Genomic DNA, 57,671 nt, shown 5'->3' on the forward strand with positions numbered 1-57,671 from the left:
CCTGGTCTACCCCGTGCCACACCCCGACGTACCCGTGCTCCCCGTGAAAGGCGCCCGCTGGCCCCTTCAGTGGGACGGCAGCCCGGACGGCGTCATGACCATCACCGACCCCACAACCGGGGTCGTGCGCACCTTCGCCGGTCCGCTGGCCCCCTCCGACACGCCCGGTGCCTACCGGCTGCGAGTGGAGAGCTGGCACGACCGCAACGACACCCGCATCACCCTCGACCGCACCGCCCACGGCATGCCCACCGCACTGCGTCACTCCGGCGGCTACCACCTCGCCATCGACATCACCGGGCACCGCGTCACCGCCCTGCGCCTGCTCGACCAAGCCCCCTCCGCCTACGGGCGGCACGACCCCGCGGCCGCCACGACGGGCACCGTCGTCGTCCGCTACGGCTACGACGAGGCCGGCCGCCTCACCGAGGTCATCGATTCCAGCGGTGAACCACTCCGCTTCACCTACGACGACGAGGACCGCACCACCTACCGGCACGACGCGCAGGGACGCCTCGTCCGCCGTACCCACAGGCTCCTCAATGGCCAGAAGCGGGTGTGGGCCTACACGTGAACGCCGAGGACCGCCTCAGCACCGTCGAGACACCACAGGGCGAGACCTGGCGTTACACCTACGACCCGCTCGGCCGCCGCACGTCCAAACAGCGTCTGACCGACGACGGCTCGGCGATCGACCGCACCGACTTCGTCTGGGACGGCACATGTCTCGCCGAACAACGCACCACCACCGCCCGGGTCAGCACCTGGGACTACGCCCCCGGCACGCACCGCCCCGTCACCCAGACCGACCACCGCCCCCTCGTCCGCGAGCCGGGCGTCTCCCTGCTGGCGCAGCTGGCCGTGGACAACGATGCCGACCGCGCGCCCCGGTTCCACGCAGTCATCACCGATCCCATCGGCACGCCGACGGAACTCGTCACCGTCGGCGGCGACCTGGCCTGGCAGCACCGCAGCACTCTGTGGGGCGTGGAACTGCCGGCCCCCGAGAGCCCCGAGAGCCCCGAGAGCCCCGAGAGCCATGACGAGACTGCCTGCCCGCTCCGCTTCCCTGGCCAGTACGCCGACCGGGAGACCGGGCTGCACTACAACTACTCCCGGTACTACGACCCGGAGACGGGGCGGTACTGCAGTCCCGACCCGTTCGGCATCTCGCCCTCCCCGCACCCCTATGCCTATGTCGACGACCCGAACACGTTCGGCGACATCCTGGGACTGACCTGCCGGCCGGGAGACCTCGAAGACGCCAGGCAGAGGTACCCGCGCCTCGCACACACCCTTGACGAGCGCGTGAACGTCTCGCCGCAGCGTGCCCGGGAGCTGGCTCAGCAGAAGGGCGGTCCGAACGGAGTCTTCCACGACCAGCAGACCGCACAGCAGGTCGTCGACTACGCGATCGCGGGAAACCCACGCCGGATCGCCAACTGGCTCAGAAAGGGTACGGACCAGGAGCTACCGCTCACCGGCCGTTTCGGGGCCAACAATCCCCTCGGTTGGGCGGCGCATGCCGACGGCAGCATCACGCGGACGGGTAACTCGTATACCGTCCTGCTGCAGCGGCAACCCGGGGCACCGGGCGGATATATAGTCAAGACGGCCTATCCAAGATGATGGGGACGACATTGGCCAGGTTCACCGAGTTCGACTATGGAATCACCGCCCTGACAAGCCGTTTCCATCAGGACTGGACGAACACCGGGTCGCCGCGGGACGTACTGCGCGCCTATCTGTGGGAGGGGCAGGATCCGCGGGCCGTGGAAATTCTCGGCAGAGACGCCGCCTGCGCAGGCGAGAAAATGTCGGACGAGCACGTGGAGACACTCTGGACGGCCAGCGTCGACGGAGGTTTCGCATTCCCTGGTTCCGCCGAGTCGGGTACCGAATGGATGCGGGCCATCGACGCGGAATGCCGCCTGTGGCTGAGCGGAAAGCCCTCGCCCGGGCTGAGTCCCGTGGACGTCGACCCCGGTTCCGCCCAGCTGACCGGCGTACTCGAGGTCATCGGCTCGCTGGGCCGGTATGCAGTGGACGACGCGGTGACGAGCGCCCTGGCGTCCTGCGCACGCCTGTGCTCGCCCGAGCTCGCGCTCCGCTTCACCCTGCGGGTCCTGTCGGTGTCCGACGTCACCATCGACCGGGAACTCCACGAGCGCATCTCCGCCCTCGGCGACTCGCTCGGCTTCGGGGAGTTCCTGGTGTCGGACATCGCAGACCTGGTGCAGTAAGGGCAGGTACCCCGGGCCGTCGCAGAAGGCAGAGGCGCGCGTGCCGGTACATCATCCGGCCTGGCTACGCGGCAGGTTGGTACTCGTGAAGGGTTCCGCCGGGGCGGCTTCTTCCTCTTTGCCCTGGCAGCGGTAGTAGACGCGGCTGCGGATGGTGACAGGCTGCATCTAGCGCCCGCACAGGCTGCACCGGATACGACCGCGTAGAGCGCAGGGGCACCCGCCCCGCTTGCCGGCGCGCTGCTGCCGCCCCTGGTTGCGGGCGCGCTGTGTGCGCACGGTGCGGGCGGCATCAGACCCGCAGGTGCGCAAACGCAGCCACGGCTGGCGATGCACCCTCACGGAAGCCACATCGGAGGAACGGCCATCCTCGCCCTATGGAATCAAAGCGCTGAAGAAAGGAACAGCCTTCCGATGAACCCCGAGCTGAACCGGCTCACCGAGTTCCTGCCACGGCCCACCGCACCAGAGCAGACTCCTGACTGGGAGGCCGCCGAAGCAACACTGCAGACCGGTCTGCCCACGGACTACAAGGAACTCGTCAACGCGTACGGGGGCGGCCTTGTCGATGGATACCTACTGCTCCTGGAGCCCGGCTGCCCCAATGATGTCTATGACCAGCTCAAGACCTCCGCAGAGCGTGACGAGGCCAATGGGTCACTGTGGATGTACGAGGACACACCCGCCGAACTGGAAAACGACAGTGCTCGTCTGATCTGCTGGGCGACCACAGACAACGGAGAGTACCTGTACTGGCTCGTACGACCCGGCGACGATCCCGACAGCCGTACTGTCATGATCAACGACGAGTCTGGAGAGGACTGGGAACGGGTACGAGATGACCGTGACCCGTTTCCTCACCGCAGTTCTCAGTGGCGAGATCCACTCGGAAATCCTGTGGGACAAGTTCCCATTGCCCCAGCACGACTTCCGCCCGGCCCGCGACATCTGGAACGTGTGTCTCGGAACGGAGTGATCGTTCGGGAGGTGCCCGCGGGCCCGGACGGGTTTTCGTATGCGAGCGTTGACCGACTCGATCGCATGGGTGGTGCAGACGACGCGGCGGATCTCGGTGTCGAACTGGAGGAAGGGCACGAACTCGGCCCAGGCCTTCTCCGAAAGCCGCACGATCGCTGGAGGGTGTGCCGTGGGCCGGCGGTCAGTCCAGGCTGCTCAGCAGGGTTCGGGCCTCCTGCCGGGCGGCGGCCACCGCCGGCTCTCCGAGACCGCACAGGCGCAGGCACGACGACGCGATGGCCTCGGTGTCAGCCGCATCCGGCTCACGGGAGCGCCGTATCTGGATGACGACCTCCACCAGCTGGATCAGCAGTTCACCGAGCCGCTCGGCGGGCAGGCCGCGCGCGACGTCCTCGGTCGCCGCCAGGGCGCCCAGCGTGCCGTAGCTCGACTGCAGACGGCCCCGCTCGGCCCGGAAGGCGTCGAACCGCTCGGTCCGCACTTCCGGCAGCAGATAGAGCGTGCCGATGTTGTACGGAGTGCGGGAGAGGGTGCGTACGTCCATGGCGGCCACGGCGTAGAGTGCGGCGGCCGCATCCGCTTGCTCGGGCACCAGGGCCCGGATCCGGTCCACCATCTGCAGACTGGGCCGCACGGACGTCGCCAGCAGCTCGGCGAGGATCTCCTCCTTGGTGGCGAAGTGGTAGTAGAGCGAGGCCTGCCTGATGCCGACCCGCTCGGCGATCATGCGGGTGCTGGTGCTGGTGATCCCATGGTCGACGAAGAGCGCCCCGGCGGCGTCGAGGATCTGTTCCCGGGCGGAGGTGCCGGGGTCGGACGGCGGCGTGTGCCGGGGCCTGCCTTGACGGGGACGCGTCGTCGTCATGGCCCCATCCTGCCACCGGGTGTCCGCCCTGCGGCCTCCGGTCACGCGGAGGCCGTGTACGCCCGCCAGCCGCCGAAGCGGGTGATGTCGGGCGCGCCCTCGACGGCGTACGGCTCGACGAGGAAGCCGCAGACCTGCCGCCCGTCGGCCAGTTCGACGGTGCCGATGGTCATCGGCGCGGGCACGGCGGCGGTCATCGCCCCGAACCCGGCAGCGGGCAGCCGCCAGATCTCGCCCTCGACGCCCGTCCGCGCGTCGCCGCCTGACGCCGTGGCGTGACCCGCCCCGGCGCCGGCGTCCCGCCCGTCCTCGGTGACCCGGAGCAGGCCGGGCTTGGGCGGCTCGGTGGCCAGGGCGTACAGCCGGTAGCCGCCTGCGGTGCGGGCCCGGCCGGTCAGGGTGCCGCCGGCCTGCACCAGCTGGGCGTTGAGGGGCTGACCGGTGAGGTGGGCGCCGACCACGAACAGGTCGACCCCGGGGTTGGCGAACCGCTCGGCCAGCGCGGCCAGGGCGCGGTCGGAGAAGGCCGGTCCGGTGAACATCACGCCGAACGGCAGGCCGTCCACGAACCCGGCCGGAACGGCGAGCGAGGCGCAGTCCAGCAGGTTGGCGAAGTTGGTGAAGCGCCCCAACCGGGCGTTGGCGCCGACCGGGTCGGCCGCCACCTCATCGAGGGTGGGATGCCAGGTGGTGGTCGGCGTCAGGAGGGCTGTACAGCCGTCGAGCACCGCGCGTCCGGCGGCGCCGAGCGCGGCGAGCCTGGCGGCGTCGGCGGCCCAGTCGGCGGCGGTCTTCTCCCGGCCCGCCAGCACGATGGCGGCGACGGTCGGATCGAGGTCCGCCCCGATCAGGTCGCGGTGCTTCTCCAGGTGCGCGCCCACGGCGGCGTACCGCTCGGCGACGAACGCGCCGCCGTACAGCAGGTCCGCGGCCTGAAGCAGCGGGGTGATGTCGGTTTCGACGATCTCCGTCCCGGTGCCCGCCAGGCGGGCGACGGCGGCGTCGAAGGCTTCGCGCCAGCCGTCGGCCAGGCCGTTCAGATGCTCCCGGGCCGGTACGGCGATCCGCGGGCGCGCGGGGGGCGGCGGAAGCTGGGTACCGGTGCGGGAGAGCGGATCGGCCGGATCGGGGCCTTCCACGAACTCCGCGGCGGTGCGGGCGAGTTGCAGGTCGCGGGCGAGGACGGTCACGCAGTCGAGCGTGTAGCAGGCGGGGACCACCCCGGTCACGGGCACCAGGCCCTTGGTGGGCTTGACGCCGATGATGCCGTTGAGGGCGGCGGGCACCCGCCCGGAGCCGGCCGTGTCGGTGCCGAGCGCGATGTCGGCGATGCCCAGCGCCACCGCGACGGCGGATCCGGAGGACGACCCGCCGGAGATACGGGCCGCGTCCCAGGCGTTGCGCACCGCGCCGTAGGGGCTGCGGGTGCCCACCAGGCCGGTGGCGAACTGGTCCAGGTTGGTCTTGCCGAGCACCACCGCGCCGGCCGCGCGCAGCCGCGCCACCGCGGGCGCGTCGGCCTGCGGCTCGTAGGCGTACGACGGGGCGCCCGCGGTGGTGGGGAGGCCGGCCACGTCGATGTTGTCCTTGACGGCCACCACCAGGCCGGCCAGCGGCAGCGCCGGGTCGATGCCGGCCGCCTCGGCGAGCACCTCCTCGCGCGGCCTGAGGTGGATCCAGATCTCGGGCCGGCCGGCGTCCTCGATACGGTCGTAGGCGGCCTGGACGCGTGCGGCCGGAGTCATGGTGTTCATGCCTTCACCGCCGCGACGATCTGGCCGGGGGCGACCTGTTCTCCGGGCTTGACGTAGATCTCCAGCAGTGTCCCGGCGGTGGGGGCGCTCACGGTGGACTCCATTTTCATCGCCTCCAGGGAGAGGATCGCATCGCCGCTCGCGATGGTGGCGCCTGGCTCGGCGGTGATCTGCCAGACGGTGGCGGTGAACGGCGCGGTGACCGGAATCGCGCCGTCCGGTACGGCGACGGCAGTTGCGGCGGTCACGGGTTCGGGATCGTCGTCGCGGTCGAACTCTCCCGCGGCTCGCCAGCGTTGCTTCTCGGCCTCGAAGGCGGTGCTCTGCCGCCGGCGGAACGCGGCGATCGAGTCGGCCTCCGCGTTCAGGAAGGCGTTGTACTCGGCGATTGAGAAGGTGCCCTCCTCGGTCGGGAAGTCACCACGCCCGGCGTCGGTCTCGGCCCGCAGTTCGAGCAGTTCCTCCGCGGTGACGGGATACCACTCGATGCGGTCGAAGAAGCGCAGCGCCCACGGCGAGTCCTGGAACAGGCCGCCCTTGCGGAACCGGTTCCAGATCTGCACGGTGCGGCCGACGAACTGGTAGCCGCCGGGGCCTTCCATGCCGTAGATGCACAGGTAGGCGCCGCCGATGCCGACGGAGTTCTCCGCGGTCCAGGTGCGGGCGGGGTTGTACTTGGTGGTCACCAGGCGGTGCCGCGGGTCGAGCGGGGTGGCGACGGGGGCGCCGAGATAGACGTCGCCGAGGCCGAGCACCAGGTAGGAGGCGTCGAAAACGGTGCGGTAGACGTCGTCGGCGGTCCGAAGGCCGTTGACCCGGCGGATGAACTCGATGTTCCACGGGCACCACGGGGCGTCGTCGCGCACACCGGCCATGTACCGCTCGATGGCGAGCCGGGTCGCCGGGTCGTCCCAGCTGAGCGGCAGCCGCACCGTGCGGGAGGGGACCACCAGTTCGTCGCTGGGCGGGACTTCGTCCTCCAGCTCGCGCAGCAGGGCGGTGAGGTCACGGGCCTTCAGCCGGCGGGCGTCGGTGTGGATCTGGAGCGAGCGGATGCCCGGGGTGACATCGAGGACGCCGTCGGGCGCGTGCGCGGCGAGGGTCTCCTGCAGGGCGTGGACCCGCATCCTCAGGCCGAGGTCGAGCACCATGGGGCCGTACTCGACCAGGACGTTGTCGTCGCCGTCCCGGCGGTAGGTGACGGCGGGCCGGGCATCGGTGGCCTCCAGGCGGCCGAGAACGCCGTCGTCGCCGTCTCCGCCCGTGCTGATCAGCGTGGGGGAGGAGCGGCGGGCGTCGAGGGCGGCCGCCTCGGCCTCCCGGACCGGTACGAAGCGGACAGTGTCGCCGGGGCGGAGCTGGCCGAGTTTCCACAGGTCGCCGCTGGCCACCACCGCGGGGCAGACGAACCCGCCGAGGGACGGCCCGTCGGGGCCCAGGATGATCGGCGTGTCGCCGGTGAAGTCCAGGGCACCCACCGCGTACGGCGTGTCGTGGATGTTGGAGGGGTGCAGCCCGGCCTCACCGCCGTCCTGGCGGGCCCACCGCGGCTTGGGCCCGATCAGGCGGACGCCGGTGCGGGCCGAGTTGTGGTGGACCTTGTAGTCCGTGGCGTAGAGGGTGTCGATGTCCTCGCGGGTGAAGAACTCGGGTGCCGCGTGCGGCCCTTCGGTCACACCGATCTGCCAGTGCGAGGTGATCGCCGGCCGGCGCTCGGGCGGGGTGGGACCGCCGCCGGCGGTCGACGGAGCTCCGGGCCGCAGGACGTCTCCGGCGCGCAGCGCCCGGCCGGCGTGCCCGCCGAAGCCGCCGAGGGTGAACGTGGAGGCACTGCCCAGGTATTCGGGTACGTCGATGCCGCCCCGGACGGCCACATAGCTGCGCAGGCCCGGCCCCCGGCAGGCGCCGAGCACCAGGGTGGCGCCGGCCGCGACCGTGACCGGCTCCCACAGGGCTACGGCGCTGCCGTCGACCGTGACCGGGACGGGAGCGCCGGTGACGGCGACCACAGTGGGGGCCGAGAAGCGCAGGCCCAGCCCGCCCGCGGTGACCTCCAGGCCAGGGGCCTGGGCCGGGTTGCCGACGGCCAGGTTGGCCTCGGCGAAGGAGACGGCGTCGAAGGGGCCGCTCGGCGGCACGCCCACGTGCCAGTAGCCGAGCCGGCCCGGAAGGTCCTGAACGGTGGTCATCGCGCCCGGCACCAGGACGTCGATGCGCGGCTCGGGGTCGGCCGTGGCGGCGAGCGTGCTGGTACTGTGCACGGCCTCGCGCACCTCGCCCCGCGAGGTCAGCTCGCGCAGCAGGCCCAGGTTGGTGACGATGCCGTCGACCCGGCTCGCGGCCAGGGCCTGGCCGAGCACGTCGAACGCGGCCTCCCGGGTGGGGCCCTTCGCGATCACCTTGGCGAGCATGGGGTCGTAGTACGGCGAGACCTCCAGACCGGTCTCGGCGAAGCCGTCGACACGCACGCCGGGGATCTCGTCGGCGCCCTGGCCGGGGAAGGCCGCCCGGGTGATGAGGCCCGAGGACGGCAGCGAGTCCTTGCCGGGGTCCTCGGCGTAGACGCGGGCCTCCACGGCATGGCCGGCGGGCGTCCACCTCCGCTCGAACACCGCGTCCTCGACCCGGCCGTCGCGGGCCAGGACGAGCATGAGCTCGACGAGGTCGACGCCGTAGGCCTCCTCGGTCACCGGGTGCTCGACCTGGAGGCGGGTGTTGACCTCCAGGAAGGCGGCCTCCTCGCGCACGGGGTCGTAGACGAACTCCACGGTCCCCGCGCCCCGGTAGCCGACCGAGGCGAGCAGCCGGCGCGAGGAGTCGTGCAGCAGTGCCCGCACATGAGGGGGCAGGGCCGGGGCCGGGGCCTCCTCGACCACCTTCTGGTTGCGGCGCTGCAACGAGCAGTCCCGGTCGCCGAAGACGGCGATCCGGCCGGTGCCGTCGCCGAAGACCTGCACCTCGACGTGGCGGGCGGGGCGCACGAGGCGCTCCAGGAACACCCCGGCGGACCCGAAGTGGGACTCCGCGAGCGCCGCGACGCGCGCGAAGGCCCCGCGTACCTCATCGGCGGTGGCGCAGGCCTGCATGCCGATGCCGCCGCCACCGCCGGTGGCCTTGACCATCACGGGCAGCCCGATCGAGGAGGCCGCGGTGACGGCCTCCTCGGCGCTTGCGAGCAACTCCGTCCCGGCCAGCAGCGGCACTCCGGCGGCCTTGGCCAGGGTGCGCGCGGTGTGCTTCTCACCGAAGGCCGTGATCTGGTCGGCGGTCGGTCCCGCGAAACGCAGGCCGGCCTCCTCCACGGCACGGGCGAAGGCGGTGTTCTCGGACAGGAAGCCGTAGCCGGGGTGGATGATGCCCGCGCCATGGGCGAGCGCGGCCTCGATGATCGCCTCCCCGCGCAGATACGACGCCCGGGCGGGCGCCGGACCGAGGCGGACCGCGTGATCGGCCTCGCGGACGTGCGGGGCGGCCCGGTCGGCGTCGGAGAAGACGGCGACGGTGCCCAGGCCCATCCTCCTGGCGGTGCGGATCACACGGCGGGCTATCTCACCGCGGTTGGCGACGAGAACGGCGGTGGGGCGGATCACGCGCCCTCCTTCGCGGTGCGAGCGGCTTCCGAGGACCGTGCGTCGACGCCGACCGGTGCCGGCTCCACGACGATCATCCGCAGCGGAGTGGGGTTGAAGTCGTTGCACGGGTTGTTCATCTGCGGGCAGTTGGACACCATCACCAGCACGTCCGTCTCGGCGCGCACCGCGACCCGACGGCCCGGCGCCGACATGCCGTCCACGATGCCCAGCGCGCCGTCCGCCTCGACGGGCACGTTCATGAACCAGTTGAGGTTGGAGACGATGTCCCGCACCCCGAGGCCACGCCGCCCGGCCTCGGCGAGGAAGTTCTCACGGCAGCCGTGCTGGAACATCACATGATGGCCGTAGCGCAGGGTGTTGGACTCCTTGCCGCACGCGCCGCCGATGGTGTCCTGGCGGTCGACCTCGTTGGCGACGACGGTCATCAACGGGCGGCCCTCGCTGCTGCGCAGCACGGTGCCGGTGCGCACATAGGCGTTGCCCTGCCAGGCCAGGGTGTCGGGGACGCTGTAGCGCTCCTCGGGATCGTCGGCGTCGTAGAGCAGACAGTCGGCCGACTGGTTGCCGCCGACGTCGACGATCGTCAGGACGTGCCCCGTCCGCACCACCGCCGACCAGGGCGCGTTGGGGGCCACCGTCTCGTCCAGGACGACGTCGCCCTCGACCAGGCTCGCGCCCCAGTCGAGGGGGGAGCCCTCCGCGTGGACGGCGCCGACCGGGACGGTGGAGGCGACCGTGCCGCCGGCGGCGGTCGGGCGGCTGACGGGCGTGGTCCCGGTCCGTGTGGTCGCCATGTCACAACCCCCGTGCTTCGCAGTAGTCGACGGTGTTGAGGTACGCCCGGTGCAGTTCCGGAGTCGCCGTGAACCGCGGCTCGTCCGGGCCGGTCGGGGCACCGCGCCAGGCGTGGACCCGCAGTGGGCCGACGACGTAGCCGGGACGAGGATCGAGCGGATGGGCGGCATTGGCGACCAGCACCAGCAGGGGCATCTCCGCGACGAGTTCGACATGCGTGCCCGCCCCCGCGCTGCCCTGCCAGGCCAGGGTGCCGTCCGGCTCGACGCGCACGCCCTGGAAGAAGGAGAGACTGGGCGGCAGGTCGCGCCGGCTCAGACCGTGCTTGGCGGCCGCCTTGAGGAAGAGCCCCCGTCCGGACGGCGACGGCCCCTCGGGGCGGGCGTCACCGTACTTGCGCTCGTTCCAGGCGTCGGTGGTGGTGCCGCAGAAGGCGTCATGCCGGCCGGAGGAGTCACCGCTGACCACGGCCAGGACCCGGCCGTCGCCGGAGAGCAGCGGATGGTTCCGGCCCAGGTACGCCTGCCACGGCACCTTCTGGGTGTCGGCGACGTTCAGCCGCTCCACCGGCTCCAGGGCGTTGAAGAGCAACAGGTGGGCGCAGGCGTCACCGCTCGGGTCGTCGAAGCGCAGCCGCGTACCGCGGGCAAGGACCTTGTGCGTGTAGCCGCCCGGCGCCACCGTCTCCGCCCACACCAGGGCGGCCGCGTCCACACCCGGCGGGCAGTACGGGCTGTCCGACGCCGGAAGGTACGGCATCCACGCGCCGGCCTGCCCGCCCTGGGCGCGGGCGTCGTCGCGGGCGCTTCGGACGCTGTCGGTCAGGTGCAGATCACGGGCGCGGGCGGGAGCCTGACCGGTCGGGTAGCGGCCGTGCTGCGGTAGGGCCGTCGAGCTCTCGGTGGTGGTCATGGATGTCCCGTCGTCCCTTCGTCGGTACGTCATCGATGCGTCCCCTCGCGTCACAGGGGCCCTCAGGCGGGCTCGGCGACGGCCTGCGCGTCCAGGGGCGGCTCGGTGTGCGTGTGCGGTACGTGCCTCAGCTCGATACGGCGGTGCAGCCGGCGGGCGAGGAAGTAACCGGCACCGGCGGCGAGGCTGAGCCCGATGAACAGCGGGGCGCTCCACCGCAGCCACCACGTGCCGCCGGTGAGGTCGTAGATCTCCGCACGGGGCCAGATCAGATTGACCGTCATGCCGGCCTGGTAGAGCACGGCGAGCGCGTTGACCGCCACTCCCCACCGGCCCAGCGAGAACAGGGGCCGGCCGGTCTCGTCGACGCCCGCCGGCAGCCCGCCGCTGCCCCTTAGCCGGATCCGGGTGACCAGCAGGGGCACCGTCACGCCCAGGTAGGCCAGGTACAGCAGCGCGATGCAGAGGCTGGACAGGGCGGTGAAGATCGCCGACTGGCGGATGTTGACCACAAGCGCGATCGCGGCGCCGACGCCCACCACCACCGACGTGCTGATCGGCGTACCGGTGCGGGCCGAGACCTTGCCGAGGTGCCGGTGGAAGGGCAGGGCGCCTTCGCGCGCCATGGAGTACATCATCCGCGCCCCGGAGGTCTGCACGGCCAGGGTGCAGGCGAACACCGCGACTGCCACGCAGCACAGCAGCAGGCGGCCCAGAACGCCGCCGAGCCGGTCGGTGAGCACCCAGGACAGACCACCGGCTGCCAGTTTTCCGTCGGTCAGGCTGCGCGCCGCCATCAGCCCCGACAGGATCAGCAGCGCGCCGCCGACACCCGAGGTGATCAGGGCCCGCAGGATGGTCCGGGGAGTGGTTCGGCGCGGGCTGTGGGTCTCCTCCGCCAGCTCGCCCGCCGAGTCGAAGCCGACCATCACGTACGCCGCCATCAGTGAGGACGCGAGGAAGGCACCGAAGTAGCCGCCGTGGCCGGCCCAGCCGGTGGGGTGGGCCACCACCTGCGGACCCCGTTCGGGCAGGAAGAAGAGGATCAGCACCAGCGCGAGCACGCCGATGATCTCGACCGTGACGCCGAAGCTGGTGGCGGCGGCCATCTGGCGGATTCCCAGGATGTTCACCACCGTGGTGATGACCAGCAGAAGGCAGCCCAGCAGGACCGCGTTCTGCGCGCCGGTCGGGGAGCCGACCGACGGATCGGCACCCGGACCGCCGACGATCTGGAAACCGGACCAGACACCCGGCAGCACCGCCTGCGCCGCGATCGCGGCCGCCGCGACCGTGAGTATCTGCCCGATGATCATGATCCAGCCGACGAACCAGCCCGTCGTGGTGCCTGCCAGCCGGCTCGACCACTGGTAGATCGCCCCGGATATGGGCCAGCGTGCGGCCAGTTCGGCGAAACACAGCGCGACGAGCAGTTGGCCCGCGAAGACCAGCGGCCAGGTCCAGAAGAACGCCGCGCCGCCGAGACCGAAGCCCAACCCGAACAGCTGGAAGACGGTGGTGAGGATCGACACGAAGGAGAACCCCGCGGCGAACGACGCGAAGCCGCCCACGCCGCGGCGGAGTTCCTGCTGGTAGCCGAAGAGGGCGTGGCCGGTCGTACCACCGCCGGCAGGGTCCTGCACAAGGGGGAGTTCGGGCCGGCTCATCGCCGCACCTCCGATCGGTCGACAGATACCTGTCGCTTGATAGGTATGGCGATCGTCGGCCGGACCGGTCTCACACCCGAGTCCGGGAAGTTAACTTCGTGTATCCGCGGGCCCGCCTCGAAGCCGGTGTCGTCGAGGATGAGAGTCCTGCATCCGGCGTCGTAGGCCGGAGTGGCCGATCAGAAGGCCGACCGGGTGCGGCGTGGACAGGCCGATGGCAGACCGCCGGCCTTCGACCGGCAGGCGTACACCTGGCCGGACTCCCCATCGCAGGCGTCTTCCTCTGGTCCGCCCGACGAGCCGAACGAAACCGCCTAGCGGCTGCGGCGGCGGCCCTTGGCGCGGCGAGGGTAGGGGAAGAGCCGCGGGCGGCGCTTGGCGGCCACGTCCTCGATCCAGCCGAAGAGCAGGATCGCCAGGCAGATCAGTGGCACGGCGATCACCAGCGGGGTCCACTGGCTCGCCAGCAGCCACTGTGCATGGTCGTAGAAGAAGGTGTTGCTCCACAGAGGGTCGATCAGCGGCTCGGTCAGCACCAGCGCGAAGGAGTGCCACAGATAGACGGTGACCGCACGGGAGTTCAGCAGGCTGATCACGCCGTTGAACCGCTCCAGCGGCTTGGGCCACTGCTCCCAGGAAGGGCTCAGGTGGAGCAGCAGCAGTACCGCGCCGAACGACCAGATCGCCTGTGCGACCGGTACCCCTTCCAGGTCGTGCCCGGTCCGGGGGTTGTCCATCGGCGACCGCATCAGCCACCAGTAGCCGAACATGAGCACCAGCGGTGCCAGGGACGGCACGACGTACTGCGGGATCCGACGCAACAACCCGTCCTGGTGGGCCATGCCGAGCAGCCAGCAGGCTCCGAAGGTGGTGAAGTCGGTGGCGGCTTCCATCAGCCGGCCGGACTGGTCGACCAGGCCGGAGTTGACGAGGAACGCGAGCGCCAGCGGGACCAGCAGGGTGACCCAGGGCAGCTTCCGCATCGCCTTGAGCATGAGCGGCGACAGCAGCACGTACCAGAGGTAGGCGCGCAGGTACCACAGCGGCACACAGATCTGTTCGGCCCAGGAACTCGGCAGGTGCCCGCCGAAGGTGTGCAGCGATGCCCCGAACGGCGGCTCGCTGAGCGGCAGGACCCAGTAGGCCAGGTCGCCCCACCACCAGTTGGGGTGGTGGTGGTCGGGCCTCCAGCCTTCCAGGAGCATCAGAGGCACCACGACCGCGCCGAACAGCCACATCGGTGGCAGCAGACGGCGCAGCCGGCCGCGGATCACGCTCAGCGCCGGCCGGTTGAGGGACCGCACCATCAGCGACCCGGCCAGCGCGAACATGACTCCCATGGAGGGAAAGACGATCGGCAGCCAGGTCCAGCTGAAGTTGTGGTAGACCACCACGCGGACCAGGGCGAGCGCCCGCAGCAGGTCGAGGTAGCGATCACGGCCGGGCTTGCGCGCGGGCGCCGGTGCGGCCACTTCGGGATGCGGCTCGCGCCGCGCGGGAAGCGCGGCAGGGTCCATCACCCGCAGGGCGACGGTGTCGGAGGAATCCTGGATGCCGAAGGCACCCCGGTCCGCGGTACTCATGAAGACATCGCCCCCGTTGTGACGTCGAGCCCCACCTCGCCGGTGCGCCGCAGCTTCTGCCAGCGCAGCCGGCCCCCGGTCAGAGCGGTGATGGCGGACTGCATCAGCACCATGTACATGAGCACCCGGTAGACCACCTGCTGGGCCGGGAGCGTGATCAGATGCCACGCCTTCTCCTTGTCCAGGTGGAAGGACCACCAGGCGCACACGGCCTGCAGGGCCATCACCGCGAACCAGGCGGCCAAGGTCTTGTACGCGTCGACGAAGACCACGCCGTAGACCATGCCGATGTCGATGGCGGGCGCGAGCAGCGGGGTGACCACCATGAACAGGGCGACGAACGGCAGGCCCACCCGGCCGAAGTGGCCGGCCGCGCCGCGCTCCAGCACCGCGTGCCGGTGCTTCCACATCGCCTGCATGGTGCCGTAGCTCCAGCGGTACCGCTGCGACCACAACTGCTTCATGCTGACGGGCGCCTCGGTCCAGGCGCGGGCGTTCTCGGCGTAGACGATCTTCCAGCCGGCCCGGTGCAGGCCCATGGTCACGTCGGTGTCCTCGGCGAGCGTGTCGTCGCTCATGCCGCCGACCTGTTCCAGTGCCGTACGGCGGAAGGCCCCCACGGCACCGGGGATGGTCGGCATGCAGTCGAGCACGTCGTACATCCGGCGGTCGAGGTTGAAGCCCATCACGTACTCGATGTGCTGCCAGGCGCCGATCAGCGTGTCGCGGTTGCCGACCTTGGCGTTGCCGGCCACCGCGCCGACCCGCGGGTTGCCGAAGGGCCGCACCAGCTCCCGGACGGTGGACGGCTCGAAGACCGTGTCGCCGTCCATCATGACGATCAGGTCGTACGAGGCGGCGGCCACACCGGTGTTGAGGGCGACGGACTTCCCGCTGTTCGGCTGCCGGATCAGCCGGACCATCGGCAGGTCGAGTTCCTCCACGATGGCGGAGGTGTCGTCGGTCGATCCGTCGTCGACCACGATCACTTCGACGGGATGGTCGCTTCTGGCCAGTGACAGCAGCGTGTTGGTGATGCACTCCTGCTCGTTGTACGCGGGTACCACCACGGTGACCGGTTCGGTGACCGGGTCGCCCCAGGAGAAGCCCGGCTTGCGGGTGCGCCGCACATGGATCGCGGAGAGCACCAGCATCAACGCGAACCGCGCCATGACCAGCACTCCGACGACCGCGAGCAGGCCGACCAGCCAGGGCATCAGCCACACCGAGAAGGTGGTGCACCACAGGAACGCCTTGCCGACCCACAGGTTGTAGCTGGTGACCTCGGCGTTGGCGGAGCCGGTGCCGAGCGCCTCGCCGATGGTCTTGAAGGTGTAGCCCTGGGCCTTGAGCTTCTCGATGATGACCGGCAGCGCGGCGAGCGTCTGCGCCCGGTCGCCGCCCGCGTCGTGCAGCAGGATCATCTCGCCCTGGCCGGGGAGGTCGGGCATGGCGGCCTTGACGATGGAGTCGACGCCGGGGCGCTTCCAGTCGTCGGTGTCCTTGTCGATGAAGGCGGTCAGGTACCCCTCCGCTCCGGCCTGCTTGGTCACCGGCCACGACCAGTCGTCCAGCGCGTCCACGGTGGAGGAGTAGGGCGGGCGGAACAGGCTGGAGTGGATGCCGGCGACACCGGCCAGCGCGAGCTGGGTCTCGCCCAGCTCCCAGGTGAGCCGGGTGCCGGAGTGCAGCGCGAGGTCGGGGTGGGTGAAGGTGTGCACGCCGATCTCATGGCCGTCGGCCACGATCTGACGGATCAGCGCCGGATTTCGGGTGACCATCGAGCCGGTGACGAAGAAGTCGGCGCGGATGTCCTCGTCCTTCAGCACCTTGAGGATCTTCGGCGTCCACTGGGTGGACGGCCCGTCGTCGAAGGAGAGGACGACGGTCTTGTCCGGGATCGTGTAGCTGACCGGCTTGCTGTTCTTGTCGCCGCGTGCGTCGACGACCGGGCCGCCCTCCAGCACGCTGGTCGGGACGGTGCCCTTGTCCACGGAGACGGCGATGCGCTCGTCGTGGAAGACCTCGTTGTTCGCCATGCCCCGCAGCACCATCAGCGCCAGCAGGGTCGCCAGTACAGTCACCGGCAGAAAGAAACGCAGGGGCGGTGCGGCGAGTCGGCGCGGGCGCGCGATGGACTGCCGGGAGCGGTGACGGCGGGGGGAGCGGGACATGGACTTCCTGGTCGGTCGCGTCTGGCTACTGCGCGGCGGCGGTCATGGAGCCTGACGCCGCCGTACCGGCCGCCGGCGTCGCGGTGACTGACGGGGTGGCGTCGGGTGTGGCCGCTGTGGCGGGGGTGCTCGTGGCCGAGCCGGGAGCCGCGGGCAGCGGCGCGTTGAGGTACTGGCTGGGCGGCGTGGTGTCCGCGGTGCCGGGGACGGTGAGCGCGGGCGCCTGCGACTGGGTTCCGACCAGGCCGGAGATCATCGCCACCACGAACCCGGTGCAGACCATGCCCAACAGCCAGCCGAAACCGCGCAGACGGCGGCCGCGCAGACCGGTCTGGTCCACAAAGACGGGAGCCGGCTCGACCTCCGTGGAGGCACTGGTCATCGACAGCCTCGAGCTTCCTTCATCGTGTGACAACTGCCGACTCGGTGCTACCGAAAGGAGTGAGTAGTGCAGGAAAAGTGATCAATGCGTGAGGAAAAGGAGGTTATCCGACCTACGCCCGATCATGTAACAAGAGTAGTATGAAGATTCAATGAATGTCACGCGGGTCTCGTAGAGTTCGGGCGACGTCGCTTGCCTCCAGACCGAACGGACCCTCACGCATGGCCATAGCCCGCCGCCGCAGCCGTCTGACGGTCGCCGCGCTCCTGATGGTCGCCGCCACGTTCCTCATGGCTGCCTGCGGCCTGGGAAGCGGGGGCAGTGCCAAGGCCGGCGCCGCCACCGCCCCGGCCGCGCACTTCCGGGTCTCGCCCATGCTCAGGCCGTCCGGCCGCGCGCTGGGTGTTGTCGACGACAAGACACCCTGGCAGTACGGCATCGTCACCACCTTCTCCAAGGAGGCGGCGCGGGCCCCTGACATCCGCGAGTACTACAGCTCCTGGGGCGACGACTTCGACACGGAGGGCAACGCCTTCCTGTGGCAGCACGGCCAGCTCCCCATGATGGCGCTGGTGCCCTCCGGCATCTCGCTCGCCGACATCGCCAAGGGCAAGGAAGACGCCTACATCCGTCGTCTGGCGGGCCAGATCGCCGCCTATGACGGCCCATTGGCCCTCTCCTTCGGCGGCGAGATGAACGGTCCGTGGAACTCCTGGGGTCCCCGGCACAGCAAGCCCGCCGACTTCGTCGCGTCGTGGAAGCGTGTGCACGACGTCTTCACCGCGCAGGGTGTCACCAACGTGATCTGGGTGTGGACCCCGCACGTGGTCGACTCGGGCACGACCGCGAAGCTGCGCCCCTACTACCCGGGCAGCGCCTACGTCGACTGGGTCGGCCTCATCGGGTACTACGGGCCGATCGACGGCACCGCCTTCTCCAGCCTGTTCACCCCCACTCTGCGCCAGATCGCGGGCTTCTCCAGCAAGCCGGTGCTGATCGCGGAGACCGGAGTGGCGCAGAGCGACCGGAAAGAGGCGCACATCCGCGACCTGTTCCAGGGTGCCGCGAAGGCCGGCGTCATCGGGCTCGTCTGGTACGACCAGCGCAAGGACTGGCCCGGCAGCAAGCAGTTGATGGACTGGCGGATCAGCACCTCGGTGGGTGCGCTCGCCGCGTTCCAGGTGGAGTCGACCCGCAACGGCTTCGGCCACTCGTTCAAGAGCGGCTGATCCAAGGCGAGCAAGAGAAGCCGGGCGCAAGCCTGGAGAAGACGACCTTTATCATCGCGCATCAGTACGACTGTCGCATACGCGTGCGGATGCCCGACCAGGGGAGATCACGGAGATGACGACGGAATCGTCGCCGGGCCAGGGGGCTCCGCAGGAGGAGGACGGCTGGGCCTTCCGGCCCCGCACATCGGCTGCCGGCCCGCAGCCCTACGGGCAGCGGCACAGGACGGAGCCGGCCGTACCGTGGGACGACCGGTCGTCGGCCGAGCCGCACGGCGGATCCGCCGGCACGCGGTGGGAGTCCACCATGCCGCTGCGGTTCCCCCAGCCCCGCGCCGGCGCCCACGAGGTCATGCGCGAGCCGGGTCGCCGGACACCCGCGCACACCCGGCCGGGCAGCGGATCGACGGACCAGGCGCCCGGATACCCGTCAGGGGCGGGCGCCGTCCCCGGCCGGGCGGCCCTGCGCCGACCCGAGCCTGCCGCCGCGCAGCCGCAGCCCCCCGCGGGCGCGAACGGCAAACGGGCGGGGAAGACCAGGCGTGTGGGCAGGCTCGCGCTCGTCCTTGCCGTCCTCGTCGCGGCCGGCGGGGCCGCCGCCGTCCTGCTCAAGCAGGAGGACGCCGCCGCCGTCGCCTCGAAGAACCTGACGCAGGTGTGGCAGATCCCGGCGCCCGCCGCCGACGACGCGCTGGTCGGCAGCTGGCTCACCGACAAGCTGCTCGTCCGGGCCGGCACCCGGGGCGGCCTGCGGGCCTACGACCTCACCGACGGCAAGGAGACATGGCGCGCCGCCGCCTCCGGCACGGCCGCCGAGCGCGGCGCCGTCCCCTGCGGGATGTCGCCGACGCTCAGTGCCCAGGGCATCGGCACGGTCGCCTTCGGCAAGGACGGCAGCACCTGCACCTGGCTGGCCGGCGTCGAGGCGTCCACCGGAAAGATCCTCTGGTCCATGCCGCTGACCGGCAAGAAGCACCCTGCGGCGGCGATTGCCGCGACCTACGTGCAGGGCAATGTCGCCACCATCGTCAGCGAGAACTACCTCGGCGGTGTGGACGTCCGCACCGGCAGCCGCGTGTGGGGCTACAAGGCCCGCGGTCACTACTGCAACGCCTACGACTGGGGCGCCGACGGCATCGTGCTGGTGGACGACTTCTGCCTCGACCAGAAGAGCAGGTTCACCCTCACCGCGTACGACGGCAGAACCGGGAAGGTGCTCTGGCGGAAGTCCGAGAGCGCCCACTCGGATGTGACGCACATCCTGTCCGGTTCACCGCTGGTCGCTGCCGTCCACACGGCGCACCAGGACGCCGTGCGGGTGTTCGGCACCACCGGGACCGGCCGCAAACTGGCCGTGGGCGACGACGAACTCACGACCGGCAACAACACCGACGCCGACCACTCCGCCCGGCTCCACGGCACCGTTCTGGTCACCCCGGCCTCGGCCTCCGGCAGCACGATGATCGACGGCTTCGACACCACCACCGGCGCCAAACTCTGGACCCACCGCTCCGCCGCGCTCGCCGTCACCACGTCCGGCGCGGACGGCAAGGTGTACGCCGTCACCACGTCCGGCACCCCGCAGCTCGTCACCATCGACCGGCGCACCGGTGACACCACCCCGGTCGCGGGCCTGCCGACGGGGACCGGCAAGTGGAGCCTCACCTCCGGCACGGTGTACGTCACCCCGGGCGGCGTGCTGGAACTCAACGCCCTCGGGTCGAACGGCGGCGTGCGGCTCTACCGGTAGGGCATCCCGCTGATCAGGTCGAGCCCTACCAGGCCGGCGTCGGGGTCCGCGCATGCGCCGGCGAGCCGGGTGTGCAGCGGGACCCGGTCGGCTCCGGGCACCGTCTGATTCAGCGAGCCGCCAGCACGTTACCGAAGGAGCACGAATCAGGCGCGCCAGCCCAGTCGCAGCAGGGCCCTGACCCTCCTGTCGCACCGGGCTGCGAAGATCACGCCATGGATCTCGCTGACGCCCTCGCCGGCCTCGACGCCCATCCCTGGGCCTGCGTCTCGCACGCCTACGGCCCCGCAGAGGACCTGCCCGACCTGCTGCGCGCCCTCGCCGAGGGAGGCGGGGATGCCGAGGAGGCGATCTCCGAGCTGTACTCGTGCATCCTCCACCAGGGCACGGTGTACTCCGCCAGCGTGGACGCCGTCCCCTACCTCGCCCGGATCGCCGCTGCCGCCCGGCCCGGGACGACCGAAGTCCCCTGCCTCCTCGGCGGGTTGGCCGAAAGCGATGACGAATGGGAGATCGCGCCGGGCGCCGTCCGGGCCGCCGTCGCCACCCAGATACCTCTGCTCATACCGCTGCCTCAGGTGTCGCGAACAGCATCATCCGCGAGGACGAGCGGCTGCGCGCCATCCTGACCGCCATCTGACGGATGTGCTGGCCCGCCCCGTCTACGGCGAGGTGGGCAGGTGCGGGGAGCGGAGCACGAGCAGGGTGATCTCGCTGGGGGCGAAGACGCGGAACGGCGGGCCCCAGAAGCCGGTGCCGCGGCTGGTGTACAGGAGAGTGCGGGTGCCGTGGTGGCTCAGGCCGGCGAGGGCGGGCTGGTCGATGCGGACCAGGTGGTGGAAGGGCCAGATCTGGCCGCCATGGGTGTGGCCGGAGAGCTGGAGGTCGATGCCGTCGGCTGCCGCCCGGTCGACGAACTTGGGCTGGTGTGCCAGGAGCAGGACGGGCAGGTCGGGGTCGGCGCCGTGCAAGGCTCCGGCGAGGTGGGCGCCGTGGCCCGCCAGGCCGGAGGACTCGGCGGTGACGTCGTCCACGCCGGCGACCACGAGGGTGTCGCCTCCGCGTTCGAGCAGCAGATGGCGGTTGCGCAGCGGCTCCCAGCCCAGCTCGTCCATCAGGTCGACCCAGCCCTGGGCCTCGCTGTAGTACTCGTGGTTGCCGGTGACGTAGACACGGGCCCGGGAGGCCCGCACGGTACCGAGTGGGGCGGCCTGGGCGCGGCGGCGTTCGGCCGTGCCGTCCGCGATGTCGCCGGTGTGGCAGACCAGGTCGGCTTCCAGAGCGTTCACCGTCTCGCATACCCGTGCCGACCAGCGAGCGCGATCGAGCGGACCGTAGTGGGTGTCGGTGATGAGGACGACACGGAAGCCGTCCAACCCGGCGCCCAGCCGCGGCAGTCGCACGTCGAGTCGGCGCACGCGTGGCACGCGGCGGGCCTCGGCGTACCCCCAGCCGAGCAGTACGGCGGTGACGCCGACGACGGCCCACGTGACGGTTCGGGCCCGCTCTTGACTCTCGCCGACGCCGGCCACGGTCAGGGCGAGCCGCAACAGGACGCCGAGAAGCACGGACCAGGTGAACAGGACCCAGCTGGTGCCCAGCAGGGTGTCACCGATGATCGCCGCCCGGTCCTGCTGGCGCCGCCCGTGGCCGCGCGCCATCGCGAGCGGCATACCGATGAGGCCGAGGGCGAACAGGGCGGTGCCGACCAGCGTGACGGGCAGCGGCCAGTGCTGGCCGCCGTGCAGGAGCACCCAGCAGGGCACGGCCCACAGCAGGACGGGGGCGATCAGGGGGATGGAGCGCATCAGGCGGTGCAGTCGGCTCTGCCGCGGCGCTGGCGCTTCACCCTCGGCGGGCCGGGTGTTGCTGGTGGCGGTCATGCTTCCCCTCCCTGACCAGGCGGCCGTCTCGCGCACTGTATCCGGTCGCCCTGGGGCCGGCCGGACCGGCGTTCATGAGCGCGGCCCGTCGGGCGAAGGGTTCTGTGCGGGGTGGCACATGGCGCCGCAGGTACCTCTCTTGGCATGAGCCGCGATCCGGGCGCTACTGCCCCGGCTTGGTACTGCCGAGTCATTGACCACCGACACCGTCACGGCGGCGCTTGCCCAGTGCCTGCAGGCAAAAGAAGCGGTGCAACCGCAGCCGCCCGAGCGTGAGTTGGCCTCAGCCCTCGCCCGGGCCACCGAGGCCGTGGTCGTGTGGGAGCCGCAGCCGGGTGCTGGACGGCCGCGCCGGGGACGCTCCGAGACGGCCGCTTCCGAGTCCGGCAGCGCCGGTCAGCTGCGCCGGTGCGTCGACTCCTCCAGCCGCTCGACGAGCTCGGCAGCCATGGCCTTGATGGTTTCCAGCCCCTTGCGCCCCCACGGCTGCGGGTCCTGGTCGACCACGCAGATCGTGCCGAGCACCACGCCGGTGCTGTCTATCAGCGGTGCGCCCAGGTAGGAGTGGACGCCGATCGCGTCGACCACCGGGTTACCGGCGAACCGCGGGAAGTCCCGGATGTCCTCCAGCACCAGCGCCCGGCGGCGCTTGACCACGTGCGGGCAGATGCCCATGTCGATGTCGCGGGGCATGACGCGGCCCGGCACCGGTTCCTCCAGCAACGGCGGGCCCCCGTGGACCGTGGTGTCCTGCGCGGCGCTGTACAAGCCCGCGAAGTACTGGCGGTCGGCGTCGAGGAAGAAGTTGACCCCGGCGTAGCAGCCGCCGGTACGGCGTGCCAGTTCCCGTGCGAAGGCGTCGAGTTCCGCATCCGGACGGGCGTCGATGCCCAGCTCGCGCAGCCGCTCGGATCGGGCACGCACCTGCGGGTCCTCCGGAGGGAGGAGCAGGTGGCGCAGGGCGATCCCGGACTCAGGCCCGGAGGAGGGGTTGGTCGGCGTCGGTGCCATGGGAACTCCTTGTCGTGAGCAGATGCTGAACCAGTTCGAGCAGCACGCGGACGCCCGAGCTCTGGACGCGGGCGTCGCACAGCACCACCGGCACCTCCTGACTGAGGTCGAGTGCGGTCCGCACCTCCTCCCCGCGGTAGCGGTGGGCCCCGTCGAACTCGTTGACGGCGACGACGAAGGGCACGCCGCGCCGCTCGAAGAAGTCCACCGCCGGGAACGAGTGCTCCAGCCTGCGGGTGTCGGCGAGAACGACCGCCCCGAGCGCTCCCTCGGAGAGTTCGTCCCACATGAACCAGAAGCGCTCCTGTCCGGGCGTACCGAACAAGTACAGGACATGGGACGGACTGAGCGTGATGCGGCCGAAGTCCAGGGCCACCGTGGTGGTGGCCTTGTCCTCCACCCCGTCCAGCCGGTCCGTGGCCGCGCTGACGGCGGTCAGCATCTCCTCGGTGTTCAGCGGCTCGATCTCGCTGAGCGCGTTGACGAAGGTGGTCTTTCCCACGCCGAACCCACCGGCGATCAGCACCTTGATGCCCACCGGCAGGACGTCGGCCGGCAGCGGATCACAGTCGTTTGAGGAGGCCATCGCGTACCGCTTCCAGGAGGTCTCGATCAGGTCGTGCGTAGTGGCCCGGGGACGCCGGGTGCGTGTCACCTGCGACCACCGCGCCTCCCTCGGTCAGATCGGAAAGCAACACCTTGACCACGGCGGCGGGCACCTGCATCCGGGCCGCCACCTCGGCGACGCTCACCGGCCGCTCGCACAGCGCCAGCACCTGCGCATGGTCCAGGCCGAAGGCGCCCTGCGTCTGGGCGCCGGTGGCCCGCACCATGGTCACCAGCGTGAAGGGGGACGTGGCCCTGGTCCGGCCGTCGCTCACCGTGTAGGGACGGACCAGCCGCCCGGCCGCATCGTCGACCAGCGGTCCGTCCGGGAGGACCGGCGTCATCGGTCACCCCACCGGGTGCCGGGGCGGTGTGGCCAGGTGCGGGCGCACACTCTTCACCATCATTCCCATCTCGTAGCCCAGCACCGCCGCGTCGGCCTCGCGTCCGGCCAGCACGGCCAGCACGGCGCCGTGCCCGGCGGACGAGACGAACAGCAGCGAGGTGCTGAGCTCCGTCACGATCTGTCGTACGGCCCCGCCGTCGTCGAAGTGCCGGCCCGCGCTGCGCGCCAGCGAGTACAGCCCACTGGCGAGGGCGGCCAACTGGTCCGCGGCGTCCTCGTCGAGGCCCTCCGCCGCCTTCACCAGCCCGTCCGAGGACAGCAACAGGGCGCTTCGCGTGTGCGGCACCCGGTTCACCAGACCCGTCAACAGCCAGGAAAGGTCTTCGCTCGCCACGATCGTGTACTCCTCTTCGACGGAAGGAAACAGCTTGCTGGACAGGGCCCGGGCCCTCAGGGCGGCTCGGCTGTCAAAGCGTCTCCGCTTCCTCGGCCCTGCGCAGCCCGGCCTGGAACGCGGCCATCAGGCCCGGGTCGTGTGCGATGTCCTCGCAGGCACCGGTGCTGGGGACCGGGTGCGGCCGTTCGGCGGCGTCACCCTGGCGGCGGCGCCGAGGCAACTGCGGACGGTCGTCCGCGCCGTCGGAGGGCACTGGGGCGGCCTGGGATGCGGAATCGGGCACGCGCGGATCCGCAACGACGCTCTCCACTGTCGCCCGGGGGTCCGCCGCCTCGGGTTCCACCGGGTCCTGCGGCCCCGCGTCAGGGGACGCGACGGTGTGGTGCGCGGGCGCGGGTACTGCCGGCTGCGGGCCGAGCAGTGCGGCGGGCAGCACCATGACGGCCTGAGTGCCGCCGTAGACGTTGCTCAGCAACTGCACGGCGATGTCGTGCCGCTGAGCCAGGACGGAGACCACGTACAGGCCGATCCGGCCGTCTTGCAGCAGCTCGCCGAGGGCGACCTTGTCGGGTGCACTCAAAACGGTGTTCATCTGGGTGCGCTCGGCCGGGGACATGCCCAGGCCCCGGTCCTCGACCTCGATCGCCACCCCCGCGGCCACGGGCTCCACGCGCACGTGCACGGTGGTCTGGGGCGGTGAGAAGACCGTCGCGTTCTCCAGCAGCTCGGCCAGCAGATGGACGACGTCGACCACGGCGTGGCCGCTGACCGTTCCCTCGATGGGCGGCACCAGCTTGACGCGGGCGTACTGGTCGATCTCGGCGACGGCGGAACGCAGCACGTCGGTCAGGCCGACGGGGCGGGTCCACTGGCGGTGGGTGTTCGCGCCGCCGAGCACGGCCAGGTTCTCGGCGTAGCGGCGGATCCGGGTGGACAGGTGGTCCACCCGGAACAGCCCCTTGAGCAGGTCGGGGTCCTCGACCTCGTTCTCCAGGTCGTCCAGCAGGCCGATCTCTCGGTGCACCAGCGACTCCAGGCGGCGTGCCAGGTTGGCGAACACCTCGAACTGCTCCAGCCGGGAGTTGTGTTCGGCACCGACCGCACCGGCGGCGGTCTCCAGCAGGGCTGCCTCCGCCTCCTGCCGGGCCGCGGCGATCTCGAATCCGAGGCGGGAGAGTTCGTCCGGGCCGGTCTGCGGCGGCAGTTCCGGCCGGCGCCGCGCAGGCCGCTCCCCGGCCCGCAACCGGCGGCACAACGACTCCAGTTCGGTCCTGCCCTCGGCCGTGATACGGGTCAGCTCGGCCAGCTCGGCACGGTTCCGGTCGGCCGCGCGGGACAGCTCCGCCCAGTGTGTGGTGACTGCTCGCGCCTCCGCCGAAGCCCGCATGCCCGCGATCCCGGCCGCCACGGTGCCGATGAGCACCACGCCGCCGAACACCGCGCCCTGGTCCGCCCGGCCCAGGTGGCCGTCGCCGACCAGCGCGGTGGCGACCGCACCGGCCACGGCGACCACGCCCGGTGGCAGCACGGACGACAGCACCAGACGCCGCCTCAAGGCCCCGGCTCGCGACTCGGCCGTCACACGGGGCATCACCGGCGGCGTCGGCCGGTCGTCCGGCGGCATGGAAGGATCAGGCATAACAGTCCCCGGGCAGTGCGATGATCGGGCCGAGCGCGCACGCTATCGCGCACCAGGACCCTGGTGTCAGCCCCTGGCGCGTACAGAAATCGAACCGTTGTCCTCAAGTGTGCTCCCCCGGGACTGTCGCCGACATGGCGTCGAGCAGGGCGGCGTGGTCGGCGCCGAAGTCCCGGGCGTGCCAGGCTCGTCCGGCGGCTCCCCACGGCCGCAGCCGATCCGCGACGTCGAAGGACTCCAGGCGCAGTGCGCGGATGCCGACGAACAGTTCGCGCCACGCTTCGTACCAGAACCCGTACGGGCCGGACCGGCGCACGTCATGGCCGGCGCAACGCCCGCCGTGGTCGGCGTCCGGTTCGCCAGGAGGGCGTCAACTCCCCGCGCTGTCACGTTCATTGACGAGTGCATTGCCGCTCTGTAGCTTCCTTTCAGTCGAAGCTGCGACTTTTTCATCGAATCATCTGGATTTTCACAAGGCCGAGCACCGAGTTCTCTCGCGCAGCCGCCAACTCACCGAGCTCGTCACGCGTCCGTACCCCCACCCCTCCAAGGAACCGAGGACGAGGATGAGAACCACCGGAAGATCCCCCGTGCTGTCCGCGTCAGGCCGGCAACGAACCGCCGTCGTCGCAGTGCTCGGCATGCTGGCAGCACTGCTGGCCGTGCTGCAGGCCGGACCCGCCCACGCCGCCGGAACCGACCTGGCGGCGGGCAAGACCATGAGCGCCGGCAGTTACACCCAGACCTACACGCCGTCCAACGCCAACGACGGCAACAGGGCCACCTACTGGGAGAGCGCCGACAACGCCTTCCCGCAGTGGCTGCAGGTCGACCTGGGCGCGACCACCAGCGTCAACCAGCTCGTGCTGCAGGTGCCGGTGACCAACTGGCCCGCCCGCACCCAGACGCTGTCGGTCCAGGGCAGCACCGACGGCAGCAACTTCACCACCATCGTGGCGTCCGCCGCGTACACGTTCGATCCGGCGACCAACAGCACGGTCACCATCAACTTCGCGGCGACCGGCACCCGTTACCTGCGAACACTGATCACGGCCAACACCGGATGGCCGGCGGCCCAGATCTCCGAGTTCCAGGTGTACGGGCCGAGCACCGCCGACACCACGCCCCCCACCACGCCCGGCACCCTGTCCTACACCCAGCCGCAGGCGGGTCAGATCGCCCTGAAGTGGGGAGCGTCGACCGACAACGTCGGCGTCACCGCCTACGACGTCTACCGCAACGGCGCACTGGCCGCGACGGTCGGCGGCACCACCTTGACCTGGACCGACAACCAGCCGGGCACGGCGACGGTGTCGTACTACGTCAAGGCGCGCGACGCCGCCGGCAACGTCTCGCCCGCCGGCAACACCGTCACCCGCACCGGCACCAGCGGCAGCGGCACCAACCTGGCGCTGCACAAGCCGATCACCGGCAGCCCGTACACGTACGTCTACGCCCCGGCGAACGCGAACGACGGCGATCTCACCACGTACTTCGAGGGCTCCTCGTACCCGAGCCGGCTCACCGTGCTGCTCGGCGCGAACGCCGACGTCACCTCCGTCGTGGTGAAGCTGAACCCGGCCTCGGCCTGGACCACCCGCACCCAGACCATCCAGGTGCTCGGCCGTGAGCAGAGCGCGACGGACTTCACCAGCATCTCGGCCGCGAAGACGTACACCTTCGACCCCGGCACCGGCAACACCGTCACCATCCCGGTCAGCGCCACGGTCGCGGACGTCGAGCTGAGCATCACCGGCAACAGCGGAGCCCCCGGCGGCCAGGTCGGCGAGCTCCAGGTGATCGGCACTCCGGCCCCGAATCCCGACCTGACGGTCTCCGCGTCCTCGTGGTCCCCGTCCGCCCCGGTGGAGACCGACTCGGTCACCGCGACCGCCACGGTCGCCAACGTGGGCACCGCCGCCTCTCCGGCCTCCAACGTCAACTTCTACCTGGGCAGCACCAAGGTCGGCACCGCCTCCGTCGGCGCGCTGGCGGCAGGCGCCTCCGCCAAGGTGTCCGCAGTGATCGGCACGCAGACGGCCGGTACGTACCAGCTCACCACCAAGGTGGACGAGGCGAAGAGCTTCATCGAGCTGAGCTACGACAACAACGCCTACACCAACCCGAACAACCTTGTCGTCGCGCCGGTACAGAGCTCGGACCTGGTCGGAACCGTGGACTGGACCCCGAACAACCCCTCGGCGGGCAAGACCGTCACGTTCTCGGTGACGCTGAGGAACCAGGGCACGGTCGCCTCGGGCAGCGGTTCCCACGGCGTCACGCTCACCCTGCTCGACAGCACCGGCAAGACGCTCACCACCCTCACCGGCTCCTACACCGGCACGATCGCCGCCGGTGCCAGTGCCCCGCCGGTGAGCCTGGGCAGCTGGACGGCCGTCAACGGCAAGTACACGGTGCACACCGCGATCGCCGCCGACACCAACGAACTGTCGGTCAAACAGGCCAACAACACCAGTGACACCTCGCTGTTCGTCGGCCGCGGCGCCAACATGCCATACGACGTCTACCAGGGCGAGGACGGCCAGATCGGCGGCGGCGCCGCCGTGGTCGGCCCCAACCGCACCATCGGTGACCTGGCCGGTGAGGCGTCCGGGCGCAAGGCCGTCACTCTGAACACCACCGGCGCCTACGTGCAGTGGACCACCCGGGCCGGCACCAACACCCTGGTGACCCGCTTCTCCATCCCGGACGCCCCCGGCGGCGGCGGTGCCACCGCCACCCTGAACGTCTACGTCGACGGCACCTTCCTGCAGACCATCACGCTGAACTCCAAGTTCGCCTGGCTGTACGGCGCGGAGACCGGCCCGGGCAACGATCCCAGCGCCGGATCGCCGCGTCACGTCTACGACGAGGCCCACGTGATGCTCGACCGGACCGTGCCCCAGGGCAGCGTCATCAAGCTGCAGAAGGACTCGTCCAACACCTCGCAGTACGCGATCGACTACATCAACACCGAGCAGGTCGCCCCGGTGGCCAACCCGGATCCGAACGCCTACGTCACCCCGGCCGGCTTCGGCCAGCAGGACGTGCAGAAGGCGCTCGACACCGTCCGGCAGGACACCACGGGCAAGCTCGTCGGCGTCTACCTGCCCGCCGGGCAGTACCAGACCACCGGCAAGTTCAACGTCTACGGCAAGGCCGTCAAGATGGTGGGCGCAGGACCCTGGTACACCCAGTTCAGTTCCCCCACCACGTCGGACAACTCGGACGTCGGCTGGTCGGTGCAGAGCAGCGCCAACGGCTCGGCCTTCCAGGGCTTCGGCTGGTTCGGCAACTACACCTCCCGCATCGACGGGCCCGGCAAGGTCTTCGACCTGACCGACGTCTCCAACATCACCGTCGACGACGTATGGGTCGAGCACCAGGTGTGCGCCATCTGGGGAACCCACGTGAACGGGCTGAAGGCGACGAACATGCGGATCCGCGACACCTTCGCGGACGGCATCAACCTCACCAACGGCAGCCAGAACAACCTGGTGAGCAACGACGAGGCCCGGTCGACCGGCGACGACAGCTTCGCGCTGTTCGCGGCCCAGGACCACAACTCCTCGGACCTGACCGGCAACACCTTCCAGAACCTGACCGCGCTGACCCCATGGCGGGCGGCGGGTGTCGCCGTCTACGGCGGTGAGAACAACACCCTGCAGAACCTGTACGTGGCCGACACGCTGACCTATGCGGGCATCACCATCAGCTCGCTGAACTTCGGCTACCCCTTCCAGGGATTCGGCACCCAGCCGACCACCGTCCAGAACGTCTCGCTGGTGCGCGACGGTGGTCACTTCTGGGGCGGCCAGGTGTTCCCCGCGATCTGGCTGTTCTCCGCGACGCAGCCGTTCCAGGGGATCCGGGTGAACGACACCGACATCGTCGACCCGACGTACGCCGGCATCATGTTCCAGACCGACTACGCGGGCGGCACGGCGCTCAACCCCGTCAAGGACACCGTCTTCACCAACACGTCCATCACCGGGGCACAGCAGAGCGGAGACGCCTACGACGCCAAGTCCGGCTATGGCATCTGGGCCAACCCGATGCCCGAATCGGGACAGGGCCCGGCCGTGGGCTCGGCGACGTTCAACCACCTGACCCAGACGAACAACCACACCGACATCTACAACCCGACCACGACCTTCACCATCAACGTCAATCCCTGACGGCAACGCGTCGTCCGACGGACCCCGGGGGCCGGCCCACAACCGCGTGGGCCGGCCCCCGGGCACGTGTACGTCCCGGCACGCTGAGCCTGTATGTCCTCGACGAGTGCGGCTAAGGTGCCGGCGAGCTACACCGTCGACCGGCATGACGGTGCCGCCGAGCCTCCGTGGGCTCGGCGGCACCGCCGGTTCGGGTCAGGTCAGGTGTTCCAGACCTGGAACTCCGAGATCTGCCCCGCCGGCCACCCCGTGTTCGCCGTGATGTTCACCCGGAAGTACCGCTGGGTGGTCGCGGGGAAGGTGATGGTGGCCGTGTTGCCGGTGGCGGGGTCGAAGGTGTAGGCGGCCGACGCCTTGACGGTGGTGAAGGCGGTGCCGTCGGTGCTGCCCAGCAGCGACAGCGTCTGGTCGCGCGAGCCCCAGCCGGCGGGCAGCTGGAGGACCACCCGCCCGGCGCTCTGCTGGGAGCCGAGGTCGACCTGCACCCACTGCGGCAGGGCGTTGTTGGCGCTCTCCCAGTAGGTGCTCCGGTTGCCGTCCGTCACGTTGGACGATGCGTAGGTCTGGTTGTGGCTGGACTCGCTGGTGGCCTTGCCGGCCGCGAGATCGGTGCTGACGGTGCCGGAGCCGGTGCCGCTGGGGAACACCTCGAAGTCCGACAACTGGGCCGCGTTCCACCCGGTGTTCGCGGTGATGTTCGCCCGCACGTAGCGCGCCGTCGTGGTGTTGAAGGTGATGGTCACCGTATTGCTGTTGGTGTTGGGGTCGAAGTTATATCCGGCCGACCCCACGATGGTCGAGAACGTGGAGCCGTCGGTGGATCCCAGAAGGGACAGGGTCTGCGTGCGGGCCCCCCATGCCGTCGACGGCGGCAGCTTGAGGACGACCTTGCCGATGCTGTAGCTCTGGCCGAGGTCGACCTGGGCCCACTGCGGGAACGAGCCGTTGGCGCCCTCCCAGTAGCTGGAGGCGTCGGAGTCGGTGAGGTTCGAGGCGACGTACGGGCTGTTGCTCGAACTCGCCGACGCCGGCTGGCCGGCCGCCACGTTGGTGCTGCTGTCGATGCCGCTGCCGGCGAGGCCCACCGTGAGCGGGTTGTTGTTCGCGTTGCTGGACACGGTGAGGGTGCCGGTGCGGGATCCGGGGGCGGTGGGCTTGAAGGTGACGTTCACCGTGCAGGACGCACCGACGGCGATGGTGGAGCAGTTGTTGGTCTGGTTGAAGTCGCCCGTCGCCGCGACGCTGGACACGGTCGCCGTGGTGGTGCCGGTGTTGGTCACCGTCACCGTCTTCGCGCCGGCGGAGGAGCCGACCACCGTGCCGGGGAAGGACAGGTTCGCCGGGGCGGCGCTCAGCACGGGGCCGGCGGCGGTGCCGGTGCCGGAGAGACTGACGGTGTTGGTGGTGCCGCCCGCGTCGACGGTCAGCGTTCCGGTGCGGGTGCCGGTCGCCGTCGGCCTGAAGGTGACGCTGACGGTGCACGAGCCGTTCGCCGCGATGGAGCTGCCGCAGTTGTTGGTCTGGGCGAAGTCGCCGCTGGTGGAGATGGAGGAGACGGAGGCGGACGAACCGGTCGGGTTGGAGACCGTCACGGTCTGCGCCGCGCTGGTCGTACCGGTGGCCTGCGAGCCGAAGCTCAGCGCGCTCGGGGAGGCGGTGACCGTGCTGGCAGGATAGGGCGGGTAGACCGGAGCCGGCCACGGGCCGCAGTACGCCGCCCCGCTGATGCCCGAGTTGCCGCCGCCGTCTGTCACCGCGAAGTTGCCGCCCTCGCAACTGTAGACGGGTGCGGGCCCGTTGACGCCGGTCGCGGTGACGTTGGTGAAGCTCGCCGAGCCGCCGGTCTGCTCCTGAAGGGCGAAGGTGCCGGTCCCGGCGATGGTCACGTTGTTGAGGTGGACGCCGCTGACGGTGCCCTCGACCCACTGGATCGCCTCATAGGGGCTCTGCTGGATCAGCGCGTTGGTCACGTTGACCGGGCCGTTGATGGCCCCCTGGCTGCCGTCGAACCACAGCGAGCCGACCCCGAACTGCCAGTTGGGGTCGAGGCTTCCGTTGCGGATCAGCGTGTTGTCGGAGATCGTCGTGGTGCCGACCGGGGTGGAGCTGAAGCGCTGTCCGACGTGGATGCCGCCACCCTGGGTGATGCCGGTGTCCTGCACCAGGTTGCCGCTCACGGTGTTGTCGTGCCCGCCGTAGATCGCGATGCCGTTGGCGAGCATCTGCAGCTGCACCGTGTTGTCGGAGATGGTGTCGTTGGCGTCCGCGCCGATGCCGGAGTCCGCCCAGGTCGCGATGCCGTCGTCGCCCGTGTTGCGGATGTCGCTGTCCGTGACCTTGGAGTTGGTCACACCGCCGTGGAAGTTGATGCCGTCGGCGGTGGTGTCGCGGATCCGCATGCCGCTGAAGGTCAGGCCGTCCATCGGCCCGTCCATCCAGGCGCCGACCTTCTCGTGCTCGATCCACAGATGGGACACGGTGGAGTTGCTCATCGCGCCGCCGATGCCGTTCACCTGCGCGCCGTCGTTGCGCTCCTGGACGTCACCGGAGATCGCGAAGTTCTGCAGGTGCACGCCGGTGCTCGGCGACGGCGCCGAGTTGCCGTAGAAGCCGGGCGCCGACCCGGTGACCGTCGAGTACCACATGCCGGCGCCGGCGATCGTCACGTTGTTGACCGCGATGTGGCCCGGGATCTTGTACGTGCCGGGCGGGATCCACACGGTGCCACCGGCGCCTGCGGCGCTGATCGCCGAGTTGAAGGCGCTGGTCGAGTCGTTGACTCCGGTCGCGTCCGCGCCCTTGCCGGTCACCGACACCGAGCCCGCCGGCTGCGTCAGCGGGGCACCGACCTGCTCGAAGTCGGCGAAGTCGATGGTGTAGGACGGTGCGGTGTCCTCGGGGTCCACCTGGAGTGTGAACGTGGTCCCGGCCGGATAGGTCTGCGTGAAGAGGCGGTGGGCCTCGTCGAAGAAGTGGTGCGGGTTGCTGCCCGGGCTGTTGGTGAAGGGGTAGCTGCCGTAGAACCAGCTGTATGCGTTGGTCAGGGTGAAGTTGCTCTGCTTGGTGCCGTTGATGTACAGGGACAGCGGCGCGTTGTAGACCGACCCGTTCGAGCTGTCCGGGATGCTGTACCGGAAGTTGATCGAGTTCGTGGCCACCGGGGTGGTGAAGGTGACGTGCTTGCCCGCTCCTTGCAGCGTCACGGCCTTGCGGTAGGAGGCTTCGTCGGCCAGTTGGCCCTGCGTGTAGCTGGGACCGATGACGCTGCCGTTGGTGGCGGCGTTCTCCGCCTGGACCTCGACGTAGGGCAGGGCGGCACCGCTGCCGCCGGTGGCGGCGGCCCATGCCGAGGGCGCCGCCAGGAGGACGCCCGTGGCGGCCAGCAGTGCGCTGGTGCCGCCCAGGGCGACCGCGCGTCTGAGTGTGCGTAGGGACTGGAACAAGGGTTGCTCCTCGGGACCGAAGCCGTCGTGAGGCGTGCCGCCGTCGGGTGGGGTGCCCGAAGTCAGGTGCCCTTGGGCACGACGCAGCGCTTGGCCGGCCTTCGCGGCCGGCAAGGTGGAGCAGGTGCGAAGAGGGGGGAGGATCCGATCACAGGCGGCGGCGCGTGCAGCACCGTATTGGCTCGGACAGGAGCGAGCAATATTCCGACCGAACTTTGTTTCATACTTACTTTTTCCTGTAAGTCATCGATCTCCACTAGGGTGGTCGCGTCGGCACACGGAAGCTCCTTCCCAGGAGGTGCTGGCACCCTCGCGACCGCCCCGACCCTCTTGCTGCAAAGACTGACGAATTTTTACGCCAGGACGTAAGCGGATTGCGGATCATGCCCTAGGCTTGAGTCATGACACGACGACTTGCCGAGGTGGCCAGGAAAGTCGGGGTCAGCGAGGCGACGGTCAGCCGGGTGCTGAACGGCAAGCCCGGTGTCTCCGAGCAGACCCGCGAGGCCGTGCTGACCGCCCTGGACGTGCTCGGCTACGAGCGTCCGACCCAACTGCGGGGCGAGCGCTCGAGGCTGGTCGGGCTGGTCCTGCCGGAGCTGCAGAACCCCATCTTCCCCGCCTTCGCCGAAGTGGTCAGCAGTGCACTGGCGCAGCAGGGCTTCACCCCGGTGCTGTGCACGCAGACGGCGGGCGGCGTCTCCGAAGCCGACTACGTGGAACTGCTGCTCCAGCAGCAGGTCTCGGGTGTGATCTTCTTCGGCGGCCTGTACGCCCAGGCCGAGTCCCCGCACGAGCACTACGAGCGGCTGTCCCGCCGCGGTCTGCCGACGGTGCTCATGAACGCCGCCATACCCGACCTGGACTTCCCACAGGTCAGTTGCGACGACGCGGTCGCGGTGGAACAGGGCGCCGGGCACTTGCTGTCGCTGGGCCACCGGCGGATCGGCCTGGTGCTCGGCCCGCCCGATCACATGCCGTCGCGGCGCAAGCTCGCGGCGGCTCGCGCGGTACTGGAGGGGGCCGGGCTGGAGCTCGAGGAGGCGGACGTCGCACACGCGCTGTTCTCCCTGGAGGGTGGGCAGGCCGCGGCTGCGCGCCTGTTGCAGCGGGGTGTCACCGGCATCATCTGCGCCTCGGACCCGCTGGCGCTGGGGGCGGTGCGCGCTGCCCGCAGGCGCCGGCTCGATGTGCCCCGGGACGTGTCGGTCATCGGCTACGACGATTCCTCCTTCATGACCTGCACCGATCCGCCGCTGACCACCATCCGCCAGCCCATCGAGGCGATGGGCCGCGCCGCCGTGGAACTGCTCGTGGGAGAGCTGGCCGGCGCCAAGGTCACCCACGACGAGCTGCTCTTCGAGCCGGAGCTCGTGGTGCGCGGATCCACCGGTCTGGCGCGCGAGAGCCCAGCCGCTGACTGAGCGTCAACCCGCAGCGCCGGCAAGGGCCGTACCCCACGGGGTGCGGCCCTTGCGTTGTCTCTGGTGTACCCCATCACGGTTTCGCGTTGACTTCTTGCAAAGTGCCGTCGAGATATTGCGGCGAGACGGTGTCGGTGCTTAAGTGAGGCACGCCACATCCCCACGCACTCCGCCCATGAAGGGGTCTTCCACCCATGCGCAGATCCGCAGCGCTGCTGATCGTCGGCGCCCTCACCCTGACCGCTGCCGCCTGTTCCAGCTCCTCCGACGGCGGCGCCAAGTCGAGCAACGGCAAGGTCACCCTCTCCATCGACTGCGCCCCGCCGAAAAGCCGTCCGACGCAGCGCAAGCAGTGGGCCGCCGACATCGCGGCCTTCGAGAAGCTGCACCCGAACATCGCGGTGAAGAGCATCGACACGTTCCCGTGCGAGACCCCTGAACTGTTCACAGCCGCGCTCAAGGGCGGCACGGAGCCGAACGTCTTCTACACCTACTTCACGGACAAGCAGCAGGTCCTGGACGCCGGCCAGGCGGCCGACATCACGAAGTACGTCACCTCCGAGAACCTGCCGGTCAAGGACGACATCATGTCCTCGGTGTGGGACACCCAGAAGGCCGACGGGAAGATCTACGGCATTCCGCGCACCAACTACACCATGGGCGTGATCATCAACCGCAAGCTCTTCCAGAAGGCCGGACTGAACCCCGACCAGCCGCCGCAGACGTGGGCCGAGGTCGAGGCCGACGCCAAGAAGATCGCCGCCCTGGGCAAGGGCATCGCGGGCTACGGCGACTACAGCGCGGGCAACAACGGCGGCTGGCACTTCACCGCCGAGATCTACGCCCAGGGCGGCCGGATGGTGAGCGACGACGGCACCAAGGCGGCCTTCAACAGCCCCCAGGGCCTGGCCGTGCTGCAGAACCTGCACAAGCTCCGCTTCGCCGACAACGTCATGGGCAGCACCCAGCTCTACAAGTGGGGCGACCTCCAGAAGCAGATGGCCGCGGGCAAGCTGGGGATGTACATCGCCGCCCCCGACGACATCACCTACATGGTGCAGAGCCTCGGCGCCCACTACGGGGACTTCGGCATGGGCCCGGTCCCCGGCCAGAACGGACCCGGCGTCGGCACCCTCACCGGCGGCGACGACTACATGTTCAACGTCAAGGACACCCCCGAGCAGATCAAGGCCGGGATCCAGCTGCTCAGCTACCTCTGGCTGACGGAGGGCCAGGGCCAGCAGTACAACTACGCCCGCTCCAAGTCCTCCGGCCAGGCGGTCGGGCTGCCCCAGCCGCAGCTGTTCCAGGGCGCCACCGCCACCAAGGACGCCCAGCTCAAGGCCGCCAACGCCACCATGTCGGTGCAGGCCTTCGAGCCCTTCGTGAAGGCCAACGTCCCGGGCGTCGTCGAACCCGGCAACGCCCAGGCCATCTACAAGATCCTCGACACGGCCATGGCGTCCACGCTGACGAACCCGAACGCCGACCTGAAGAAGCTGCTGGACACCGCCGAGCAGCAGGTCAACCAGGTCCTCGCCAACGCCCAGTAGCCGCAAGGGCCGCCAGGCCCCGGGACGAGCAGCCTCCCAAGGAGATCGACGATGGCGGTCGCGACCGCATCCTCCGGAACCGACGCGCAGCCCACCGCGGCGGCCGGCCGGGCCGGGGCACTGCGCAGATCCGTACGGCGCAACCTCACCGCACACGGCTTCCTGATCGGCGCGGTGCTCTGCTTCGCCTGCTTCCAGTGGTATCCCATGGTCCGTGAAGTGATCATGAGCTTCCAGAAGGCGAAGGCCGGCAGGACCACCTGGGTCGGCCTGCACAACCTCGACCAGATCGTGCACGATCCCAGCTTCTGGCCGGCCTGGCGGAACACCGCCGAGTTCACCGGCCTGGCCCTCCTGTTCGGCTTCGCGCTGCCGTTCGTCACGGCCGTGGTGATGAACGAACTGCGGCACGCGCGCGGCTACCTGAGGATCCTGGTGTACCTCCCGGTCATGCTCCCGCCGGTGTCCTCACTGCTGCTGTTCAAGTACCTGTACAACCCCGAGTACGGGCCGATCAACCGGGCACTGCAGCTGCTGCACCTGCCCACCTCCGGCTGGCTGCAGTCCCCGGACACCGCGATGCTCGCCGTTGTCATCGCCTCCACCTGGATGAACATGGGCAGCGCCACGCTGATCTACCTGGCGGCGCTGCAGAACATACCCGGTGAGCTGTACGAGGCCGCCGAACTGGACGGAGCCGGACTGCTGCGGCGCGTCTGGCACGTGACGATCCCGCAGACCCGGCTCGTCCTCTCGCTGATGCTGATGCTCCAGATCGTCGCCACCATGCAGGTCTTCGTCGAGCCCTTCATCCTCACCAACGGAGGCCAGGGCGTGGAGGGTTCGACCACCACCATCGTCTACCTGATCTACCAGTACGCCTTCAACTTCTCCAACTACGGCGCAGCCTGCGCTCTCGGGCTGCTCCTGCTGCTGGTGCTCGCCGGGTTCTCGGTGATCTACGTGCGACTCAACCGGAGGCTGGAGTCATGAGCGACACCCGCACCCTGGTCAATCCGGCCCAGCTGAACCGCACGCTCTACCGCGCGACGCTGATCCTGGTCGTCGTCGCCTTCACGCTGGCCTTCCTCGGCCCCCTCTACCTGCTGGTGACGGGCGGGCTCAAGGGCACCACCGAGTCCATCCAGACCCCGCCCACCTTCTACCCGCACCACATCGAGACCTCCAACTACAGCGACGCGTGGACCCGACTCAACATCGCCCACCTGCTGCTCAACACGCTCTGGTACGCCTTCGGGGCACTCGCCTTCCAGCTCGTCCTGGACGTCGCCGCGGCCTACTCGCTGTCCAAACTACGGCCGGCGCTGGGCAACGCGGTCCTCGGCCTGATGCTGGCCACCCTCATGATCCCGGCCATGGTGCTGGTCGTCCCGCAGTACCTGACCGTGCTGGACCTGCCGCTGATCCACCAGAACCTGCTCAACTCCCCCTGGGCGATCTGGCTCCCGTCGGTGGCCAACGCCTTCAACATCTACCTGCTCAAGCGCTTCTTCGACTCGGTTCCCCAGGAACTGCTCGATTCCGCCGCCATCGACGGCGCCGGACCGCTGCGCACACTGCTTTCCATCGTGCTGCCCATGTCCCGGCCGATCATCGGCGTGGTGTCCATCTTCGCCCTGGTCAACGTGTGGAAGGACTTCCTCTGGCCGCTGCTGGCCGAGCCCGACCCGACCAGGCAGACGCTCAACGCCGGCATCTACTCGCTCTCCCTGGGCGTGCCGGAGAACGTACTGATCGCCGCCTCGGCCATCTCCGCCGTGCCGACGGTGGTCTTCTTCCTGATCTTCCAACGCAACATCATGTCCGGGCTCACCGCCGGCAGCCTCAAGGGCTGACACCATCTCCCGAGGAGACTTCTACCGTGCACCAACCCCACGAGTGGTGGCGTGGCGCCGCGATCTACCAGATCTACGTGCGCAGCTTCGCCGACGCGGACGGCGACGGGGTGGGCGACCTGGCGGGCGTCCGGTCCCGGCTGCCGTATCTCGCCGAACTCGGTGTCGACGCGCTCTGGTTCACCCCCTGGTACGCCTCACCGATGGCCGACGGCGGCTACGACGTGGCCGACTACCGGGCCATCCACCCGTCCTTCGGCAGCCTGGGGGAGGCCGAGAAGCTGATCGCCGAGGCACTGGCGTCGGGTATCCGCACCATCGTCGACATCGTCCCCAACCACGTCTCCGACCGGCACCGCTGGTTCCAGGACGCGCTCGCCGCAGGCCCCGGCTCGCCGGAGCGCGATCGGTTCTGGTTCCGTGAGGGCCGAGGTGCCAACGGCGAACTCCCTCCCAACAACTGGATGTCGCAGTTCGGCGGCAGTGCCTGGACCCGCGTCCCGGACGGCCAGTGGTACCTGCACCGGTTCGCCTCCGCCCAGCCCGACCTGAACTGGCAGCACCCCGAGGTGCGCCGGGAGCACGAGGAGGTGCTGCGCTTCTGGTTCGACCGGGGCGCGGCCGGGGTCCGCATCGACTCCGCCGCCGAGGTCATCAAGGACCCGGCTCTTCCCGACCTGGTGGACGGCGCGGACCCGCACCCCTACCTGGACCGCGACGAGATCCACGAGGTGTACCGGGACTGGCGCAAGGTCGCCGAGTCCTACACCCCGCCGCGCGCCCTGATCGGCGAGGTCTGGCTGCCCGATCCCGGGCGCTTCGCTCGCTACCTGCGCCCCGACGAACTCCACACCGCCTTCAACTTCGCCTTCCTCACCTGCCCTTGGGACGCCGCGCGGCTGCGCGAGGCGATCACGACGACGCTGGCCGTGCACTCGCCTGTCGGCGCGCCCGCCACCTGGGTGCTGGCCAACCACGACGTGACCCGGACGGTCACCCGCTACGGCCGTGCCGACACCGGCTTCGACTTCGCGGCCAAGGCCCACGGCACCCCCACCGACCTGGCACTGGGCACCCGGCGCGCGCGGGCGGCAGCGCTGCTGAGCCTGGCCCTGCCCGGCTCCGTCTACCTCTACCAGGGCGAGGAGCTCGGCCTGCCCGAGGTCGAGGACCTGCCGCACTCGGTCATCGAAGACCCGATGTTCCACCGCACCGGAGGAGCCGACCCCGGCCGGGACGGCTGCCGCGTGCCGCTGCCGTGGAGCGGCGACGCCCCGCCCTTCGGCTTCGGCCCCGAGGGCACTCGGCCCTGGCTGCCCCAGCCTCGCGACTGGTCGGCGATGACGGCGGAGCAGCAGGAGGCGGACCGGGACAGCATGCTGAGCCTGTACCGCACGGCGCTGCGCCTGCGCCGGAGCGAGACCGCACTCGGCGACGGGCCGATGACCTGGCTTCCCAGCGGCCCCCAGGTCCTCTCCTTCACCCGCGACCCCGGCTTCGGCTGCGTCGTCAACCTGGGCTCGGAGCCGGCACCGCTGCCACCGCACCGGCAGGTCCTGCTCAGCAGCGCACCGCTGACGGACGGGCAGCTGCCCACCGATACCGCGGTCTGGCTGCGCCTGCCCTGACCCGGACGCGGCACCGACCGCACCCGGGCCGCGCCGCTCATCGAAGTGAGCGGCGCGGCCCGGCCCTTCCCACAGCTCCCGCGAGGATCCATCGCCTTCCACCACAGAATCGAGGCGCAGTGAACCGCACCAGCAGACGAACCGGCGCGAGGCGAAGAGCCGCCGCAGCCCTGGCGGTCGTGACAGCGACGGCCGGCCTCACCGCCGTGCCGGCCGATCGGACATCGGCGCGCCCGACATGTTCGCCGCCCTCACCGGTGTCGCTCTCGCCTGCGGAGAGCCCGGACAGCGTGAGCGGGCCGAACGCCTTCTCGACCTCATCGTGAGCGGCTGCGGTGCGTTGACGACTTCCTCAACCGGCGTTTCCCCGGAAAGCCGGCCACCTCCGGCGACGACCGCCGCCTGACGTAGGGATCTTCATCGCGCGGCTCCGGTGATGAGGTCGGCGGCCTTCTCCGCGGCCATGATCGTGGGCGCGTTGGTGTTGCCGCGCGGCACCGTCGGGAACACCGAGGCGTCCACGACCCGCAGGCCCGCCACGTCGAACACGCGCAGTTCGGGGTCGACGACCGCGCCGATGGCACAGGTCGACGTCGGGTGGTACAGCGTCTGCCCGGTCCGCTGCGCCCAGGCCAGGAGGTCCGCGTCGGAGTCCGAGGCCGGCGTGTCGAACGTGCCGGTGACGAGGTCGGTCACGGCCCGCTGCGCGGCGATCTCCAGGGCGATCCGGATGCCGGCGACCAGGACGTCCCGGTCCTGGGCCGTCGTGAGGTAGTTGTGCACGATCCGGGGCGCGGCGTCCGGGCGCGGGGAGCGCAGGGTCACCGCGCCGCGGCTGGTGGGGGCCAGTACGCACGGGCCGAAGGTGAAGCCGTGCTCAGTGGCCGGGCCGAGCCCTTCCTGGTGGAAGAGCACGGGGGCGGCGTGGAACTGGAGGTCCGGGGCGTCCAGTCCGTTATGGCTGCGGAAGAAGCCGCCGGCCTCGCCGATGTTGGAGGTCAGCGGGCCGCGCCCCTCGCTCTGCAGCAGGGCGGCGTTCTCCGGGCTCGCCGCGCCGATGAGTGACTCGACGCCGGTGCGGAAGTTCAGCAGCGCCATATAGTGTTCCTGCAGGCCCTGGCCGACCGGCAGATCGCGTACGACGTCGATGCCGAAGGCGGACAGCGCGGTGGCGGGCCCGACCCCGGACAGCATCAGCAGCTTCGGGGACTCGTAGGCGCCCGCCGACAGGATCACCTCGCGCTCGGCGCGGACCACTCCGACGGTGCCGGCCCGCTCCACCTCCACACCTGTGGCCCGGCCGCCCTCGATCACCACGCGACGGGCGAGGGCCGAGGAGAGCACGGTGAGGTTCGGCCGCTCGAGGGCGGGGTGCAGGTAGGCGACGGCGGTGCTGCAGCGCAGGCCGCCGCGCTGGGTGAGCTGGTAGCGGCCGACACCGAACTGCGTCTCGCCGTTGAAGTCGTCGTTCGGCTTGTGGCCGGCCTGCACGGCGGCCTGGACGAAGGCAGAGCACAGCGGGTGCTCCGACCGGCCGTCGCTGACCGTGAGCGGCCCGCCCACGGCGTGGAAGGCGTCCTCACCGCGCTCGTTGTCCTCCGAGCGCTTGAAGTACGGCAGGACCTCGTCGTACGACCAGCCGGTGGCCCCGGCGGCGGCCCAGCCGTCGTAGTCGGCACGGTTGCCGCGGATGTAGATCATCGCGTTCATCGAGCTGGAGCCGCCGAACATCCTGCCCCGGGGCAGATAGGCCCGCCGGTTGCCGATCCCCGGCTCCGGTTCCGTGTCGAGGTCCCAGTCGAGGGCGGACTTGAACAGCTGCGGGAAGGCGGCCGGGATGTGGATCTCCTGGGCGGTGTCCGGGCCGCCCGCCTCGATCAACGCCACCCGGACAGCAGGGTCCTCCGACAGGCGTGCAGCGAGCACACAGCCGGCGGATCCGGCGCCGACGATGACATAGTCGTACGTGCGCATGCCCATCCCCTTTGATCGAGAAGCACTGCTGAAAAGACAATCCCGAACGGGCACGTCGGGTAAGTCGCTTTCACGCCTCTACTGGACGGAGGGCACTCGAGGAAGCGGAACTGGTCGGTCGGCACCGCATGCGATGTCTGGTCACAGGGCGTCCACGCCGCTCACCTTCCAGCCGGCGGAGGTGTGTGTGAGCGTCAGCCGGACCCGGTTCAGGTCCAGCCGGGGCTGCGGGACCCGGGTGCTCTGGGTGACCTGGTTGACGAAGAGCAGGACGACGGCCTTGTCCGGTGTGGCCGAGACGACGGAGGCGGCGGGGGCGCCGCCGTCGGTGGGGGCGGCCACGGTTGCCTTCACCACGCCGTGGTACTTCGTCGCGGTCGGCGCGACCACCGCCTTCGTGGTCCTGCCGTACTGGTCGCGGAAGTGCCCGGTCAGCAGTGCGCGGGCCCGGGCGAAGTCCCGGTCCAGGTGCCGGTAGTCGTACGACAGCACGACCGGCGCCGCCTTCCGCGCGGCCGCGAGGGCCTCGCCGCGGGCCTGCTCCGCCTGCCGCCCCTGCCGGTACTGCCACCCGAGGACGGCGGCCATGACCAGGGCCGTCACGAGGACGACGCCCAGCACCGCGGTGACCACATTCCGTCCGATCCTGCGCGAGGGCGCGCTCTCCTCCGGCTCGTCCTCGAAGGGCGCGGGCTCGGGCGGGTCCTCCCAGCCGTCCGCCGGGGGCTCGACGAGCAGGGTGCGTCCGGAGGTGGCCTCCTCCTGCTGGCGGGCGGTGCGCTTGGCCGCCGCGCGGGCGGCCGCGGTCATGGTGCGGCGGGCCGGTGAGCCGGTTCCGCGGGTGCGGGTGGTCGGGTTCGCCACGGTGTCTCTCCTCATCGATGGCCTTGTGACGGCCTTGTTGACGGCCTCATGGACGGCCTCAGGGGTGGGTCAGCCGACGAACGTCACGTCGGAGGTCAGCCAGCGGCCGGCCACCCGCACGAGGTCGAGCTGGAGGCGGTAGGTGCGCGCCTGGCCGTCGGGCGCGGCCGTGTTGGTCACCTTGCTGTCGGCCACGACCAGGACCCGGGCCGAGCGCGCGTCGGACCGCACGATGCCCGCTTCCAGGACCTGCCCCTCGGACACCGACTTGTTCTGGGCGACGAGCTTCGTCAGCTGGGCGGTCTGCGCGGCGAACTGCTTCTTGAAGTCGCCGGTGGCGCCCTGCAGCACCGCGCGGCTGTCCCGGTCGTAGTGCCGGTAGTCGAGCGAGGTGAAGTTCAGCGCCGACTGGCGGGCCGCCGCCAGGACGTCCTGACGGCGCTGCTCCGCCGCGTGCTGGTCGGACAGCTTCAGGCCCAGCCAGACACACAGCACGGTCGTCAGGACGGTCGCGGCGACGAGTCCCGCCGACAGCAGCCTCATGCGTGTGCCTGTCATGCCATCGGTCCCACGAGCAGCCATTGCCAGGACTCCTTTCCGAACACGGTCTGTTCGCCGCCGGTCGAGCCGATCTCGACGGCCTTTCCGTCCGGGCCGGTCGCGGTGCCGGTCTCCGGGTCGTACGGGGCCACGAACGCGGCCTGGTTCGCGCCGGACGGACCGGTCGTCGCGCCCGGCGCGTTCTGGGCTCCGCGTACCGAGGTCTTGCTGCCGCGCGGTGCCGTGCAGTGCGCGGCGGTGTTCGCCGGGCGCGTGCCGGTGTCGGCGGGGTCGCGGCGCTGGGTGCCGTAGCCCTGGGTGCACGCGGGCGGATCGTCGGCGTTCACGGTCAGCCCGAAGTGCGTGGTGCCGTCGCCGGGGATGACCGTGTAGCTGCCCGCGACCGTGAGCGGGAGCGTGACCAGGGCCTGTTCGACACCGGGCAGCCGGGCCAGGGTGATCTGGCCGCCGCTGATGAGGTTGGCGAGCAGGACCGGCACCTGCGGCCGGGTGGACTTCAGCAGGGAGTCCAGCTGCTGGTCGGCGGGCACCGTGTTGCCGATCAGCCGGCGCAGGTCGCCGTCGCTCGACTTCAGCTGCGCGGTGAGCGTGGCCAGGTCGCGGGAGAACGACTTGATGGCCGAGCCCTGGTCGGCCTGTGTCTTCAGCACCTTCCGCGAGTCCTCGATCAGCGAGACCGTCTGGGGGAGCGACGCGGACGCCGACTCCACCAGTGCGTTGCCGGAGTCCACCAGCCGGCTCAGGTTCGGTCCGGTGCCGGCGAACGCCTTGCCCAGCTCGTCCACGGTGACCCGCAGATCGTCCTTGCCGACGGAGTTGACCAGCCGGTCGAGGCTGAGGACCAGGTCGGTGACCGGCAGCGGGGTCCGGGTGCGGCTGCGCGGGATCGGGCTGCCGTCCATGAGGTACGGCCCGCCCGACCGCCGTGGCTGGAGGTCGACGTACTGCTCGCCCACCGCCGAACGGTCGGCGACCACCGCGAGCGTGTCGGCCGGGATCCGCGGGGCGCCGTTCTCGATCTTCAGCGCCACCGACACCCCGGACCCGGTCAGCCGCAGATCGCCCACGCGGCCCACCGGCACGCCCCGGTAGGTGACCTCGGCGCCGGGGAAGACGCCCCCGGACTCGGCGAAGTCGGCGCGCACGGTGTACCCGCGGTCGAGGACGTCGTCCACGAGGCCCGTGTAGCGGGCGCCGACGTACGACACCCCGAGGGCGGTGACGGTCGCGAAGGCGAGCAGCTGGGCCCTGACCGTACGTGTGATCACGGCAGTATCCCCTTCAGCATCAGCTCGGCGAGGCCGAGGTCGGTCCCGGGCGGGAGGCGACGCGAGCCGTCCCCGGTGCCGTAGGCGGCGGTGCACACCGGCGGGCACAGCAGGGTGCTGCCGCCGGAGGGCGTCGAAGGCACGGCGGGCGCGGAGGGCACCGGCGGCACGGACGGGGTGCCCGGCAGGGACGGGACGGACGGCAGAGGGGTGGGAGTGGGGAGGCCGGGAAGGTGCGGGGTCCCGGGGGCCGGGGACTTCCCGCCCTTGCCCGGCTTGCCGGTGACGTTGCCGTACAGGTCCGCCAGGTCGAGGTCGGCGGTGATCCTCAGGTTGACGTAGTCGCCCTTGACGGCGTCCGTGGCGTTGCGCGGGAACGGGTAGGTGGTGAGGAGTTCGAGCGAGTTGGGCAGGTCGTCGCCCGCCTTGTTCAGCTCCTGCAGGATGGGCTGGAGCTTCTTGAGGTTGGCGACGGTGTCGTCGTGGGAGGCGTTCACCACCTTGGTGCCGGTCTTGCCGAGGGTGGACAGGGCGGTGAGCATCTTCGTCAGGTCCTTGCGCTGGCCGGCGAGGGCCTTGAGGGCGGGCGGCATGGTGTCGACGGCCAGGGCGATCGTCTTCTTCTCCTTCTTCAGCCGCTTCGCCAGCCGGTCGACGCCCTTGAGCGCGCGTACGATCTCCGCCCGCTGGCCGTCGAGGCCGCCGAGGAACGTGTCGAGCTGCTTCAGCAGGGACCTGACCCGGTCCTCGCGGCCGCTCAGGGCCTGGTTCAGCTCGACGGTGATCGTCTTCAGCTGGGCCACCCCGCCGCCGTTGAGCAGCGCGGACAGGGCCGACAGCACCTCCTCGACCTCCGGGTTGCGGCCGCTGCGGGACAGCGGGATGAGGTCGCCGTCGTGGAGCCGTCCGACGGGCGCGGTGCCGGCCGGCGCGGACAGGGCGACGTACTTCTCGCCGAGCATGCTGGTCTGCCTCAGGTCGGCGACCGCGTTGCCGGGGAGCTTCACCGAGTCGGCGATCCTGAGCCGTACCCGCGCGTGCCAGCCGTCCAGTTGCACCTTCTCGACCGCGCCCACGGTGACGTCGTCGACCTTGACCGCGGACTGCGGCACCAGGTCCAGGACGTCCCGGAACTCGACGGTGACGTGGTAGGCGTGGCCGTCCGAGGCGGCGCCGCCGGGGAGCGGGACGTCGTACCAGCCGTTGAACTCGCAGCCGGTCAGCAGCAGCGAGCCGACCGCCGTCCAGGCGGCCACCCGCCCCAGGTGCCGCGCGCTCATGCCGGTGCCCCCAGGATTCCGCCGAGGGTCTTGTCGACGGTGCCCGTCGACGCCGGGGCCGACGGCACCTTGGGCAGGGAGTCGAGGAGCTTCGTCAGCCCGGCGCAGTTGTCGTGGTCGTCGCCGGTCGTCTTCAGGATCGAGCAGAGCAGGGACGCCGGGTCCTGCGGGGTTTGCGCGTTGTTGCGGGTGTCGAGGGTGCCGGCGGCGGGGTTGTAGGCGTTCTGCAGGTTCGACAGGCCGGTGGGGGCGACGGACAACAGCTCCTCCAGTGCGGACCGTTGGGCGACGAGCACCTTGGTGACCTTGGCCAGGCCCTTGACGTCCGAGGTCAGCGCCTTCTTGTTGCCCTTGACGAAGCCGGCCACGTCACCGAGCGCGGCGGCCAGGTACTTCAGCGCGGCGGCGAGGTCCTTGCGCTCCCCGGCGAGCTGCCCGGCCACGGTGGCGAGGTCGGTGTTGAACGACCGCACGCTGGTGTCGTCCGCCGCGAGCGCGGCCGTGAACACCTGGAGGTTCCGTACGGTCCCGAACAGGTCGCCGCGCCCGTCGGACAGCGTGGTGACCGCCTGGGAGAGGTCCTCCACCGTCTGGTTGAGGTTCTTGCCCTGTCCCTGGAGGTTGTCGGCGCTCACCCCGAGCAGCCGGGACAGCGAGCCCTTCTTGTTGGCGCCGTCCGGGCCGAGCGCCTCGGCGGTGGTGTGCAGGCTGTCGAAGATCCGGTCCAGCTCGACGGGGACGGCCGTACGGGACTGAGGGATGACGTCTCCGTCGCGCAGCACCGCGCCCTTGCGGTACACCGGCAGCAGCTGCACGTAACGGTCGCTGACCACGGAGGAGTTGATGATGGCGGCCTGTGCGCCGGCGGGGACCTTGCGGCCCCGGTCGTACTCCAGCTCCACCCTCACCCGGTCGCCCTCCGGCGTGATCTTCGTGACCTCGCCGATGCGGACGCCGAGGACGCGGACGTCGGAGCCGGGGTAGATGCCGACGGTGCGCGGGAAGTACGCCGTGACGCGGACCGGGTCGGGGCCCGGCCAGAGGACGACGGCGAGGCCGGCGACGACCGCGAGCGCGGTGAACAGGGCCAGGAGTCTGCGGGTCATCGGGTGCCTCCCGTCCGCGGCGTGACCGGGGCGGCGACCAGGTTCTGGACGTAGGAGTCGAACCAGCGGCCGTTGCCGAGGGTGTTGGTGAAGAGCCGCACGTACGGCGCGAGGAGCTTGACGCTGCGGTCGAGGCTCGCCTGGTTGCGTTCGAGCATCTTCAGGAAGGTGTTGAGGTTCTTCAGGGCGGGCCCGATCGCCTTGCTGTTGTCGTCGACGAGGCCGGACAGCTCGATGCCCAGCAGCGCGGAACTCTTCAGCAGCGTGTGGATCGCCGCGCGCCGCTGGTCGATCTCCTTGAACAGCGCGTCACCGTCCTTCACCAGCGCGGAGAAGTCCTTCGTGTGATCGGCCAGCACCTTGGTGACACCGTGCGCGTGGTCGAGGAGCCCGCGCAGCGCCTTGTCCCGGGAGGCGACGGTCCGGGAGATCCGCGACAGTCCCTTGATCGACGCCCGCACCTCCGCGGGGGAGTCCTGGAAGGTGAGGGAGATGGTGTCCAGCGCCTTCGCGAGCCGGTCCGTGTCGACCTTCTCGCTGGTGGTCGTCAGGTCGCTGAAGGCCTGGACGACGTCGTACGCCGACACGGTCCGCCCGAGCGGGATCTCGCTGCCCGGCCTCAACTGGCCGGGCCCCTTCGGGTACAGGGCCAGGTACTTGGCACCGAGGATCGTCTTGACGCGGATCGCCGCGCCCGTGTCGGTGCCGAAGCCCGGGTGGCCCTTCACCTTGAAGGTGACCTTGACGTGGTCGCCGTCCAGGTCCACGCCGTCGACCTTGCCGACCTTGACCCCGGCGATCCGTACCTCGTCGCCCGGCTTGAGCCCGCCGGCCTCGGAGAAGGCCGCGCTGTAGGTGTCGCCGCCGCCGATCAGCGGCAGGCTGTCGGCGTTGAAGGCGGCGACGGTGAGCAGCGCCAGGACGGTGAGGCCGACGGCGCCCACGACGACCGGGTTGCGCTCCCGGAACGGCTTCAGGCGTGGACGCCGCAGCCGGATCCTGGGCAGCTTCGGCGGCAGGACGCGCACCTTCACCAGGGGTTCGGGGCGGGGTGTGCGCCTGGGCAGCAGCCGGGGGAGTCCCGGCAGCTGGGGCGGCAGGACGCGCACCTTCACCAGGGGCTCGGGGCGGGGTGTGCGCCTGGGCAGCAGCCGGGGGAGTTTCGGCAGCTGCGGTGGCAGGACGCGCACCTTCACCAGGGGCTCCGGGCGGCGCCGCCGTCTTGGGGCACGCAGTCTCATCCGCCACACCTCGCCCGCGCCACGTGCAGCTCCGGGGTGATCACCTGCTTGGTCTTCGGCAGCACGATCCGGCCGTCGAAGTCGCAGAGGTAGAAGTTGAACCACGAGCCGTACGAGGCCGTCCCCGTCAGCTTGTTGAGCTTGTTCGGCAGCCGCTTCAGGACGCCCTCCACGGTGTTCTGGTTCTTGTTCAGCGTTCCGGTGAGATCGCCGAGCCCGGCGATGTCGTCCTTCAGCGGTGGACGCGCGTCCTTCAGCAGCCCCGACGTGACGTCCGTGAGGTCGCCGATGCTCACCAGCGACTCCCCGATGGGCTTGCGGTCGGCGGACAGCCCCGAGACCACCCGGCGCAGCTGGGTGAGCAGGTCGGAGAAGCGGGAGCCGCGTTTGTCGAGCGTCGCCAGGACGGTGTTGAGGTTGTCGACCACGGAGCCGATCAGCTTGTCGCGGTCGGCGAGGGTGGTGGTGAGCGAGGCCGTGTGCGCCAGGAGGCTGTTCACCGTGCCGCCCTCGCCCTGGAGGGTCTGGACGATCTCGGTGGCGAGCTGGTTGACGTCGCTCGGGCTGAGCGCGGCGAACAGCGGCTTGAAGCCGTTCAGCAGGGCGTTGAGGTCCAGCGCTGGCTGGGTCCGGGACAGCGGGATGGTGCCGCCCGGCCGCAGCCGGGCGGTGACGTCACCGGGGCCCTCGGTGAGCGCGATGTACCGCTGCCCGACCAGGTTGCGGTAGCGCACGACCGCGTGGGTCCCCGCGAGCAGCGGCCGGTCGGCGTCGACGGTGAACGTGACCTCCGCCAGGGTCCGGTCCTTGATCCGGATGCCCTCCACCTCTCCCACCCGCACGCCGGCCACCCGGATGTCGTCGCCGGTCTCCAGCCCGGTGACGTCGGTGAACACCGCGTGGTAGGTGTCCTTCGGGATGAAGGAGATGTTGACGATGGTGGCGGCGAGCAGCGCCGTCGCCGCGATCGTGACCAGCGCGAAGAGGCTGAACTTGACCAGCGGGGCGGCGGTCTGCCGGGCTCCTGACCTGCTCATGCGACGCTCACCGCCGTTCCGCGCGCGAGCGGACCGAACAGCAGCGTCGTGACGGGCGGCACCTGGTCGGCGGGGACGCCCATGACGGGGGCCACGAGCGAGCCGACGGCCCGCTGCTCGGCCCGGGTGGCGGACACCTGAGCACCTCCGGGGAGTGCGCCGCCGGAACCTCCGGCCGACGTACCGTCGTTCAGATGGGGTTTCGACCCGGGCACGGGCGGATGCGGCAGGCCACGGCAGTTCGGTCCTGACCGCTCGCCGTACACCGGCTCCTCACCGGGCCGGTACGCCCCCTGCGGCCGGACGACCTCGAGGGTGATCCGCATCTCGCCGCCCCGGAACGCGTCCTCCGACGCCTTCTCCTGCCGGACCAGGCCCTGGAAGAGGCACGGGTACTCGGGGGAGTAGCGGGCGAACAGCTCCAGCGTGGGGCGGGAGACCCGGCCCAGGGTGATCAGCCGGTCGCCGTTGCCGGACAGGAAGTCGTTCGCCGTGCCTGCCATGGCGGCGGTCGAGCGGAGCCCCGCGGCCAGCTGGTCCTGCTTCTCCACGATCGTCCGGCTGGTGGTGACCGTATTGCGCAGGATCCGCATCAGGTCGGGCGCGGCGTCGCCGTACACCTCGGCGACGTCCGCGAACCGCGAGATGTCCTCCTTGAGGGAGGGCATGTGCGGGTTGAGCCGGCGCAGATAGCCCTCGACCCGGGTGAGGTTGTCGCCGATCCGGTCGCCGCGGCCCTCCAGCGCGGTGGCGAACGCCGAGAGTGTGGCGTTGAGTTCACCCGGCTGGACCGTGCGCAGCAGCGGCAGCAGGTCGTTCATCAGCTGCTGCACCTCGATGCCGACCTTGGTGCGGTCCTGGGTGATGACGTCCCCGGCGCGGATGGGCCGCTCGGAGGTGTGCGCGGGCGGCACCAGGTCCACGTACTTCTCGCCGAACAGCGTCTTGGGCAGCAGCCGCGCGCGCACGTCCGCGGGGATGTACGGCACGTACTGCGGCTTGAGCGCGATGTCGAGCGTCGCCTTCCTGCCGTCCGAATGCACCTCGCGCACCTCGCCGACCAGCAGCCCGCGCAGTTTGACGTCGGCGCGTGGATCGAGCTGGTTGCCGAGGGTGCCGGCCTCCAGGGTGACCGGCACGACGGAGGTGAACGCCTGCTGGTAGACGGCCACCGAGAGCGACAGCAGCAGCGCGAGCACGGCGAGGAACGCGATGCCGTACAGCCTGAGTCTCGTTCTGTGCATGCGCACCGCTCTCACCCCGCTATCCGTACGGTCGTGTTGGCGCCCCAGATCGCGAGGCTCAGGAAGAAGTCCAGGACGTTGATGGCGACGATCGACGTCCGCACCGCCCGGCCCACCGCGACGCCGACTCCGGCCGGGCCGCCGCTCGCGTGGTAGCCGTAGTAGCAGTGCACCAGGATGATCAGCACGGCGAAGACGATCACCTTGCCGAAGGACCAGAACACGTCGACGGGCGGCAGGTACTGGTGGAAGTAGTGGTCGTAGGTGCCCGTCGACTGCCCGTAGTAGCCGGTGGTGATGGTGCGGGCGGCCAGGTACGAGGACAGCAGCCCGATCACGTACAGCGGGATCACCGCGACGAAGCCGGCGATCATCCGGGTCGTCACCAGGAACGGCAGCGACGGGACGCCCATCACCTCCAGCGCGTCGGTCTCCTCGCTGATCCGCATCGCACCGAGCTGGGCGGTGAACCCGGCGCCGACCGTCGCGGACAGGGCGAGCCCGGCCACCAGCGGGGCGATCTCCCGGGTGTTGAAGTACGCCGACAGGAACGCCACGAAGTTGGAGGTGCCGAGCTGGTTGAGGGCCGCATAGCCCTGCAGGCCGACCTCGGTGCCGGTGAAGAAGGACAGGAACGCGATCACGCCGACCGTGCCGCCGACGACGGCGAGCGCGCCCCGCCCGAAGCTCACCTCGGCGAGCAGCCGCAGGATCTCCTTCTTGTAGCGGCGCAGGGTGCGGCCCGTCCACGCGAGCGAGCGGCCGTAGAAGGACAGTTGGGTGCCCAGCTCCTCCAGGGAGCGCAAGGGGCGGTCGAGGAGTTTCTGCGGTCTCATCGGCTAACCCCTCTGCGGGACGACCTGGAAGTACACCGCGGTCATCACGAAGTTGGTCACGAACAGCAACATGAAGGTGATCACCACGGACTGGTTGACGGCGTCGCCCACGCCCTTCGGGCCGCCCTGCGCCGTCAGCCCCTTGTACGAGGCGACGATCGCCGCGATGGCCCCGAACACCAGCGCCTTGATCTCCGCCGCCCACAGGTCGGACAGCTGGGCGAGGGTGGTGAAGGACGCCAGGTAGGCGCCGGGCGTGCCGTGCTGGAGGACGACGTTGAAGAAGTAGCCGCCCGCGACACCGACCACCGAGACCAGGCCGTTGAGCAGCACGGCCACGACCATCGACGCCAGCACCCGCGGTACGACGAGCCGGTGGATCGGGTCGATGCCGAGCACCTGCATCGCGTCGATCTCGTCCCGGATCTTGCGCGCCCCGAGGTCCGCGCAGATCGCCGTGCCGCCCGCGCCCGCGATCAGCAGCGCGGTGACGATCGGCGAGGCCTCGCGCAGCACCGCGAGCACGGACGCGGCACCGGAGAAGGACTGCGCGCCCAGCTGCCGGGTCAGGCTGCCGATCTGCAGCGCGATGACCGCCCCGAAGGGGATCGAGACCAGCGCCGTCGGCAGGATCGTGACACTCGCGACGAACCACGCCTGCTGGATGAACTCCCGTGCCTGGAAGGGCCGTCGGGGCAGGGTACGGACGACGTCCAGCGCCATCGCGAAGAGGTTGCCCGAGTGCCGGAGCGCACCCGTGGGGGAGAGCCTCATGAGCCCGTCACCCCCGCCCCGTGCAGCTGGGCCTCGCGTCTCGCGATCGCCTCCCAGCGGGGCGGGCGGGCGATGCCGGGGCCGGGCAGCAGGCGGGGAGTCAGCTCCTGGGGCCGTGGACCCTCGTCGATCTGGGCGAGCTCCTGCTCGACCTGGGCCGCGTCCTTCTCCTCCGCCATGCCGATCGGCCCCTGCATCCGGCCGTTCAGGAACTGCCGTACGACCGGCTCGTCACTGGTCAGCAGCTGCTCGCGGGGCCCGAACATCACCAGCTCGCGCCGGAACAGCAGCCCGATGTTGTCCGGGACCTGGCGGGCCGAGGCGATGTCGTGGGTGACGATCAGGAAGGTCGCGTCGATCTGTGCGTTGAGGTCGACGATGAGCTGGTTGAGGTAGGCCACGCGGACCGGGTCCAGGCCCGAGTCGGGCTCGTCGAACAGGATGATCTCCGGGTCGAGGACCAGGGCGCGGGCGAGCCCGGCCCGCTTGCGCATGCCGCCGGAGATCTCGCCGGGCAGCTTCTCCTCGGCGCCGATCAGCCCGACCATGTCCATCTTCTCGAGGACGATCCGCTTGATCTCGCTCTCGGACTTGCGGGTGTGCTCGCGCAGCGGGAAGGCGATGTTGTCGTACAGGTTCATCGAGCCGAACAGCGCGCCGTCCTGGAACAGCACGCCGAACAGCTTCCGCACCTCGTACAGGTCGCGTTCCCGGAGCCTGGTGATGTCCCGGCCCTGGATCGTGATGGAGCCGCGCTCCGGCTTCAGCAGCCCCACGAGCGTCTTGAGGAACACCGACTTGCCCGTCCCCGAGGGGCCGAGCATCACCGAGACCTCACCGGCGGGCAGCGTCAGCGAGACGTCCTGCCAGATGACCTGGTGGCCGAAGGACTTGGTCAGCCCCTCCACACAGATCTCGACACCCATCCGCTCCACCCTTCGCCCGTGCACTCGCCCGTGAGCAGCTCCGACATCTGCTCTACGGGGAGGGGCGGGGCGTCCGTCGCGGCGACCGAAGATTTTTTTCGGCCGCGTTCGGACGCGCTTACCGGGGTGTTACGGCAGCTTCGGCGACGGCGTGCTGGTGGGGGTCCTCGGGGTGGGAACGGCGGCGGGAGCGGAGAGCGGAGCGGACGGTACGGCGGGAGGCGCCGGGATCGGGGGAAGCGACGGCGCCGACGAGGCGACCGACCTTGTCGGCAGGTCCGGTACGGCGGTCGGCAGGCCCGGCACCGTCGGCACGTCGGGCACCTGCGGGACCTTGGGCGCCGACAGGTCCGGGAGCGAGGACGCGTCCGGCAGGGACGGCACGGACACCGGCAGCGGCAGGGACGTGCCACCGCTGCGCGAGGGCGTCCGGCCCGGTATCCCGGGCGCCGGGGGCAGGGGGGCGCGCGCCCCGGGGACGTCCCCTGGGCCCGTGGCCTCGCTGCGCAGGACCTGCGCGTCGCCGGACACGGCCGGGCGTGGCGCGGGACCGTTCCCGTTTCCGCCCGCATCGAGCGCGTACGGCAGCAGGAACCCCGCCACCGCCAGGGTCGCCGCCGTCGAGGTCACCGCGACCGCCTGGGCCTTGCCGCCGCCGCGCAGCCGCCCGCGCCCGATGAGGAACAGCACCAGCGCGAGCGTCCCGGCCAGCGAGGCGCGCAGCGTCCGCCGGGCGCGGGCGAGCAGAGACTCGACGGTCCGGTAGCTGAGCCCCATCCGCATCGCGACCTGGCTGACGTCCAGGTCCTCGGACTTCAGCCGGAGCGCCTCCGCCTGCCGGGCGGGCAGCTCACCGCTGCGCACGGCGAGCCACTTCGCCTCCGCCCGGTCGCACACCACCTCCTCGACGGGTACCGGACCCGGCGCGACGAGCGTGGGCCGGCTGCCCACCTCGGCCTCGCGGTTGACCTGCCGGTACCGGTCGACGCACAGCCGCATCGTCACGGTCGTCAGCCAGGCGCCGAGCCGCTCGTCGTCGAGGTCCGGGCGTTCCGCGGCCCGCAGCATCGCCTCGTGCACGGCGTCCTCGGCGTCCTCCTGGCTCATGGAGCGCCGCCGGGCCACTTTGAGCAGCTGCTCGCGATGGCTCCACATCCGCTGCCAACGCTCGTCGGCGGCCGCTGTGTCCGCAGGCATGTCCGTCGCCATGAGGGCCCCTTCGCACTCACCCGCCGGTCCTGTGCTTCCGGCGGGTGTGGCGACATTACCGCCGGGTAGGGGCGGTTGTGGAGGGGGCGGCGCCCATCGTGTTCTAGCCGTTGCCGATGGTCAGCGGCCCCGCGTCGGGCAGCACACCGCCGCCGGGCAGCGTGAGGGTCGGCTCGGGGACGGGCACCGGCGGGGTCTGGGACGCCTTCGGGACGCCGGCCGTACGGGACGGGCTGGGTGCGGGTGAGGGTGAGGCGGGCGGCGTCGACGGCGTGCGCGAAGGGCCAGGGCCCGGCTTCCGGTCGTCCGAGGGCGTCGTCGGCGAGGGCTTCGGCTTCTTCGGGTGGGACGGCTTCGGGCGGTCCGACCGGGACCCGCCGGACGCGTCCGGCACCACGCGGTGCCCGGTCAGGTAGTACGCGTACCAGGCCTTGACGGTGCGCAGATAGGCGTCGGAGTGGTTGTAGCCCAGGATCGCCCGGTCCAGGTCGGCGGGGTGCGACAGGTCCCGGCCGCCCGCGCACAGGTAGCGGCCGGCGGCGAGCGCCGCGTCGTAGACGTTGTCCGGGTCCGCCCGTCCGTCGCCGTTGCCGTCCGCGCCCCAGCGGGCCCAGGTGGACGGGATGAACTGCATCGGGCCGACCGCGCGGTCGTACACCGCGTCCCCGTCGTACGCGCCGCCGTCCGTGTCCGGCACGGCGGCGAAGGCGCCGCCGGTCAGCCGCGGGCCGAGGATGGGCGTCACGGTCGTACCGTCCGGGGTGACCCGGCCTCCCCATGCCTGCCCGGACTCCACCTGGCCGATCGCGGCCAGCAACTGCCAGCGCAGCCGGCAGCCGGGCGCGCTGCGCGCCAGCTCCTCCTCGGCACGCCGGTAGGCGGCGAACACGCTCGCCGGCAGGGCGCCGCCGCCGGTCTCCGCCGGTGCCGAGCCCTTCTTCCGCGTCCGCAGCGGGGGAAGACCGGTGCGGTACGGGGTGTCGCCGGACACGCTGGGGCCGTGCTCGGCCGGTGCCGCCCCCCGCGCGGGCTCCGTGGCCTCGACCGAGACCGCCCCCGGCGCCTGCGACGCGGTCAGCACGGCCATCACCGCCGCCGCGACCGCCGTACCCCGGGCACCCCTCAGTGCCCCCTTGAGTGCATGCCCTGTCACTGTGCAGTCCCCTCCGTGGATGAATCCGTCGACTGCTCTACGCGGCCGGAGGGCGGGTCCGTCGCACGAAACCGGGCGGAAAGGGCGGCTTCCTGCTCCTTGAGATCGCGGCGGCAGCAGACGCGGTCACGGAGCGGGCAGGGGCCGCACCTTCCGTCCGCACGCGGCGCCGTCAGCCGAGGTGCCGGGTGAAGAACCGTAGGGTGCTGTCCAGTTCGTGTGCCGGGATCTCTCCGTGCCTGCCAGGGTTGGCGTGCAGGGTCTTCTCGGTGGAGGCCAAGGCGTCGAACAGGGCCAAGCTGTGGGCGCGCGGCACCCGTTCATCGTCCCACTGCACCAGGAACTCCACCGGGACCGTGATCCTGCCGGCGGCCTCCGTTGCCGCCAACGCCCCGCCCAGCCCCAACACGGCCGCGCGGACCGGGGGTTCGTCGGCTACGAACGGAACGCCGAGTCCGCAACCCAACGACACCCCCCAATAGCCCACCGGACCGGCACCGACGTGGTCGAGGGCCTGGATTGCGTCCAGAACCGCCCGCCATTCCGGGACGGTCTGGCGAGCCACGAGCGCCTGGAAACCGGCGACCAGGGGAGCCAGTTCCTCCCCGGCGGCCACGCGGGCCTGGTTCTCGGCCGCGATCCGGTCGTACTCCTGGTCCACCGGTCGGTCGCCATGGCCAGGCGCGTCGACCGCCGCAACCGCGCAACCGCACTCGGTCACGAAGCGGCGGGCAAGGGCCACGATGTCGGGGGCCTTCTTGTGCCGGCCGCCGCCGTGTCCCATCAGGATGAGGGGCCGCGTACCGGCGGCACCTGCCGGCGTCCACAGCACGCCGGGAATCTCATCGAGGGTGAAGAGCTGTTCACGGACGCCGTCGGACGACGTCTCAGAGCTGAAGCGCACAGCGTTTCAAGCCTTTCGGGATGCCTTCTGCGGGCACTCCCTAGGCCATGTGAAAGAGGGAGCCCCGACCTGTCACAGCGTTGATCGGTCTCACCTCCTCGGTCGCGGCAACGTACAGCGACGCAGAACCTACCACGGAGGGCTCGCCCACGTCGCGGCCCAAGAGGGCGGCGTGCCAGCCGGTGGCGACCGTGTCGTGGAACGCGTCGGCACAGCCCAGCAGTCGCCACGAGGCCGGCGACCAGGCGAACACGGCGTCCTGGCCGAACCGCCGGCCCAGAGCCCTGGCCTGGGCGTCGTTCATGCCGACGACGGCCGCGCTGATTTCGGCGTGGGTACCGGCCGCGTCCCCTCCGACGGCCGGCCACCACCGCAGGCCGACGCACTGCCTGGGGGATCCGGCGTGACGCGAACGTTGTGCCCGGGGAAGGCGATGTCCACGACCGCGCGCCGGTAGTTCGCCCACTGCGCGGGCTTGGCGACATGAGATATGGCAGGCATCGGAGTCTCCTTCGAAAGGGGACCCCCTCACCTGCCGGCAGGGAGATCTAAGGGGCCGCAGACGCGGCATGATCACAGCCACCAGGTGTGGAGCACCTGGCGCCCGTGATCATGCCACACGCCTTGTCGGGAGGACGTGGGATCAGTCGCCCTTCTCCGTGAGGGCCGCCAGTTCGCGGTCGACGGCGCGCTGGTGTTCCAGCGCCTCGTCGCGGGCCTTGCGCGGGCTCCAGCGGCCGGCCATGACGAAGATGAACGGCAGGAAGACGATTTGCCCGGCGACGCAGATCAGCCACCAGGTGCGCCACTGTCCTGGGCCCTGGTCCGCGGCGTTCTTCACCTGGGAGCCGTAGCGCTGCAGCAGCGCCAGCTGCGGCTGAGCCTTGCGCACGGTCGCCAGGCCGTCCACCCCGACCTCGCGCGCCGCCTGAGCCGCCAGCGCCGGCGGGACCGCGTTCGGGGGATACGCCTGGAGTTTGGCGAAGAGCCGCGGGTGCGCGTCGATGATGGCGAGGGCGGGCGCGGCCTGGACGCTTGCGGCCTTCACCTGGGCGCCGTGCTCGACCAGCGGCGTCGCCGACGTCACCACGACCGGGACGAACGCCGTGGAGATCGCGACCACCGCCCGGATGATCCATCCCCACACGGCCAGACCGGTCGCCGTGGCGGCCGGGTTCTGCTTCTCCACGGTCTCGGTGAAACTCGCCATCCAGGGCGCGTAGGCGACCCCGGTGAGCACACCGATGGCGACGAACAGTGCGGCGAAGGTGTAGTAACCGGTGCCCGGCTCCGTGGCGTGCAGGGCGAAGAGGGTCGTGACCGCGATCGAGCCGAGGGCTCCGACGAGCATGAACGGCTTGCGCACCTTCAGCTTGTCGGAGAGCAGCCCCGCCACCACCAGCGC

At 70.7% G+C, this 57,671-nt stretch carries 46 protein-coding genes and 2 pseudogenes (2 of these 48 cut by a window edge); 13 read left to right on the forward strand and 35 right to left on the reverse strand.

Annotation, left to right across the window (positions count from 1 at the left end; genetic code table 11):
* The 4 genes and pseudogenes from AB0950_RS07210 to AB0950_RS07225 form a co-directional block, all read left to right on the forward strand.
* Positions 1-574 carry the 3' portion of a DUF6531 domain-containing protein gene (locus tag AB0950_RS07210; protein WP_366778006.1) on the forward strand. It extends 173 nt beyond the left edge of the window, so 574 of the gene's 747 nt are visible here — the last part of the coding sequence; the start codon falls outside the window, past its left edge; its stop codon occupies positions 572-574.
* Positions 559-1,629 (forward strand): RHS repeat-associated core domain-containing protein, encoded by a 1,071-nt coding sequence (locus AB0950_RS07215; protein ID WP_366778007.1) that lies wholly within the window; start codon positions 559-561, stop codon positions 1,627-1,629. The genes AB0950_RS07210 and AB0950_RS07215 overlap by 16 nt, the downstream gene beginning before the upstream one ends.
* Before the next feature lie 11 nt (positions 1,630-1,640).
* On the forward strand, positions 1,641-2,243 hold the full coding sequence (locus AB0950_RS07220; RefSeq protein WP_366778008.1) for a hypothetical protein: 603 nt from the start codon (positions 1,641-1,643) through the stop codon (positions 2,241-2,243).
* A gap of 414 nt (positions 2,244-2,657) precedes the next feature.
* Positions 2,658-3,005 (forward strand): annotated as a pseudogene (locus AB0950_RS07225) (SMI1/KNR4 family protein); the annotation flags it as partial.
* Positions 3,006-3,212: 207 nt separating this feature from the next.
* On the opposite strand, the pseudogene AB0950_RS07230 reads toward AB0950_RS07225, so the two are convergent.
* The 10 genes and pseudogenes from AB0950_RS07230 to AB0950_RS07275 all read right to left on the reverse strand — a co-directional run.
* Positions 3,213-3,380 (reverse strand): annotated as a pseudogene (locus AB0950_RS07230) (transposase); the annotation flags it as partial.
* 22 nt (positions 3,381-3,402) lie between these two features.
* A complete protein-coding gene (locus tag AB0950_RS07235; RefSeq protein ID WP_366778009.1) occupies positions 3,403-4,086 on the reverse strand; it encodes a helix-turn-helix domain-containing protein in 684 nt (227 codons plus the stop codon).
* Between the two features lie 41 nt (positions 4,087-4,127).
* Positions 4,128-5,831 (reverse strand): allophanate hydrolase, encoded by a 1,704-nt coding sequence (locus AB0950_RS07240; RefSeq protein WP_360575395.1) that lies wholly within the window; start codon positions 5,829-5,831, stop codon positions 4,128-4,130.
* 5 nt (positions 5,832-5,836) lie between these two features.
* The gene (gene uca / locus AB0950_RS07245) at positions 5,837-9,430 is read right to left on the reverse strand and encodes an urea carboxylase (protein ID WP_366778010.1); all 3,594 of its coding nucleotides are present in this window, start codon (positions 9,428-9,430) and stop codon (positions 5,837-5,839) included.
* A complete protein-coding gene (locus tag AB0950_RS07250) occupies positions 9,427-10,227 on the reverse strand; it encodes an urea amidolyase associated protein UAAP2 (protein WP_360575345.1) in 801 nt (266 codons plus the stop codon). Before AB0950_RS07250 ends, uca begins: the two co-directional genes overlap by 4 nt.
* 1 nt (position 10,228) lies before the next feature.
* Positions 10,229-11,140, reverse strand: a complete 912-nt coding sequence (locus AB0950_RS07255) for an urea amidolyase associated protein UAAP1 (protein ID WP_360155869.1) — start codon at positions 11,138-11,140, stop codon at positions 10,229-10,231.
* A gap of 62 nt (positions 11,141-11,202) precedes the next feature.
* Complete coding sequence (locus tag AB0950_RS07260) at positions 11,203-12,807, reverse strand: amino acid permease (RefSeq protein WP_360155872.1); 1,605 nt, start codon at positions 12,805-12,807, stop codon at positions 11,203-11,205.
* 314 nt (positions 12,808-13,121) lie between these two features.
* Entirely contained in the window at positions 13,122-14,390 is a 1,269-nt protein-coding gene (locus tag AB0950_RS07265) for an acyltransferase (protein ID WP_366778011.1), read from the reverse strand.
* Positions 14,387-16,564, reverse strand: coding sequence for a glycosyltransferase (locus AB0950_RS07270; protein WP_360155878.1), 2,178 nt, complete (start codon positions 16,562-16,564; stop codon positions 14,387-14,389). The genes AB0950_RS07265 and AB0950_RS07270 overlap by 4 nt, the downstream gene beginning before the upstream one ends.
* A 25-nt stretch (positions 16,565-16,589) precedes the next feature.
* Complete coding sequence (locus AB0950_RS07275; RefSeq protein ID WP_360155881.1) at positions 16,590-16,946, reverse strand: hypothetical protein; 357 nt, start codon at positions 16,944-16,946, stop codon at positions 16,590-16,592.
* A gap of 221 nt (positions 16,947-17,167) precedes the next feature.
* Here AB0950_RS07275 and AB0950_RS07280 point away from each other — a divergent pair, with 221 nt between their 5' ends.
* The 3 genes from AB0950_RS07280 to AB0950_RS07290 all read left to right on the forward strand — a co-directional run bounded on the left by AB0950_RS07280 (position 17,168) and on the right by AB0950_RS07290 (position 20,554).
* Positions 17,168-18,175 (forward strand): glycosyl hydrolase, encoded by a 1,008-nt coding sequence (locus tag AB0950_RS07280; RefSeq protein WP_366778012.1) that lies wholly within the window; start codon positions 17,168-17,170, stop codon positions 18,173-18,175.
* Positions 18,176-18,290: 115 nt separating this feature from the next.
* Positions 18,291-19,925 carry a PQQ-binding-like beta-propeller repeat protein gene (locus AB0950_RS07285; RefSeq protein WP_366778013.1) on the forward strand — a complete coding sequence of 545 codons (1,635 nt, stop codon included), beginning with the start codon at positions 18,291-18,293 and terminating at the stop codon, positions 19,923-19,925.
* 215 nt (positions 19,926-20,140) lie between these two features.
* Complete coding sequence (locus AB0950_RS07290) at positions 20,141-20,554, forward strand: hypothetical protein (protein ID WP_366778014.1); 414 nt, start codon at positions 20,141-20,143, stop codon at positions 20,552-20,554.
* Between the two features lie 33 nt (positions 20,555-20,587).
* Here the strand turns inward: AB0950_RS07290 and AB0950_RS07295 are convergent, their stop codons facing one another.
* The 7 genes from AB0950_RS07295 to AB0950_RS07325 all read right to left on the reverse strand — a co-directional run bounded on the left by AB0950_RS07295 (position 20,588) and on the right by AB0950_RS07325 (position 26,123).
* Positions 20,588-21,808 carry a metallophosphoesterase gene (locus tag AB0950_RS07295; RefSeq protein WP_366778015.1) on the reverse strand — a complete coding sequence of 407 codons (1,221 nt, stop codon included), beginning with the start codon at positions 21,806-21,808 and terminating at the stop codon, positions 20,588-20,590.
* Positions 21,809-22,204: 396 nt separating this feature from the next.
* Positions 22,205-22,819, reverse strand: a complete 615-nt coding sequence (locus tag AB0950_RS07300; RefSeq protein WP_360155901.1) for a GAF domain-containing protein — start codon at positions 22,817-22,819, stop codon at positions 22,205-22,207.
* Entirely contained in the window at positions 22,782-23,405 is a 624-nt protein-coding gene (locus AB0950_RS07305) for an ATP/GTP-binding protein (RefSeq protein ID WP_366778016.1), read from the reverse strand. Before AB0950_RS07305 ends, AB0950_RS07300 begins: the two co-directional genes overlap by 38 nt.
* A complete protein-coding gene (locus AB0950_RS07310; protein ID WP_366778017.1) occupies positions 23,383-23,769 on the reverse strand; it encodes a DUF742 domain-containing protein in 387 nt (128 codons plus the stop codon). Before AB0950_RS07310 ends, AB0950_RS07305 begins: the two co-directional genes overlap by 23 nt.
* A gap of 3 nt (positions 23,770-23,772) precedes the next feature.
* The gene (locus tag AB0950_RS07315) at positions 23,773-24,165 is read right to left on the reverse strand and encodes a roadblock/LC7 domain-containing protein (protein ID WP_360575354.1); all 393 of its coding nucleotides are present in this window, start codon (positions 24,163-24,165) and stop codon (positions 23,773-23,775) included.
* Between the two features lie 73 nt (positions 24,166-24,238).
* Positions 24,239-25,708, reverse strand: a complete 1,470-nt coding sequence (locus AB0950_RS07320; protein WP_366778018.1) for an ATP-binding protein — start codon at positions 25,706-25,708, stop codon at positions 24,239-24,241.
* Between the two features lie 202 nt (positions 25,709-25,910).
* Entirely contained in the window at positions 25,911-26,123 is a 213-nt protein-coding gene (locus AB0950_RS07325) for a hypothetical protein (protein ID WP_366778019.1), read from the reverse strand.
* Positions 26,124-26,448: 325 nt separating this feature from the next.
* Here AB0950_RS07325 and AB0950_RS07330 point away from each other — a divergent pair, with 325 nt between their 5' ends.
* Positions 26,449-29,985 carry a discoidin domain-containing protein gene (locus tag AB0950_RS07330; protein ID WP_366778020.1) on the forward strand — a complete coding sequence of 1,179 codons (3,537 nt, stop codon included), beginning with the start codon at positions 26,449-26,451 and terminating at the stop codon, positions 29,983-29,985.
* Between the two features lie 200 nt (positions 29,986-30,185).
* On the opposite strand, the gene AB0950_RS07335 is transcribed toward AB0950_RS07330, so the two are convergent.
* Complete coding sequence (locus AB0950_RS07335) at positions 30,186-33,428, reverse strand: discoidin domain-containing protein (protein ID WP_366778021.1); 3,243 nt, start codon at positions 33,426-33,428, stop codon at positions 30,186-30,188.
* A gap of 401 nt (positions 33,429-33,829) precedes the next feature.
* Here AB0950_RS07335 and AB0950_RS07340 point away from each other — a divergent pair, with 401 nt between their 5' ends.
* From AB0950_RS07340 to AB0950_RS07360, 5 genes are all read left to right on the forward strand, one after another.
* A complete protein-coding gene (locus tag AB0950_RS07340) occupies positions 33,830-34,852 on the forward strand; it encodes a LacI family DNA-binding transcriptional regulator (protein ID WP_360155922.1) in 1,023 nt (340 codons plus the stop codon).
* A gap of 194 nt (positions 34,853-35,046) precedes the next feature.
* Positions 35,047-36,405, forward strand: coding sequence for an extracellular solute-binding protein (locus AB0950_RS07345; protein ID WP_366778022.1), 1,359 nt, complete (start codon positions 35,047-35,049; stop codon positions 36,403-36,405).
* 51 nt (positions 36,406-36,456) lie between these two features.
* On the forward strand, positions 36,457-37,398 hold the full coding sequence (locus tag AB0950_RS07350) for a sugar ABC transporter permease (protein ID WP_360155928.1): 942 nt from the start codon (positions 36,457-36,459) through the stop codon (positions 37,396-37,398).
* Positions 37,395-38,261 (forward strand): carbohydrate ABC transporter permease, encoded by an 867-nt coding sequence (locus AB0950_RS07355; RefSeq protein WP_360155931.1) that lies wholly within the window; start codon positions 37,395-37,397, stop codon positions 38,259-38,261. The genes AB0950_RS07350 and AB0950_RS07355 overlap by 4 nt, the downstream gene beginning before the upstream one ends.
* 26 nt (positions 38,262-38,287) lie before the next feature.
* The gene (locus tag AB0950_RS07360; protein ID WP_360155934.1) at positions 38,288-39,889 is read left to right on the forward strand and encodes a glycoside hydrolase family 13 protein; all 1,602 of its coding nucleotides are present in this window, start codon (positions 38,288-38,290) and stop codon (positions 39,887-39,889) included.
* Positions 39,890-40,306: 417 nt separating this feature from the next.
* Here AB0950_RS07360 and AB0950_RS07365 read toward each other — a convergent pair whose 3' ends face one another.
* The 17 genes from AB0950_RS07365 to AB0950_RS07445 all read right to left on the reverse strand — a co-directional run.
* Entirely contained in the window at positions 40,307-41,863 is a 1,557-nt protein-coding gene (locus tag AB0950_RS07365) for a GMC family oxidoreductase N-terminal domain-containing protein (protein WP_366778023.1), read from the reverse strand.
* Between the two features lie 141 nt (positions 41,864-42,004).
* Positions 42,005-42,727, reverse strand: a complete 723-nt coding sequence (locus tag AB0950_RS07370; RefSeq protein WP_360161831.1) for a hypothetical protein — start codon at positions 42,725-42,727, stop codon at positions 42,005-42,007.
* A 69-nt stretch (positions 42,728-42,796) separates the two neighbouring features.
* Complete coding sequence (locus AB0950_RS07375; protein WP_360161829.1) at positions 42,797-43,285, reverse strand: hypothetical protein; 489 nt, start codon at positions 43,283-43,285, stop codon at positions 42,797-42,799.
* Positions 43,282-44,556 carry an MlaD family protein gene (locus AB0950_RS07380; protein WP_366778024.1) on the reverse strand — a complete coding sequence of 425 codons (1,275 nt, stop codon included), beginning with the start codon at positions 44,554-44,556 and terminating at the stop codon, positions 43,282-43,284. Before AB0950_RS07380 ends, AB0950_RS07375 begins: the two co-directional genes overlap by 4 nt.
* Positions 44,553-45,836 (reverse strand): MCE family protein, encoded by a 1,284-nt coding sequence (locus AB0950_RS07385; protein ID WP_366778025.1) that lies wholly within the window; start codon positions 45,834-45,836, stop codon positions 44,553-44,555. Before AB0950_RS07385 ends, AB0950_RS07380 begins: the two co-directional genes overlap by 4 nt.
* A complete protein-coding gene (locus AB0950_RS07390; RefSeq protein WP_366778027.1) occupies positions 45,833-46,942 on the reverse strand; it encodes an MCE family protein in 1,110 nt (369 codons plus the stop codon). The genes AB0950_RS07385 and AB0950_RS07390 overlap by 4 nt, the downstream gene beginning before the upstream one ends.
* On the reverse strand, positions 46,939-47,919 hold the full coding sequence (locus AB0950_RS07395) for an MCE family protein (protein WP_360161851.1): 981 nt from the start codon (positions 47,917-47,919) through the stop codon (positions 46,939-46,941). Before AB0950_RS07395 ends, AB0950_RS07390 begins: the two co-directional genes overlap by 4 nt.
* A 260-nt stretch (positions 47,920-48,179) precedes the next feature.
* A complete protein-coding gene (locus AB0950_RS07400; RefSeq protein ID WP_360161821.1) occupies positions 48,180-49,220 on the reverse strand; it encodes an MCE family protein in 1,041 nt (346 codons plus the stop codon).
* The gene (locus tag AB0950_RS07405) at positions 49,217-50,464 is read right to left on the reverse strand and encodes an MCE family protein (RefSeq protein WP_366778028.1); all 1,248 of its coding nucleotides are present in this window, start codon (positions 50,462-50,464) and stop codon (positions 49,217-49,219) included. The genes AB0950_RS07400 and AB0950_RS07405 overlap by 4 nt, the downstream gene beginning before the upstream one ends.
* An 11-nt stretch (positions 50,465-50,475) precedes the next feature.
* Positions 50,476-51,300: an ABC transporter permease gene (locus AB0950_RS07410; RefSeq protein ID WP_360161817.1), complete on the reverse strand. Its 825-nt coding sequence runs from the start codon at positions 51,298-51,300 to the stop codon at positions 50,476-50,478.
* A 3-nt stretch (positions 51,301-51,303) separates the two neighbouring features.
* Complete coding sequence (locus tag AB0950_RS07415) at positions 51,304-52,074, reverse strand: ABC transporter permease (protein WP_093478077.1); 771 nt, start codon at positions 52,072-52,074, stop codon at positions 51,304-51,306.
* Positions 52,071-53,000 carry an ABC transporter ATP-binding protein gene (locus tag AB0950_RS07420; protein ID WP_366778029.1) on the reverse strand — a complete coding sequence of 310 codons (930 nt, stop codon included), beginning with the start codon at positions 52,998-53,000 and terminating at the stop codon, positions 52,071-52,073. Before AB0950_RS07420 ends, AB0950_RS07415 begins: the two co-directional genes overlap by 4 nt.
* A gap of 129 nt (positions 53,001-53,129) precedes the next feature.
* Positions 53,130-54,209, reverse strand: coding sequence for a sigma-70 family RNA polymerase sigma factor (locus AB0950_RS07425; RefSeq protein WP_360161813.1), 1,080 nt, complete (start codon positions 54,207-54,209; stop codon positions 53,130-53,132).
* Between the two features lie 103 nt (positions 54,210-54,312).
* On the reverse strand, positions 54,313-55,362 hold the full coding sequence (locus tag AB0950_RS07430; protein ID WP_360161811.1) for a lytic transglycosylase domain-containing protein: 1,050 nt from the start codon (positions 55,360-55,362) through the stop codon (positions 54,313-54,315).
* A gap of 172 nt (positions 55,363-55,534) precedes the next feature.
* A complete protein-coding gene (locus tag AB0950_RS07435) occupies positions 55,535-56,266 on the reverse strand; it encodes an alpha/beta hydrolase (protein ID WP_366778030.1) in 732 nt (243 codons plus the stop codon).
* 40 nt (positions 56,267-56,306) lie between these two features.
* A complete protein-coding gene (locus tag AB0950_RS07440; RefSeq protein WP_360161849.1) occupies positions 56,307-56,837 on the reverse strand; it encodes a DUF3293 domain-containing protein in 531 nt (176 codons plus the stop codon).
* Between the two features lie 72 nt (positions 56,838-56,909).
* Positions 56,910-57,671 carry the end of an MFS transporter gene (locus tag AB0950_RS07445; RefSeq protein WP_366778032.1) on the reverse strand. The gene runs 948 nt beyond the window's last position, so 762 of the gene's 1,710 nt are visible here — the last part of the coding sequence; the start codon falls outside the window, past its right edge — the gene reads right to left on this strand; it ends in the stop codon at positions 56,910-56,912.

Source organism: Streptomyces sp. NPDC007189 (genome assembly GCF_040703635.1).
In the GTDB taxonomy this organism is placed as follows: Bacteria; Actinomycetota; Actinomycetes; order Streptomycetales; family Streptomycetaceae; genus Streptomyces.

Coding starts and splice junctions, on each gene's coding strand:
- AB0950_RS07440 (WP_360161849.1), bottom strand. CDS start 56,837: ATGCCGCGTCTGCGGCCCCTTAGATCTCCCTGCCGGCAGGTGAGGGGG.
- AB0950_RS07275 (WP_360155881.1), bottom strand. CDS start 16,946: ATGACCAGTGCCTCCACGGAGGTCGAGCCGGCTCCCGTCTTTGTGGAC.
- AB0950_RS07310 (WP_366778017.1), bottom strand. CDS start 23,769: ATGACGCCGGTCCTCCCGGACGGACCGCTGGTCGACGATGCGGCCGGG.
- AB0950_RS07300 (WP_360155901.1), bottom strand. CDS start 22,819: ATGGCACCGACGCCGACCAACCCCTCCTCCGGGCCTGAGTCCGGGATC.
- AB0950_RS07295 (WP_366778015.1), bottom strand. CDS start 21,808: ATGACCGCCACCAGCAACACCCGGCCCGCCGAGGGTGAAGCGCCAGCG.
- AB0950_RS07255 (WP_360155869.1), bottom strand. CDS start 11,140: ATGACCACCACCGAGAGCTCGACGGCCCTACCGCAGCACGGCCGCTAC.
- AB0950_RS07350 (WP_360155928.1), top strand. CDS start 36,457: ATGGCGGTCGCGACCGCATCCTCCGGAACCGACGCGCAGCCCACCGCG.
- AB0950_RS07415 (WP_093478077.1), bottom strand. CDS start 52,074: ATGAGGCTCTCCCCCACGGGTGCGCTCCGGCACTCGGGCAACCTCTTC.
- AB0950_RS07355 (WP_360155931.1), top strand. CDS start 37,395: ATGAGCGACACCCGCACCCTGGTCAATCCGGCCCAGCTGAACCGCACG.
- AB0950_RS07375 (WP_360161829.1), bottom strand. CDS start 43,285: ATGACAGGCACACGCATGAGGCTGCTGTCGGCGGGACTCGTCGCCGCG.
- AB0950_RS07270 (WP_360155878.1), bottom strand. CDS start 16,564: ATGTCCCGCTCCCCCCGCCGTCACCGCTCCCGGCAGTCCATCGCGCGC.
- AB0950_RS07345 (WP_366778022.1), top strand. CDS start 35,047: ATGCGCAGATCCGCAGCGCTGCTGATCGTCGGCGCCCTCACCCTGACC.
- AB0950_RS07260 (WP_360155872.1), bottom strand. CDS start 12,807: ATGAGCCGGCCCGAACTCCCCCTTGTGCAGGACCCTGCCGGCGGTGGT.
- AB0950_RS07410 (WP_360161817.1), bottom strand. CDS start 51,300: ATGAGACCGCAGAAACTCCTCGACCGCCCCTTGCGCTCCCTGGAGGAG.
- AB0950_RS07305 (WP_366778016.1), bottom strand. CDS start 23,405: ATGGCCTCCTCAAACGACTGTGATCCGCTGCCGGCCGACGTCCTGCCG.
- AB0950_RS07420 (WP_366778029.1), bottom strand. CDS start 53,000: ATGGGTGTCGAGATCTGTGTGGAGGGGCTGACCAAGTCCTTCGGCCAC.
- AB0950_RS07330 (WP_366778020.1), top strand. CDS start 26,449: ATGCTGGCAGCACTGCTGGCCGTGCTGCAGGCCGGACCCGCCCACGCC.
- AB0950_RS07240 (WP_360575395.1), bottom strand. CDS start 5,831: ATGACTCCGGCCGCACGCGTCCAGGCCGCCTACGACCGTATCGAGGAC.
- AB0950_RS07250 (WP_360575345.1), bottom strand. CDS start 10,227: ATGGCGACCACACGGACCGGGACCACGCCCGTCAGCCGCCCGACCGCC.
- AB0950_RS07340 (WP_360155922.1), top strand. CDS start 33,830: ATGACACGACGACTTGCCGAGGTGGCCAGGAAAGTCGGGGTCAGCGAG.
- AB0950_RS07425 (WP_360161813.1), bottom strand. CDS start 54,209: ATGGCGACGGACATGCCTGCGGACACAGCGGCCGCCGACGAGCGTTGG.
- AB0950_RS07365 (WP_366778023.1), bottom strand. CDS start 41,863: ATGCGCACGTACGACTATGTCATCGTCGGCGCCGGATCCGCCGGCTGT.
- AB0950_RS07280 (WP_366778012.1), top strand. CDS start 17,168: ATGGCCATAGCCCGCCGCCGCAGCCGTCTGACGGTCGCCGCGCTCCTG.
- AB0950_RS07400 (WP_360161821.1), bottom strand. CDS start 49,220: ATGAGCAGGTCAGGAGCCCGGCAGACCGCCGCCCCGCTGGTCAAGTTC.
- AB0950_RS07285 (WP_366778013.1), top strand. CDS start 18,291: ATGACGACGGAATCGTCGCCGGGCCAGGGGGCTCCGCAGGAGGAGGAC.
- AB0950_RS07390 (WP_366778027.1), bottom strand. CDS start 46,942: ATGACCCGCAGACTCCTGGCCCTGTTCACCGCGCTCGCGGTCGTCGCC.
- AB0950_RS07235 (WP_366778009.1), bottom strand. CDS start 4,086: ATGACGACGACGCGTCCCCGTCAAGGCAGGCCCCGGCACACGCCGCCG.
- AB0950_RS07290 (WP_366778014.1), top strand. CDS start 20,141: ATGGATCTCGCTGACGCCCTCGCCGGCCTCGACGCCCATCCCTGGGCC.
- AB0950_RS07265 (WP_366778011.1), bottom strand. CDS start 14,390: ATGAGTACCGCGGACCGGGGTGCCTTCGGCATCCAGGATTCCTCCGAC.
- AB0950_RS07385 (WP_366778025.1), bottom strand. CDS start 45,836: ATGAGCGCGCGGCACCTGGGGCGGGTGGCCGCCTGGACGGCGGTCGGC.
- AB0950_RS07405 (WP_366778028.1), bottom strand. CDS start 50,464: ATGCACAGAACGAGACTCAGGCTGTACGGCATCGCGTTCCTCGCCGTG.